This is a genomic window from Acinetobacter sp. 22301, assembly GCF_052045285.1.
Lineage (GTDB): Bacteria > Pseudomonadota > Gammaproteobacteria > Pseudomonadales > Moraxellaceae > Acinetobacter > Acinetobacter pittii.
Map to the genome: position 1 here is coordinate 173,015 of NZ_JBQEOR010000004.1, position 57,671 is coordinate 230,685.

Sequence of the window (57,671 nt, forward strand, 5' to 3'; positions counted from 1 at the left end):
AACCTTGCAGAAGGTGTGCCTCGTGCAATTACCGTAACTTCTGACGAAATTACTCAAGCCATTTCTGATCCATTACAAAGCATTGTAAGCGCTGTGAAATCTGCTCTTGAGCAAACTCCTCCTGAACTTTCTTCTGATATTGCTGAGCGCGGTATTGTGTTGACAGGTGGTGGTGCGCTACTTCGTAACCTTGACAAGTTATTGGCTCAAGAAACTGGTTTACCAGTTGTTGTTGCTGAAGATCCTCTTACTTGCGTAACCCGTGGTGGTGGTAAAGTATTAGAATTCTTCGACAACCCGAACCATGACATGCTTTTCGTCGGTTAAGTTTAAGGATTAGGCGGTGCAACCGAATATTTTTTCAAGACAGCCGCCATCTTTCCGCTCGTTCATTATTGCGGTTATTACATGTTTGGTTGTGCTGTTCTTTGATTGGCGCATGCCTTATGTAATTCAGCCAGCAAGGGATGTCTTGTACGCTGCATATAACCCAATTTATGCATTGGCTAGTTATCCGGTACTGTCGAGAGAATGGCTGAATCAACAAACAAAATCTGAAGCGCAACTGCGTCGTGAAAATACCGCGATGCAGGCTGAGCTTTTACAAGCTCAAGTTCGCTTACAGAAGCTTTCTGAACTGTCAGCTGAAAATACCCGTTTACGAGGACTTCTTGATACACCATTAATTATTGATGGCCGTATGGAAATTGCCGAAGTGATTGGGACAGATGCAGACCCATTACGTCATATCATTATTATTAACCGAGGCTCTACAGACCATCTAAAGGTCGGTCAAACGGTTCTGGATGATAAGGGGATTATGGGGCAGATTATTAATGTATACCCTCATAGTTCACGTGTGATGTTGTTATCAGATAAAGAACATTCACTGTCGGTACGTCTTGAGCGTACTGGAATGCGGGCGATTGTTTCTGGTACAGGTGATTTGGGCCGTTTAAAAATGGAATATGTCCCGACCAGTGCGAATATTCAGGTGGGTGATAAAGTGTTTAGCTCAGGCTTGGGTGAACATTTCCCAGCAGGTTACGCAGTGGGTACAGTGGCCAAAATAAAACGCCATAATTCAGGTGAGTTTGCTGAAATTGATGTAACACCATCAGCACAATTAGCAACAGGCCATCATGTAGTTGTACTTTTCTCTGAATCATTAGCGAAGGAGCAGCCGTATGCCGATCGCTAAACTTAAACGAGAAAAGCGTAAAGACCCATTATGGGGAATTATTCTCTCCGTTATTGTGGGTTCTGTACTCATGGTTTATCCGCTATCTTATGATATTTCAGGATGGCGGCCACTGTTCATGTTAATGATCATGCTATTTTGGGTAGTATGTCAGCCAACATGGTGTGGGGTCTGGTTTGCATTTGGGATGGGGATTTTTACAGACTTACTGCTTGATGCGCCTTTAGGGCTCAATGCCTTAAGTTTTGTAATTGTGACTTTTCTTACCCGTTTTTTAATTCGGGAACGCCGTATTTTAACTTTTGTTAATTTATGGACGATAGCAACGCTGGTCATTATTGCCCATTTAGCATTTATGTGGGTAACACAGACGATGGGTGGAATTCATTTTTCGATTGCTAGACATTGGCAACCTTTGATGACAAGTATCATCACGTGGCCGGTCGTCTATTATTGTTTGGCAAAATGGCGCATATAGTTTTAGCATCTAGCTCTCCTCGTCGGAAGGAGTTGTTACAACAGCTAGGCTTAGATTTTGAAATCTATAGTCCTGACATTGATGAGTCTGTTCATGAAAATGAGCTGGTTCATCATTATGTTGAACGGTTGGCTAGAGAAAAAGCTCAGACTGTATTGAAGCTTTTTCCAGAAGCAATTGTTATTGCTGCCGATACAAGTCTGGGACTTGATGGTCAAATTATTGGTAAGCCTGAATCGAAAAATCATGCCTTTGAAATCTGGAAACAATTATCTGGACGTTGGCATGATGTGTTTTCTGGACTGTGCGTTGCTACTCAACAACAAATGTTAAGTCAGGTAGTGCAAACACAAGTTGAGTTTCAGTGCCTGACTACACAGGATATGGAAGATTATTGGACCACGGGTGAGCCTGTTGGAAAAGCGGGTGGATATGCAATTCAAGGAATTGCCTCGCAATATATTCCCCAAATTCAAGGAAGTTATAGTAATGTGGTAGGACTTCCTTTATACGAATTTGCACAGTTATTCAAAAGAGTAAAGACATAAGGGGTTGTTATCATTCTTCATTGAATAGCATTGTCGATGAACATTAGACAACGTTAAAGTTAACAGCTTCTCTGACTCTTTAATAAAAAATTTTATAATACTTTGAGTTTATGTATGTCAGAAGAACTACTTATTAATGTCACGCCTATGGAGTGTCGGGTGGCATTAATCGAAAATGGAACTGTTAATGAACTGTATGTCGAGCGTACAGTTAAACGCGGTCTAGTCGGCAATATCTACAAGGGTAAAGTTGTACGAGTGCTCCCGGGCATGCAAGCTGCCTTTGTTGATATTGGTTTGTCTCGAACAGCCTTTTTACATATCAATGATATGGTTTGGCCTCGTTCACAGCCTACCCCGAATGTCTTTGAGCTATTACATCCTGGGCAAACCCTTACTGTCCAAGTAATGAAAGATATGTTGGGCACAAAAGGTGCACGTCTAAGTACAGATCTTTCAATCCCTTCTCGCTATTTGGTATTAATGCCGTATGGTAACCATATTGGTGTTTCGCAGCGTATAGAGTCTGAAGAAGAGCGAGATCGTCTGCGTAATATTATTGAAGGTATTCAATCTGAGCATAATTTACCCGGTAGCGTGATTGTCCGTACGGCTGCAGAAGGTGTGGATGAGGCAGAAATTGCACAGGACATGTGTTATCTGAGCAAATTGTGGGAGTACATTCAGCGTAAGCAGACTGACGTTGCTGTTCCTTCTTTAATTTTTGAAGAACTTCCATTACCTCAACGTATTATTCGTGACTTAGCAAGCGAAGAAACTGCAAAGATTTATGTAGATTCGCGAGAGATTCACGCAAAACTGCTTGAGTTTGTAGATGAGTTTGTCCCGAATATGAAGAGTCGCCTCATCCATTATCCGGGTGAGCGACCACTATTTGATCTTTATAATGTTGAAGAAGATATTCAAAAAGCCTTACAAACTCGCGTAGCTTTGAAGTCGGGCGGTTATCTGATGATCGACCAGACTGAAGCCATGACAACGATTGACGTTAATACAGGTTCATATGTAGGTGGTCGTAGTCTTGAAGACACGGTTTTTAAAACTAATATGGAGGCGACTCAAGTTATCGCGCGTCAACTTAGACTGCGTAATTTGGGGGGGATTCTCATTATTGATTTTATTGACATGCAAGAAGCAACTCACCGTGAAGAGGTGATGCGTCAGTTTGAGAAAATGCTTGAGCGAGATCACGCGAAGACCAAAATTACTCAAGTGTCAGAACTTGGTCTGGTCGAAATGACGCGTAAACGAACTCGTGAATCATTAGAACACTTGTTATGTGAATCATGTCCAACATGCCAAGGGCGGGGTTTTGTCAAAACAGCGGAGACAGTGTGTTACGAAATATTTCGTGAGATATTACGATATACGCGTGCATTTGAGTCAACGAGTGGCTTTACTGTTGTTGCCCATCCTTCTGTGATTGACCGATTATTAACAGCAGAAGCACCAGCAGTAGCCGATTTAGAGCATTTTATTAACCGTGTTATTAAATTTCAGGTCGAAAATTTATATACGCAAGAGCAATACGATATCATTTTAAGTTAAAGTTGTAACAAGATATCGCTTAATCCTTGTTACAACTGAAATTTTACTTTCATTCATGAATTTTAAATACTACTTACATACAGTAGCCCTAGACGTTCTCCCTATTAAACGTCTTAGCAAACAATAAGAGGTATAACCCATGAATGTAAGTGAAAACTTAATTAGCAACGGTCTTAAACATGTTTTAGAAAGCACGCCAGTAAATAGCTGCTATATGTTGAATGACCAAGGTAAAGAAGTACCAATCACAACTGCAATGATTCGTTCAGTATGTCATCAGTTGCTTAACCAGTGCCGCACAATCAAAAAATAAGGGGCCAATTCAAAGCCCCTTAACTTTTTCTAACTTGCTGAATGATGTTTCAGCTGTTTCTCTGCAATAATTTCTTCAAAACGTTGAATCTCATCTTCTAAATGAGTCAAAAGGTTTTGCATTTTCGGCAAAGCATTTCGACAAGCTGTTAATCCAACTTCAAGCTTATCTAAATAACTAGTCATGGTAATGTTTAGAGCTTGTCCATCCATGACAATCGAAGCGGGGTAGAGTGCATCTAATTTCGCGCCATTCCAATAAAGCGGCTCACGTGGTCCTGGTACATTGGAAATCACTAAATTGAACGCCTGACGCTTAGGAAGCATTCCTGACATGATGTTTAATCCTGCCGGACCATAAACTACCGCACTATAGTTTAAAATTTCATTCGCTGTCATACGGCTAAAGCGTTGCTTTGAATTTTGCATGCTGCGACGAATGATTTCTAGGCGTTCTAACGGTTGATCTTTATGCGTCCCTAAATTTGCCAAAATCATGGTAATTCGGTTACTCATGTCAGAATCATCTGTACGTAATGAAGCTGGAACCATGGCAATCAGTGGCTTTTTTGGTAAGCTGTTTTGGCTAATCAAATATTCACGTAAAGCGCCTGAACATACAGCCAGCACAACATCATTAATCGTTACGCCTAATGCTTTTGAAATTTTTCTAAGGCGGCTTAATTCAAATGATTGGGCCGCAAAACGACGTGAAGCACTGACTCTTTGGTTCAAAATAGAAACTGGTGCCTGAAAAGTAGAAACATAATCAGGATTTTTACCCATTTCCTTGAATATTGTTTGAGATAGCTCGTGCATAACTTTGGGAGCTATGTCGAGTTGAGATTTAATGCCGCCTAAAATACTTTTAATTTTACTAGTACTTGGAGTCGGTACTTTTAGACGCTTAGCTCTTTTGCTCTCAACACACCATAAAGGGACAACATGTTTCTCTTCTGGTGTTTTTGATAGAGATTTCTCGATCAAACGCATACCCGCAACGCCGTCGACCATCGCATGATGGATTTTAAAATACATGGCAAAACGATTGCCTTCGATTCCTTCAATAATGTCACAAGTCCAAAGTGGCTTTGCACGATCAATTAGTGAGCTATGCTGCTGTGAAATATAAACCAGTAGTTCACGAATACGGCCCGGGTGAGGCAAAGCAATGTGGCGAAAGTGATGATCGATATCGAACTCTTCATCTTCATCCCAAAATAGACCACTTAAACGGTTATTGAAGGGCGGAATAGGAATGCTCTTTGAGCGTTTAATATCTTCTACTAAATCATGTACAAAGGTTTCTGGTGCATTTTCAGGAATTTCAAATAAAAATAATCCACCGACATGCATGGGTTGCTGTCTTTTTTCAAGTGACAGAAAAATGAAATCAATTGGGTGTAATGGACGCATAAATCATTGTGCCTCATGCATTTTTCTAAGAAGCCCTTATATGAGCTCTTATTAGAATTATAGAACCGTAAAATTAAGTATATAGCGTTTAGAGTAGAGAAAATATGACTTTGTGTACGGAACATGAAATAAAAAAAACCACTGATTTACCAGTGGTTTTTTGATATCCAGTTACTTTTTTATATTACCTGCGTGTAAGCCACACTCTTTTTGGGTGGCTTCTTCCCACCACCAGCGTCCTTCACGCTCATGTTGATTTGGTAATACAGGTCGTGTACATGGTTCACAGCCAATAGAAACAAAACCGCGCTCATGAAGAGGATTATATGGAATTTCCATCATACGGATGTAGCTCCATACCTCAGCACTTGTCCAGTTCGCTAGAGGATTATATTTAATGAGTTGCTTACCTGGGCCAGAGAAACCTGCATCAGCTTGTACTACAGGAATCTCTGTACGCGTACCAGGACTTTGATCTTTACGTTGACCCGTAATCCAGCCATCTAAAGTCGCAAGTTTTTTACGCAAAGGCTGAACTTTTCGAATACCGCAACATTCTTGATGCCCATCTGTAAAAAAGCTGAATAAACCTTTTTCGTTTACCATGTTTTGAACAGCTTCTGATTCAGGGAAACAAATTTCGATATTGATATTGTAGTGTTTACGGACAGTTTCAATAAATTGATAAGTTTCGGCATGCAGGCGGCCTGTGTCGAGACTAAATACACGGAAAGGTTTGCCTAAGCGTGAAGCAATATCAATTAACACAACATCTTCTGCTCCCGAAAACGAAATTGCAATTTCACCTTGTTGGCTTAAGGCAAGTTCTAAAATTTCTCGAGGGCTTTTGGTTGCATATTCAGCAGCAAGAGCATCTACGATATCAATAGTCGGAATAACGGTCATGTGTGTTCCTGGCAAAAGGCTTGGGCGCATTGAGTTATGAAAAATATTCTAAAGGATAGTTGATAAAGTGCTTAGCACTTTAATTTCGATCCTTATGAATAAAATTGATTTGATCAATAACAACGCAAAACTGAAAATCTTAATGGTATGATACAGCAATTTTTAACCAACGTTGGAAGCATTCATGGAAATCGTATGCCTAGATCTTGAAGGGGTTTTAGTTCCTGAAATCTGGATCAATTTCGCTAAAAAAACAGGGATTAAAGAACTCGAAGCAACAACTCGTGATATTCCGGATTATGATGTTTTAATGACTCAGCGTCTTAATATCTTAAAACAACATGGTTTAGGCTTAAACGACATTCAAGAAGTCATTGCTGAGATGGGGCCATTACCGGGGGCAAAAGAGTTTGTTGAATGGGTGAGTACGCATTTCCAACTCGTGATCTTATCAGATACCTTCTATGAATTTGCGCATCCTTTAATGAAGCAATTAGGATGGCCAACAATTTTCTGTCATAAGTTAGAGACAGATGAAGAAGGTATGATTACCGCTTATAAACTACGTCAACCCGATCAAAAACGTGAGTCTGTTAAAGCACTGCATGGCTTAAATTTCCGTGTAATCGCTGCAGGTGATTCGTATAACGATACAACCATGCTTGGTGAAGCGGACCATGGTTTCTTATTTGATGCACCAGCAAATGTGATTGCTGAGTTTCCTCAGTTTCCAGCTATCCACGGTTACGATGCATTAAAAGAAGCAATCCGTTCAGTTTCACAGCGTACAATCCCAGCTTGAGAATAAATAATAAAAAAGGCGCTTTAAGCGCCTTTTTTATATGCATAATTTTTTAAACTTAGAATTTATAACCAAGTTTTAAACCATAAGCGATAGCGTTGTTGTCAGAGAATTCTGCAACATAGTAGTCATCGCTACCAGCTTGGGCTCCAGTTTGTGCTTTTGCATCGCCCAACCAGAAATATTTTACACCGCCAGCAATAAAGGTTTGTGGAGTAGGGCTGTATTGAACACCTACGCCTACGTTCCAGTAACCTTCAGTTGGACCTAAAGTTGTTACAGGATTACCTGCGCCAGAGTCCCAACCTACCGAAACATTACCCGCCCACTTGTCGTTAAGTTTACGACCTACACCAGCATTCACAGACCATTGGTCATCAGAATATTCCACTAAATTAAAGCCATTTGGACGGCTAGGAGTTGCTATTGGACCTACAGCTTCTGATACTTTGCCAAATTTATATGGACGAATTGCGAAATCTTTCCAATTTACCCAGCGTACATTCGCAAATGCGACTGTATTTGCCATAATTCCTGTCTGGAAATCAAGGTTTACAGATTGAGGGGTAGTAATTGTAGTCTTGCCTTCTAATTGGTTAGCAGCAATAGCTTTACCAATTGTTTGTTGGATCGCTCCAGCTTGAGCTGGAGTTAACTGACCAGCTGCAACTAATTGTCCAATAGTTGACCCAAGTGCTCCAGCATTGGCTGTAATTGAATCTGCAAGTGCAATTGTTTCATCTGCATCAATTTTGTGGTCAATTTCTGAACGGTATGTAATCGATGCCTTAAGTGCAATTTCTGGGATTTGGAAAGCGGCCCCTGCTAACCAGCCAGCTGCTCCATCTTCAGGAATTGAAGCATCATAGCCATTATATAAGCTGTATGCAGAACCTCTTAAATGAACATTTCCTTTAATTGTTTGATATACACCACCACCGTAGAAATTAAAGTTTTCGGTAGGTTGGAAACCAAAAATCATCGAAATATTTTGACTATCAACTTCAACAGAAGTTGCACCTTGAGTACCACCTAAAGCACCAGTTGTAATTGGTAAAGTGCCAAGAATTGGATCTGATGGGCTTGCTACAAAGGCATTATTACCAGAATATTCTGCATCTGCCCCAAATGGTTGATCATAGAGTAAACCAAAAGAGAATTTATCAGTAAGTTGTAGTTTTAAGGCTGCGCTAGGGAAATAATAGTCATCTCCCATATCGCCAATATTACGACCTGTTTTAATTGTACCAGCTTCTTTACCAGCTACATCTGGGTCTAAAACAGAAATTCCAGCTTCAAAGTAATTACCAGGCTGCAAAAATGCAGAGATGGATTGTCCAGAGCGATCCAATGCTGCTGCAAAAACCCCAGTTGCAGGCAGCGTTGCTAAAATCATTGCAGTGCTCAGATGTTTTAATTTCATTTTAATCTTTCCTTGAACTTCAAGACATTTTTTTAAAAGTAACAGAGTTAAACCGTTTAAACTGTGTTGCCTTCAAAGCTCCTAATTACAAGTAATAGAAGCTTTGATAACTCCATGTAACAAAAATAGCATAATTACAATAAGAGTAAATCTGTTATATGAACTGAGGAGTACTCACTTTTTATACAAATAATGCCAATAATGGATGAAATATGAAGGAATATTTGCATTGTTAAATTAATTTAATTATTTGATATTTATATTTTTTATATATTAGTGGTGACCTTTGTTTTTATGACATTTTTGTCACAAATCCAAGAAAAATGGTCAAAGATTTTTTTGTAAAAATATGAATTAAGTGATTATGAAATGAGTATTGGTAGTCATTTTTAGTTGACAAGTCCAGTTTCTCTACATCTGTATATTATTGATTAAATTTTATATTATTCATTTTATGAAAAAGTTTACCTTAATTTTTTTACCATTTGATCTATTTTTTGAGCGAATTTGGATTCTATATTTGAAAGTTATGTGTAATAAAAAACCGAAAATAATGATCTAAATTCGGTTATTCAATTTTAAGAGCTAAAACAGAGTATTAGAGTGGATAAAGTTTTTCATCAAATTGTTCAAGTTGAGGAAACTTTAAAGGTTCGAGTTGGTCGAGGTGAGTAAGGTAGATTACATAGTCTTCAAGAAGGGTTTCTCGTGCTTCTTGGCTAATATACGGTACATGGTAAGCAATGAATGGAGGTAAGACTTCAAAACCAGCATATGCCAAAGTACCACGTTGAATCGGGGATAAATAATTTTCGATTGGGCCGTGAATTGAGTTTTCTCCAAACATGTGTGTTCTACCACCGAGTGTTAAACACAACATCGCTTTTTTTCCTGCCATGCCACCATGGTTGTAAAACCGCTTACCCCCATAAAAAAGCCCAGATACAAACACACGATCAATCCAGCCTTTTAAAATTGCTGGCACAGATGTCCAATAAAGTGGGAAATTTAAAATGACGAGATCAGCTTTTTTTACCTTTTCAATTTCTGCTTGAATATCTGGAGCTAGAAGCTGATTTTTGCTGGCATTTCTTTGCTCTAGAGCATAGTTAAAATAATCAGGTTGATTAAGCTCTAAGAAATCCGCTTTGGATGCAATAGGGTTAAATTGCATCGCATATAAATCTGAAATTTCTACGCTGTGCCCCAATTTTTCTAAAGTTTGCTTAGCTGTACTTTTTAGAGCAGTGGTGAAAGACTGTGGTTCTGGATGAGCATGGACAATTAGAATGTTCATAGGGGAGGACCTGTATTCTTTTCAGAAATTGTGCTGTCTAGTGCAATTCAGCGGATTTTGTTTTGAATAACTATGCATCAATTTAAAAGCATGGCATAGTTCATGAACTGACAGTTTTTACCATTTCGCGCCATTTTATTTTGCTCATATGGGTTGTTTATGAATCCAGAATTACCCGGAACTTATATTAATTTAATCGTCGAGACTGTTAAGCGGTGGGGTGTCTCTGGTGAGCAGCTTTTAAATGGAAGTGGAATAACTTTAGACCAATTAGAAAAGCCTTACTGGTATGTTGAATTCAATATCTTAAATCAGCTTATTGAACGGGCGGTCGAGTTATGCAAAGAGCCAGCACTAGCAGGATATTTAGCTTTAAGCATGACGGCTTCATGTTATGGTTCAGTCGGAATGGCTGCCATAGTTTCTCCAAATTTAGGAGAAGCGCTGAAAATACTTGAACAATTCATTGGTTCACGTTGTAAGGTTTTTAAACCCGAATTAAAACAAGAAAATAATGATGCATGTTGGTCAATTCATCAGCCCATCAATGCATTTCAGCTGAGCCCCAATGCCAACATTTTTTTGCTACTCGGTTTTGTCCAAATTGCGAAAAAATTAACAGGGCTTTCTCATTTGGGAAAAGTTGAATTACAAATGCCCGAGCCGATAGGTTTTGACCAAATCAGTCATCAACTGGCTGTGACTTGTTTATTTAACCAAAAGGGTAATCGTTGGATATTTCCAAAAGAGTATTTAGCACAACCTGTATTAACGGCAGACCCAATGCTAGCGCCGTTATTAAATGCGCAGTGCAAGCGGGATATAGAGAAATTAAACTTAAAAAGTGGTTGGAAAGGGCAAGTCAAACAAGTGGCCGAAAAATTGCTTATGAATGGGAATATTGAGGCATTAAAAGTTGGGCAAGTGGCTCATATCATGAATATGTCGGAGCGAACTTTGCAACGCTATTTAGCTCTTGATGATACTAGTTTTACACTCTTGGTAGACTCACTGAAAAAGGAGCATGCCCAGAAACTTTTAACTCAAAATAACATGTCGATCGAAAAAGTTGCTTTAATGCTAGGTTATGCCGAGACTTCTCACTTCACTCGTGCGTTTAAGCGCTGGATGGGAATGACGCCTAAATATTTCCAAACCAAACATAAGATGGATGATTTAAGTTAAAAGGCCACAAATTTAATTTCATGGCCTTTCATTTATGATTTGAGTCAATTAATTAGATTGTTCTGGCTTAGATGAGAGTGAATCAATCACTTCAAAATAGCTAGGTGGTGCTGGAACATGGCCGCGCTCTCTCAATAGACGATGCATACGCGGTAGTTTGAAGTAGGGCACCGAAGCCATTAAATGGTGTTCCATGTGGTAATTGACATGAATAGGGGCCACAAAGCTTCTAGCAATCCAGCCTGCACGTGTTGTTCGTGTATTGGTTAAAGCGGTATTACTCGTTTGCATACCTGCATGTTCGGCCATTGAGCGAATTCTTAAAAATAATGGAAACGGTGTTAAATAAGCTAGGGGCCATAACCAATAAAACCGTTGTTGATCAAAAGCTTTTAAAACACCATAAAGAGCTACATTGGTTGCAATAGCTCCGCTACTGTTTTTTATAAGACTTTTTGCATAATCAACGAAATCTTTATTGCTTCGTTCTAGCCAGACTTGATCATTGGCAACAGTCCATTTCATTAGATCTAGATCCATTAACACTCGACCAAAGCTAAACTTTAATCCTGTCATACCTGTTAAGTCGCGTAAAAATTTACGAGTAAGCGATTTTTTGCTTACAGGAAAACCAGAAACTAACGAAAGATCGGGGTCATCTTGATTAGATGTTTTTGCATGATGACGAACATGATGTACGCGATATTTTTGTAGATCATTCCAGATTGGACGGGCGCATAGCCATTCGCCTACAAAGTCATTTATTTTTTTATTTTTGAACAAGCTTTTATGAGATGCATCATGCATCAAAATTGCTAGGCATAACTGGCGACCTGCCAATATAGCTAAAGCTAGCATACAAGCAAGTAATTTGCCCCAGCTAGGTAAGTAATCCCACATCATGATTAAGCTTGCAAATGTTCCGCCAATAACGGCCCATGTGCTTGCAACAGCCCAAGCACCGTATATATCTGAGGGTTGTGTGAGTTCTTGTATTTCTTCTCTGCTAAATAGATCGGTCACACTCACTTGTGCATTCATTTTTATTCTCCCAAATCAGATTTTGGTATCCATATCTTATATTACAAATATAATCATAAAATTTTAAAATGTGAAATATTTGTTTGTAAAAAAATAAATTGCCTATTATTGGGCTAATTCATTTTCATAAAGTTTTTGCCATAGCTTTTGTCCAATCGAATCGAGTTGCTGTACATTTTGAGCAAACTGATTGCGGGCATGTTCGTCAACAAATGGAGAGGGCAGTAGAGGATCATTCATGAGTAAGGTAATGGTTTCACGTCCTAATAATAAAGCTTGGGTAGCAGCCTCATTTAAGGATAGATTTTTATATTTTAAAAGCCATTCTTGAATATCTTGACTATACATTTCATAGTTCTTTTCAAGCTGTTTGGTATCCCACAAAGAATGAATTAACGAAACTGTTTTTGCGTCAAATTTTTGAATAATAGAAATTTTAGCTTCATTTTCAAGACCCGCTAAAATGAGCTCTTCACATGTTTTTTCAAAGCTATACGCTAAATTATCTGGACGTATATAAATTCCAGTTTCGAGTTCTCTAAAACCAAATTGACGTAAAGCTTGTTCTCTCTTTTTTAAAGCGGTTCGATCAATACGACCTAAAGTTCCAGTAAAGACTGCCAGATATTGATGTTGCCATTCTTTAGTCTGCTTAATGCCATTTTTACGATTCAAAATAACTTTTGCCCATTCTTTGGTTGATGGCGAAAGTTGATAAATACCGCGTTCTACACTTTCTATCATCCCTTCATTTAATAGCCGAGTCGTAGCCACACGAATACCGTTGTCACTCATATTAAAAAGTTTAGCGGCAATTAATATTTGTCTAATCGTGAGCTGAGGGTAAGCAGAGGAAAGAAATAAATCGATAATGAGATGGCGTGCATTAATTTTGATATTTTTCATTCAGATTGAATTTTTGATATGAGTTGCATTTGATCAGAATAATATCATGTTTTTTTAAGGACTTTTTAAGATCATTTTGTAGAGTAAGTAAAGGTAAAAAGCTTTGTCTATAACAAGAAAAACTTTGGCAGTTCTTAACCAAGTTTTATCTTTTTACGATAGTTAACCCAAGTTTGTCATCATGATGTGATACATTATCGCACTTTAAATAAACTGCCTTTAACTAGGGGCAATAACCACAAACGTTAGAAATGATCTGATATTGAACATGTGTTAAGTCTAATTTGGGACTTACCAATTTCGATAAAACAAATTTTAGGTCGTTCTAATGATTAACTTTCTTTGAGCAAGTTATGGAAAATTTTGAAGTTATAAAAGCACTGTTTTTAGGCTTTGTCGAAGGCTTAACTGAATTTTTACCCATCTCGAGTACAGGCCATTTAATTTTATTTGGTCATATTATCGATTTCCACTCAGACGGCGGTCGTGTATTTGAGGTCGTAATCCAGTTAGGTGCTATTTTGGCAGTGTGCTGGTTATACCGACAAAAAATTATTAACTTGATTAAGGGATTCTTTAGCGGTGATGTGGAGTCACGTCATTTTGCGATTAGTGTGCTTATTGCATTCTTTCCAGCAGTCATTATTGGTGTTCTAGCTGTCGACTTTATTAAAAGTGTTCTATTTAGCCCAATTGTGGTTGCGATTGCCTTAATTGTCGGTGCCCTTATCATTTTCTGGGTAGAATCTAGACAATTTGAACATAAGACACTCGATGCAACCAAAATTACTTTTAAACAAGCGCTTTTAGTCGGTCTTGCTCAGTGTGTGGCGATGATTCCGGGAACTTCGCGTTCAGGCGCAACAATTGTAGGCGGAATGTTTGCAGGTTTATCACGCAAAGCTGCTACAGAATTTTCTTTTTTCCTTGCTATGCCGACCATGTTGGGCGCTGCGACTTTTGATTTGATTAAAAATGCCGACGTACTCACCTCAGACAATATGGTTAATATTGGCGTAGGTTTCGTTGCTGCTTTTATTGCTGCGCTGTTTGTTGTAAAAGCATTGGTACTGTTTGTAGAACGTCACACTTTACGTGTATTTGCTTGGTACCGAATTGTCCTCGGTGTAATTATTTTAATTGCAGCCATGTTCTTTAATTTATCTGCTTAAATAGCCTGATAAAGTGAAAAAACCTAGAATGCTCTAGGTTTTTTTATGCCTAAAAATTGATTTGAATTGCCTATTTATACAAAGTAAACGTAAGACAGATGTTTTCATTTTGGGTTCATTGTTATATTGATTATTAGATTACCTCTCACAATAAAACTATGCCGCAAAATTATCTTACAGAACATTTGGTCGATGCTTTTTTGCACTTGGCTCCAGCAGAAGGCCTCTATCCTACTTTTATTTCTAATATCACGTTGATGCGGGTAGATCATTCCACACCACCTGTTGCCGTGCTGCAAGAACCCTCAATTGTTTTAGTGATACAGGGGTTAAAGCGCGGATATATTGGTAAAGAAATCTTTCAGTTTCAACAAGGACAGTGCTTATTTATCTCAATTGCAATACCGTTTGATTGCGATACTGTAGTTGAAAATAATGAACCCATGTTGGCAATCGCAATAAAGTTTGAACCACAAATGATGACTGATCTCATTACTAAAATGGATAAACAGCAACAAGGGCTTACTGAAGATGCTCATTCAGAAGATTTAAAATTAAGCTGTGGGCTTAGAGTGATTGACATGAATGTGCCTATTTCAGAGGTTGCTCTACGATTACTCAATTTACTTCGTTCTAAACAAGATACTTTTATATTGGGTGAGCAAGTTAAAAGAGAATTGGTTTATCGTGTGGTGCAGGCTTCAGGCGGCAATCTAGTCGAAAGTTTATCTGCGATGGCAAGTCGCAATGGCGTGATTTACACCATTTGTGAAATTATTCAACGTGATTATTATCATAACTTAACGGTTCAAGAGTTGGCGAAACAAGCGGGCATGAGCATATCGCTTTTTCATCAGACTTTTAAAAAGGTGACGAATTATTCTCCCTTACAGTACATCAAAATTACTCGGTTACATAAGGCACGTGAGTTAATCATGAATAATAAAATGGGTGTAGCAGAAGCAGCCTATGAAGTTGGTTATGTCAGTGCTTCTCAATTTAGCCGAGAATTTAAGCGACTGTTTGGCGTTCCACCCAAGTCCTCAATTATTTAACGTAGATTAGTATTTTGAAATATAAATCAAACATGGAGCATTATATGACCCTTCCAACAACCATGAAAATTATTGAAATTACGGCTCCTGGTGGACCTGAGGTTCTAAAAGTTCAAGATGCAAATATTCCAGCACCTCAAGCAGATGAAGTCTTAATTGAGGTAAAGGCTGCTGGAATTAACCGCCCTGATGTATTGCAGCGTATGGGTTTATATCCAATGCCTAAAGGTGTTACTCAAATACCCGGACTTGAAGTCGCTGGTGTCGTGGTTGCTGTAGGTGAACAAGTCGATCGATTCAAGGTTGGAGATAAAGTTTGTGCTTTAACAAATGGCGGTGGTTATGCTGAGTACTGTGCGGTAACAGCAACTCAAGTATTGCCAATACCCGAAAATTTATCTTTTACGCAAGCTGCTGCGATTCCGGAAACATTTTTTACGGTTTGGGCAAACCTGTTTGATATTGGCCGTTTAAAGAAAGATGAAACCGCACTGATTCATGGTGGGGCAAGTGGTATTGGAACCACAGCTTTAGCGATTTGCCAAGCTTTAGGGATTAAAACTTTTGCTACGGTTGGTAGTGAAGATAAAGTTGAAGCACTCTCTAGTTTCACTACAGCAATTAACTATAAAACCCAAGATTTTGAGCAGGAAGTTTTGAAGCACACTCAAGATCAAGGTGTTAATGTCATTTTAGATATTGTAGGTGGTTCTTATTTCACGAAAAACCTAAATCTATTAAAACGTGATGGCCGATTGGTCATTATTGGTTTTATGGGTGGACGAATCGCAAAAGAATTTGATTTACAAAAACTGATTTTAAAACGTGCCACAATTACGGGTTCAACGATGCGAGCACGTAATAGCCAAGAAAAAGCACAAATTGCCCAATCTTTGCATGAGCATGTGTGGCCATTATTGGCACAAGGTAAATGTTTACCGCAAATCTATAAAACGTATGCTTTTTCAGATGTACAAAGTGCTCACGCATGTATGGAACAAGGTGATCATATTGGAAAGATCGTTTTAGAAATGAATGCGTAACACTGTAATCATTGAAGTTTGGGCGAACGACAGGTTCGCCTAAACTGAATTTTATAATTCTAGATTCTGCCTATTTCTCTATAAAAATTGCCAAATTCTATTGGCAGATTGCACCAGTTCCATAACTTCACCTATAAATTGAGTAAGAAATAAAAATAGGTTCTTACCTTATTATTTCTTTCCATACTGATGAAAAAGGATAGTAACAATGAATACCGCAAATATTGATGATAAAAATCCTACTCCAGATTTGGCTGAAGATAATGCCTTTTTCCCATCACCTTATTCACTAAGTCAATATACTGCTCCTAAAACCGATTACGATGGCACCACTTATTCAACGCCGTATGCGGGCAATAAAAAAGTTTTAATGATTGCAACTGATGAGCGTTACATTCAGATGCAAAACGGTAAGTTCTTTTCAACAGGCAACCATCCTGTAGAAATGCTTTTACCGATGTTTCATTTAGATAATGCAGGCTTCGAAATTGATATTGCGACACTTTCAGGAAATCCAGCCAAACTTGAAATGTGGGCAATGCCAAAGCAAGAACAAGTGGTGTTAGACACCTTTCAGAAATATGCAGATAAATTAAAAAATCCGCTAAAACTAGCTGACATTTTAGAAAATGCAGTTGGTGAAAACTCACCCTATGCGGCTGTATTTATTCCGGGTGGGCATGGCGTATTAGCTAAAATTCCACATAGTCTTGAGGTAAAGAAAGTTCTTAAATGGGCGGTTGAACAAGATAAATTTATTATTACGTTATGCCATGGTCCAGCCTCATTACTGGCTGCGGCAGTTAATGAACAGCCAGAAAACTATATTTTTAAAGGCTATCAAATTTGTGTATTCCCTGATTCATTAGATAAAGGAGCAAATATTGATATTGGTTATATGCCTGGAGCTTTACCTTGGTTAGTGGGTGAAAATCTTGAAAAACTCGGTGTAGAAATTTTAAATAAGGGCATTACAGGTCAATGTCATAGAGACCGTAAATTGCTAACTGGTGATAGTCCGCTTGCTTCTAATAATTTAGGGAAACTTGCAGCTGAAACATTGTTGGCTGAAGTGAAGGATTAAGTGATGAAATATGTACGCCCTGCGGGACTCGAACCCACGTCGGTCGCTTAGGAGGCAACTGCTCTATCCAGTTAAGCTAAGGGCGCATAATTTTATGATTATAAACAAAAAAGCTATTGCGAAGGCAATGGCTTTTTTACGTTTTAGTTATTAAAAATTTTGCCAGAGTGGCCAATAAAGATAAAGTTGAACCATTCAACGGTTTCAAACACTTATATCTGTAGAAAAACAGTTTATAAAGCTAAAAAATCACAAAAACTTCATGTTGATCTTTCTATGATCTGAAGCAAAACACGAAAAGGTTTAAGACAAGCAATTGAGTAGATGAAACTGTTCCCGAAAGGTTGTTTGTTAAAAATCAGATTTAGCTACCTATAATTCAAAAGGGCATAGCATGAAAAAAATTGATGAACAGGACTTATCTAGAATTATTGAAATGGCATGGGAAGATCGAACCCCATTTGAAGCAATTGAGCGAGAATATGGGTTAAGTGAAAGTGAAGTGATTCGTTTAATGAGATACAACCTAAAAACCAATAGTTTTAAACTTTGGCGTAAACGTATGGCAGGGCGTAAAACTAAGCATCAACAATTACGTTCACCAGCCGTTGAACGAGCTTACTGCTCTCGTCAGTATAAATATGCTTAAGGCGATCAAATATAATCAATTGAAATACAGCTGATTCAACAATTAAGAGTCGTGTTGAATCAGTTAAAACAATCGAGTGAAATATCTACTTAGTTGATCGGGCTTGTCTTTTACATCTTTCAGAGCAATATTTTACTTCTTCCCAGCAACGTTCCCATTTTTTTCGCCAGTCAAAAGGACGTTGACAATAGACACATATTTTCTGGGGTAAATGCTGTTTTTTCATGATTTTAAAGCTCATCAAGTTGATGAATAAGTAACTTTGCGTGCTGCATGACAGAAGCTTTATCTTTCATACGATCAAGATTTTTGTAGATCATCGACATTCTGGGATTCTGACGAAATATGGCCTCATGCTGGCTCATAAAATACCAATACAAACTGTTAAATGGACAACTGTCTGGTTCAGTTTTTGTTTTGACGTTATATGTACAGTGCTGACAATAATTTGACATTTTATGTATGTAATTACTTGATACAGCATAGGGTTTACTTGCCATGATGCCGCCATCTGCATACATCACCATACCTAAAGTATTCGGTAATTCGACCCATTCATAAGCATCTACATAGACTGCTAAATACCATTTGCAAATTTCTGATGGATTTACACCTGCTAAAAGTGCAAAGTTGCCTGTAATCATTAAACGCTGAATATGGTGAGCATAGCCATGTTCAAAGGTATTTCTGAAACACTCGGCCATACATGCCATTTTTGTATTACCCGTCCAGTAATATTGTGGCAGCGGCGTGCTGGCTTGAAGGGTATTTTGATCGCTATAGTCAGGCATACACAACCAATAGATTCCACGCACATATTCCCGCCACCCTAATATCTGCCGAATAAATCCTTCTACTGCATTTAAGGGAGCCTGTCCGTTGTAATAAGCTGTTTGGGCAGCGTCACATACCTCTTTTGGTAATAACAATCCACAATTTAAATAAGGCGAGAGCAGACTATGAAACATAAAATCTGAACCATAAACCATGGCATCTTGATAATCGCCAAAGTGGGGTAGGTTGTTAGAAATAAAATGATCTAGAGCAAGTAGGGCATTTTGACGGGTTGTTGCCCATTGAAAGGAGTTGATATTGCCGATATGTTGAGAAAATTCTTTCTTGACCAGTTGAATAACATCTATATCAATTTGATCATGCTCAAAGGTTAATTTTGGTGGCAAAGGTGGATTGCCTGACCAAGCTTTTCGATTGGCTTGATCAAAGTTCCATTGCCCGCCAACGGGTTGTTGGTCATGCATTAAATAATGAGTTTGCTTGCGCATTTCTCGGTAAAAGTATTCCATTCTTAGTGTTTTATATTTGTTTGCCCATTGCTTGAATTGTTCTACGGTACAAAAGAATCGATCATCTTCTAAACAAATAACAGGTAGTTTTAGCTTGTTAGCCCATGAAGTTCCGATTTCATGTTGTAAGCGATACTCACCACATTGGGTAATGACGAGAGTATTCGCCGAGAAGTGTTGCTGCTGCAAAGCAATAAAGTCGACTAACTTTTTTATATGACTTTCGCGCTTAAATGTGTGATAACGGATTTTCCAGCCCTGTGCTTTTAATTCCTTTGCAAAGTGACGCATTGCACTAAAAATCAGTGCTATTTTTTGTGGATGATGAGCAACATAAGATGTTTCCTCAAGTACTTCAGCCATCAAAATAATGTCTTCATTCCGGTTTAAATACTTGAGCGTTGCGAGTTGGTGATTTAATTGATCACCCAGAATTAAACCAAATCGCATATTTTTGCTTCATGAGATGGAACTAAAATTAGTCTATATTTTCAGAGATCAATTTTATGTGAAGCAGAGCTTCTAAGTTCATCACTGGTCAGTTAGCTATAAAGTCATAGATATAACTTAAAAGCATAGCATGCGTGAATAAAATGTGATTTTAATCAAAAAGATACAAATTAAATAAATTGAAGATGTTTGCCAGTATACGTAAGATTTTTGAAAAATATGTTTTAAGTCTGATCCTTTTGAAGGAGCTATAGAGGCCGTCGAAAGGTTCTTCACTCGAGTATATAAATGGATACCAACAACCTTCCTATTGCTTATATTTTTCAGCAGCAACAACTTTTGGTTGATGCGAATTTTAATCTACCTTGCCTTGAACAGCAGGAATATGATTTACCTATACAAGCAGACCCTCTAGTAATAGCAAGAGATTTCCAAGAAAGCGAACTTATACCAAAAGGATATCAGTTCATACCCATTCGCCAACTCTTACAGTATTGGACTAAACCTCAGTTTGAGCAGGCAAGTCGCGCTTTTCAGTTGCTAGAGTGGCGTCGTAATCATCAGTTTTGTAGCCGTTGCGGACATAAAACCCAACAGCATAAGACCGAATATTCTATGACTTGTCCTGCATGTAATTTTAGTCAATATCCTAGAGTTAATCCTTGTGTGATTACTATTATTACACGTGGAGAGGACGAGATTTTGCTGGCTAAAAATGCCAGAAATACGAGCCAGAAGTACAGTTTAATCGCTGGCTTTGTCGAGGTAGGGGAAGCACTAGAAGATGCTGTTCGACGTGAAACATTAGAAGAAGTTGGATTACAAATTAAGAATATTCAGTATTTGGCGAGCCAACCATGGCCATTTCCGAGTAACTTAATGTTGGCTTTTAAAGCTGAATATGAAGCGGGCGAAATTGAAATTCAGGAGAAAGAACTTAGCGATGCTCAGTTTTTCAAATTTAATCAATTACCTGAAATTCCATTTAAGGGCAGTATTGCTCATGCAATGATTATGCACGTTATTCATGGCACACCTGTCGCTGATGATACGAAACAGTGGCTTTAAACTGAGATTCAGATATGGCTTTAATCTTGTAGTTTTAAATAAAAAAGCCATTGTCTAGACAATGGCTTTTTAGATTTATTTATTCTTCAGGATTCTCAATGGAATCTAGTTTTTTAGGATTTAAATAGTCAAAAAGTACGAGCATTGCAGTAATCCAAATAGGGATCATCATTACTGACTCTTTGAAGCCTTGAGTCCACATAATATAGAGAACCACAGCAATAAAGGCTAAAACTAAGTAATTACTAAAAGGTGACCATAACGCTGGAAAAGATGTTTTAATATTCGCGTGCTTAACAAAGCGTCTATACTTCAAATGTGTAATTGATATCATTGCCCAGTTTAGAACAAGTGCACCAACTACAACATACATGAGATGTCCAAGAGCATCTTCAGGTACAAAGTAATTTAAAAGAACACAACCAAAGATTAATAAAGCAGAAAGTAAAACAGCGGGAATAGGAACCCCTTGTTTATTGGTTTTTGCAAAAACTTTTGGTGCATTCCCTTGTTGAGCGAGACTGTAGAGCATACGGCTATTTGCAAACATCCCACTGTTATAAACAGATAGGGCAGCAGTTAAGATAATAAAGTTAAGTAAGTGTGCAGCCCAACCAATTCCCATTTGGCTAAAAATCATAACAAATGGACTTTTGTCGAGACCGCCAAGATCTAATTGGTTCCATGGCACTAATGAAAGTAAGATTGCCAATGAACCGATATAGAAAATCAAGATACGGAAAACGACTTGGTTAATTGCTTTTGGAATGGTTTTTTTCGGATCTTTTGCTTCTGCTGCGGCCATACCAATCAGTTCAATACCACCAAAGGCGAACATCAAGAAAGCCAACATATAGAAGAGGCCGCTAAAGCCATTTGGAAAAAATCCACCATGAGACCAAAGGTTACTAAATGAAATATTTGAGCCTACATCTGCTGTAAATAGCAAATAGAGTCCAAAAACAATCATAGAGATGACCGCAGCAACTTTGATAATAGCGAGCCAGAATTCGGACTCACCATAAAATTTGACGTTTGTTAGGTTAATTGCCGTAATCACGACAAAGAAAAATAAGACAGACGTCCACGCTGGAATATGAGGCCACCAATAATTAATATATTTGGCCACTGCGGTGAGTTCGCTCATCGCAACCAGAACGTAGAGTATCCAATAATTCCATCCGGTTAAAAATCCGGGAAATTTCCCCCAGTATTTATACGCAAAATGGCTGAACGATCCTGCAACAGGTTCTTCAACAATCATTTCTCCCAGGTGGCGCATAATTAAAAAAGCAATTAAGCCACCAATGGCATATCCTAAAATAATGGATGGTCCCGCAGATTGAATCACTTGCGCCGAGCCTAAAAATAATCCGGTACCAATTGCTCCACCCATAGCAATTAATTGGATATGTCGATTTTTTAGTCCTCGTTGAAGTGTAGAAGATTCGTTGGTCAAAGGTCTTCACTCACTATGAATAAGTAAATTATTCTAATAGATGGAGTTATTTTAGCCTAGACTACAAATTAATAAGCAGTGACTGAAAAGTAATTATAAAAACTATTTAAAATCATAATCTTGCTTTTAATATTTCTATTTCGAGTGAAAAGTATTCTAAAAAATATAATTTCAGATAGACTTTTTTTCTTAGATTTTGCTTAGATTAAGTCATTGCAAGAGTATTGTTAAATTCACAAAATATGCTCGCGTCAATACGATTGATGTATAAAGCAGATCGCTATCTCTTGGCCTTAAAACAATTTAAGATGAAGAGAAGGGTAAACAAGAATGCTTGTTTTGATATAGAAGAACATAATAGTAAGGATAACAGTTGATATGAGCTCAGTACCGCAAATTAAAATTCCAGCAACTTATATGCGTGGTGGAACGAGTAAAGGTGTCTTTTTTAAACTTGATGATTTGCCGGAAAGAGCTCAAGTTGCAGGTCAAGCAAGAGATCAGCTGTTACTACGAGTCATTGGTAGTCCAGATCCTTATGGAAAACAAATTGATGGGATGGGAGGAGCCACTTCGAGTACCAGCAAAACTGTTATTCTCGCTAAAAGTTCTCAGCCAGATCATGATGTCGATTATTTATTTGGTCAGGTTTCAATTGATCAAGCTTTTGTAGATTGGAGTGGTAACTGCGGTAATTTGACTGCTGCTGTTGGTTCTTTTGCGATTTCAAATGGCTTAGTTGATGCCGATCGTATTCCAGAAAATGGCCTATGCACGGTTCGAATCTGGCAAAAAAATATTCAAAAAACGATTATTGCGCATGTGCCTATTACCAATGGACAAGTTCAAGAAACTGGTGATTTCGAGCTGGATGGAGTGACGTTTCCTGCCGCTGAAGTTCAAATTGAGTTTTTAGACCCAGCCGATGATGGTGAAGACGGCGGCGATATGTTCCCGACAGGAAATATCGTTGATGAATTAGATGTTCCTGATATTGGCCGTTTCCAAGCGACATTCATTAATGCAGGTATTCCAACTATTTTCTTAAATGCAGAAGATTTGGGTTACCAAGGTACAGAATTACAAGATCATATTAATAGTGATGCAACTGCACTAGCACGTTTTGAAAAAATTCGTGCCTATGGTGCGGTACAAATGGGTTTGATTAAAGATATTTCAGAAGCGGCTGCGCGTCAGCACACACCAAAAATTGCTTTTGTCTCTAAACCAAAAAATTACACAGCTTCAAGCGGTAAAAACGTTTCAGAGAACGATGTCGACTTACTCGTTCGTGCTTTGTCGATGGGTAAATTACACCATGCAATGATGGGAACAGCAGCAGTAGCGATTGGTACGGCAGCTGCCATTCCGGGTACATTAGTAAATTTAGCAGCTGGCGGTGGTGAACGTGAAGCAGTACGCTTTGGTCATCCATCTGGGACATTACGTGTTGGTGCTCAAGCTGAACTCACAAATGGTCAGTGGATTGTTAAAAAGGCGATTATGAGTCGTAGTGCACGTGTGTTAATGGAAGGTTGGGTACGCGTTCCGGGTGACAGTTTCTAAAAGTCACTTAAGAATGAAAAAAGCCTCTCCATTTTGTAGAGGCTTTTTACATAGGCCTTCGAAAACTCATCACGCACTTTTCACATTGAATCGTGTATGATGTAGCGCATGAATGCTTCATGACATTCAATAAAATTTCTCTACTGATTTTATCGAGGCGACTGTGTCATCACTCTCTCAAGTTAATGCGGATGTTTTAAAACAAGCTCAACAACGTATTCAACAAGATTTATTGACGACACTGGCCGCATTTTCAATTCCAGAACCTTTAAAAAGTGCAGTACACCATGCAGTCATGCTTGGTGGAAAACGTGTGCGTCCAGCTTTATGTTATGCCACTGCTTCTTTACAGCCAAATCCGAATTTTGCTGCGGCTCGCCGTGCTGCGGTTGCAGTTGAACTTATTCATTGTTACTCACTAGCGCATGATGACTTGCCTTGTATGGACAATGATTTACTGCGTCGTGGTCAGCCGACTTGCCATGTTGCGTTTGGTGAAGATACTGCTTTGCTTGCAGGCGACATTTTACAATCAATGGCTTTTGAGGTTTTAGGGAGCCGTTTGTTCGATGAGCAAGGGCAGGGTACCGATGCCGCGATTGTATTAAAACAAATGCAGATTTTAGCAACTGCCAGCTCCAAAATGGTCTCTGGACAGGTATTAGATTTGCAAGCTGAAGGTAAGCAAATTACTCAAGACGAACTTGAAAATATCCATCGCAATAAAACTGGTGCGCTCATTCAGGCTGCCATTATGATGGGTGCCGTGACCATTTTCTCTGGAACAGATCAAGCAATTCCAAAGTTACGTCAATATGGGCAGACGATTGGTTTGGCTTTTCAGGTATTAGACGATATTCTCGATATTACTTCGAGTACTGAAACCTTGGGTAAAACTGCAGGTAAGGATGAACAAGTACAAAAATCGACGTACCCAGCCTTAATGGGGCTCGAACAAGCAAAGTCCTATGCTAAAGAATTGCATGATCAAGCTTTTGAAGCCTTAGCTCACTTTGGTGACGATGCAAAAGAATTAGTAGATATCTCACAATTCCTTTTAGCACGTACCAATTAATAATATTAAATCAATATTCATAACTTCTATTCATATTCAATGAATAAGGGAGAAAAGAATGAATGGTGCTCAGCTTCATCAAGCTGCAATTGAAATCGCTCGCAATCTTCCTTTTAGCCAACAGGACCATCCATTTGGGCCTGAATATGAAGTTTTTAAAATTTTAGAAAAAATATTCATGCTGACCGCAGAAGTAGCTGATGTCAAAATAGTTAATGTCAAATGTGATCCCTATAAAAGTCAGGAATATCAGGAACTCTATTCATTTATTATTCCGGGCTATCACATGAATAAAAAGCACTGGATTTCGATTACACCGCATAAGAACTTAACAAGCGATTTACTTCAAGATTTAATTAGCGACTCTTATGATTTGGTTGTAAAAAAACTCCCTTTGAAAGATCAGAAAAGATTAAAAAACCAATAATATAAAACATAAAAAAACGGCGACATAGTAGTCGCCGTTTTGATTTCAATTACGTATTGAAAGTTCCTAAATTAATTATGTTTTCCCATAATTCCGCGAATTGTATTTAAAACATCGGCTGGTAAAACCACAGTTTTAGCATTGCTTGATTTCGCCATATCTTGCATCGCTTTAACATACTGTTCACCTAACAGATAAGCAACAGGGGTTTCTTTATCACCCACTGCACTTGTGACCATCTCAATGGCTTTTTGTGAAGCTTCAGCCAAAACAACTTGTGCTTCTGCATCACGGCGAGAAGCTTCTAAGCGACCGTCAGCCTCTAAAATTGCAGCTTGTTTTTCACCATCAGCTCTCGTTACTGTCGCACGGCGTTGACGTTCTGCGGCAGCTTGAGCTTCCATGGCAGCTTGCATGGTAGAAGAGGGTTGAATGTCTTGAATTTCAACAGTTTTTAAAGTGATACCCCAATCTGAAATATCATCAGAAATCGCAGCTTTGAGCTTCGCTTTAATATGATCTCGTGAAGACAAAGCATCATCTAGATCCATTTCACCGACAATAGAACGCAGTGAAGTTTGTACAAGGTTTTGAATTGCCCATGTATAGTTTTCAATACCATAAACCGCTTTTTCTGGTGTGGTTAAATTAATATATGCCACAGCATTCATAAGTAATACAGCATTGTCGCGCGTAATCACTTCTTGAGATGGGATATCTAACACAATATCTTTAGTGGTAACTTTATAAGCCACTTCATCGACATAGGGAATCACAAAATTAAGCCCGGGATTAAGGGTAGAATGATATTTCCCTAAACGTTGAACAATCCACTTATAACCCTGAGGAACAATACGAACCCCTTTAAAAATGGTGACAGCCACAAAAGCCAAAAAGGCTAAAACAATAATAGTACCAACTGGCATGAAAATACCCTCTCTTTATCTTTAATGTTTATGAAGTACCATGGGACTGGACAATTAAGTCATTACCCGAAATATCAATAACTCTCACACGATCACCGACTTTGACTGGTGTGGTGCTTCGGCAGTTCCACTCATCGGCCCCTAAAATAGGCATTGGAAAGCGAACGATAATTTGATCATGGTCGAGACCGGTTTGAATCACCATACCAATTTGACCAATAGTCGCTTCACGCGGTAATCCCGCTTTAGTCTTATCAATTGATAATGGTTTAATAAATTTGAACCAAAGAATGGTGCATAGCACTGACAGAACTATCCACAATACAATTTGCGTTGTGAGGCTAATATCTGGAAATAACCAGTAGAGAAAGCACACCATAATGGCGGCAATACCAAACCAAAGCGCGGCAAAGGCGGGTAGAATCAGTTCAGAAAGAATAAGTAAGATACCCAATACAAACCAGTGCCAAGGTTGTATAACAAACTCCATAGATCTGCTCTTTTATATATCTTTATGATGGGTAAAAGTGACTCAATATCACTTTTACCACTGTAGCAGATGATAGGGAGTGTGAATAGAAAAAAACCACCTCAATTAGAATTTAGGGCGTGGTGCAGGCTTAAACGCAGCTGGAGATTTTTTGAAGTTTGCAATTGCAGTTTCAACTTGGCGTATTTGCGCTTGAGCTGCTTTTTCGCCTTCCAAAATTGCTTGGTTACTTGATTTGAGATCAAGAGTACCTAGATGACCAACTTTAGGTTGAATGACAACATTGGCCTGCTTGAGCTCTTCATTAATACTTTGTTGACCCATGATATTAATGGTTTGATCAAGTAATCCCCACATATTGGCTGGGCGATTTCCTGCTGGACGCGCAGAAATATCGACTGCAATGACAATATCTGCACCCATATCACGAGCAGTTTTAACAGGAATTGGACTAACCAATCCACCATCTACATATTTCTGCTTGCCAATTGTCGCTGGTACAAACACATTTGGAATACTGCAAGATGCACGCACTGCTTGGCCTGCATTACCTTTAATGAAGTCAGCTTTTTGACCATTATCAAGGCGTGTTGCCACGGCAGCAAAACGGATTGGGAACTTCTCAATCGGTTTATTGCCTACATTACGGTTAACGTAGTCCTGTAACTTTTGTCCAAGAATAATACCCTGACGATTAAGTGTTAAATCGCGGATATCTGACTCTTGTAACTTTAGAGCCAGACTTTGCAATTGATAAGGTGTTTGTCCACTTGCGTAGATACTTCCAACAAAGCTACCGGCACTGGTACCCGTGACAATTTTAGGTTTAATTCCGTGAGACTCTAAAACCTTAATGACACCAATATGTGAAAATCCTTTTGCTCCACCGCCACCTAAAGCAAGTGCAATCACAGGTTCACGGGCTTTCATTGAGGTTGTCGGTGTTGGTGTTTTGCTAAATTTATCACAGCCAAATAGTGCTAGAGAGATAAATCCAATACTGGCAAATTGAGCAATTTTCATCTTTAAAAATAATCTACGTCGAGATAAATTAAGAGGGCTCATGAGACCAGATTTGCTCAATTTTTGCTAGGTTTTTTTCACTAGATTTTGTAAAGGTTCGGCAAGCCAATTGCGATTTTTAGGTGAAATTTTTCCTTCATAACGCTCAAAAATCTTGGTGAGATCTTCGTCGTAGTGGCCACTTGGGTTTAGGTGACCTAAGCAGTGAATCGTCTTGTGATCATAATCAAAAGAAAACATCACAATGGGAATATTGGCTTTTGCAGCGATATGATAAAAGCCACTTTTCATTTTTTTTGCTTTTTTACGTGTGCCTTCGGGCGCCATTCCAATCCAGATCTTGTCATATTTTTGAATGGTTGCAACGACTTGCTCAGTAAGTCCATTGGCTGTGTCACGTTTAACTGGAATGACCCCAGCCCAATCTAAAGCTCGTTTAAACGGTGGTTTAAAAAGGGCATCTTTACCCAATACTGTAATTTGGATACCTAATCCGAAAATCGCAAGAAAGCCATACCATCCATCAATATTGGAAGTATGGGGGGAAATAATTGCCACTGCTTTTGGAAAATTAGGAACTTCGCCTTCAATTGTCCAGCCTTGCGCTAAAAAAAGTTTTTTAAATAGTGCTCGGCTTAAAGCAGTACCGCGTTGAGGCACCAAATCAGGTAAATTAGGGAAATGTTGATCCATATTTTTTTAAATTTTAACTTGTCCTAGTTTTATCTTAATCTTTTGAAATATATGCTTCATTGGCAAAATGTAAGAACAACATGACATTTGATGTTATTCCTCATTAAACAAATAAAAAGTAGGTTTCTATGTTGCGGCAGCAAAATCTTTATCTTCTGCTATTTTCCTTATATTGGGCACAAGGACTGCCTGTTGGGTTTATGACCCATGCTTTACCCGTGATCTTAAGGGCAGAAGGAGTTTCACTCGCCCATATTGGTGGCTTTGGCTTATTAATGTTGCCATGGTCAATCAAGATTTTTTGGGCGCCATGGGTCGACCGACACGCACTTTCCCGTTTAGGACATTATCGTAGTTGGATTCTACCTACTCAGTTTTTGACTGTGGGTGTACTGTGTATTTTGTCTTTTTTCCCTGTTCAAGCTTTAGATCAACCTATTTATTTATTCGCATTTTTTATTTCCCTTCTTTTTATGAACTTAACTGGAGCAACACAAGACATTGCTACCGATGCTTTAGCAGTCAACTTGTTAAAACATGATCAGCAGCATTGGGGCAATACATTTCAGGTCATTGGTTCGCGGTTAGGTTTTATTGTTGGGGGAGGCGCCGTACTTTGGTGCTTAGACTGGTTAACATGGCAACCCACTTTTTTGCTATTAGCAACCATAGTATTTTTAAATACTCTACCAGTTTGGTTATTTAAAGAGCCTCAACATTCTTCTCATGCGAGTTGCGAACTCAAACTTGATCAGCAAAATTTAGTCCTAAAAATTAAAGCTTACCTAAGATATTTCTCTCAAAATAAAGAGCTCCGCTCTTGGTTAATGGTACTGATCACTTTTAAAGTAGCAGACGGCTTAGCAGGGCCATTACTTAAACCTTTAATGGTGGATATAGGATTAAGTTTTACTCAAATTGGTGTTTACATCACGATGCTCGGTGCAGTAGCAGCACTCGCTGGGGCGGCAATAGCAGGAGGCGTGCTTAAATACTTTTCAAGACCAGCAGCATTAATTGGCTTTTCAATTTTTAAAATTATGAGTCTAGGAGCCTATGCTTATTTAGCCTATGCCTATGAACAAAAAATTCAGTTGAATGTCTGGGTTATATATACAGTCAATGCTTTAGAAGATGCATTCTCGGCAATGCTGTTGGTGGTTATGTTGACTCTGGTCATGCATTACAGTCGAAAAGAATATGCGGGAACAGACTTCACCTTTCAGGTTTCAGTCATGGCGACTGTTAGCGGTCTTCTTTATAGTTTTAGTGGGGTGATTGGAGATTTACTCGGTTATTTCCATTATTTGATAGCTATTGTCATTATTGCAGTGATCAGTTTACTGCCTATTTTCCTATGGAAACATGAGAAACTACAGGAAAAATAATGTTAACTAAATGAAATAAAGAACTTTAATATTGCTCAAGTAGTGATCTAAGCTTTATATAATACCTTTGTCTATGTTTTTAAAAATGTATATTTTTAGCTATTTAAATGCTCAATTAATTGTGCCATCTTGTGTGGGTAGCAAATGGAAGCTAAATGGAGAAAAAATGGATTTGGATAACAAGAAAAATCATGTGAATCAATCAAAATGGGCAGAAAAATGTTCAATTAGATTGGTTATTAGCCTAAAGTCTAAAAAAGAATAATGAAATAACGATTTAATCATTCTATAAGATAAGAGAGTTGTGTAGGATTCGTTACAACATGAAGTTAAGGTAAAAATCTGTAAATCAAAGTATGTTTTTTATGTCTTTGTTTATCGGTTTTAGTCTTGCACAACGTTGAAATTGGTTTTGGTTGCGGTAATAAAATTAATGTAACCAATGTGGAGGAGAGTTGATTTTTTAGCCCCTAATTTAATGGCGTAAATCAACTTGGCATGGATAGGCAACATAAAATATATTTTTAGGAGTTTTTGATGGATCTATTCCTTAATCGTAAATCTTTCGTTATTAAAAGTTTAGCTCTTACAGTTACAGCTTTAATGATGAGTGGGGCACATGCTGCGACTTCCGACAAAGCGGAAATTCAACAGCTTCGTAAAGAAGTTGAAGCGTTAAAAGCTTTAATTCAAGAACAACGTCAAGTTCAGCAACAACAACAGCAAGTACAGCAACAACAGCAAGTACAGTTAGCAGAAGTTAAGGCACAACCTCAAGCTGCTGCACCAGCTTCTCCATTAGCAGGATTTAAATCTAAAGCTGGTGCTGATGTGAACCTATATGGTTTTGTTCGTGGTGATGCTAACTATATTATTGAAGGTGCGGATAACGACTTTGGTGATGTAAGTAAGTCAGACGGTAAAACTCATGATAAATTACGTGCGACTGCTAAAACAACACGCCTTGGTTTAGACTTTAATACGCCTGTTGGAGACAACAAAGTAGGTGGTAAGGTCGAAGTCGATTTTGCTGGCTCAACAACAGATTCAAATGGCTCATTGCGTATTCGTCATGCTTATTTAACTTATAATAACTGGTTGTTTGGTCAAACAACGTCTAACTTCTTGTCTAACCATGCACCAGAAATGATCGACTTCTCGACAAACATTGGTGGTGGTACTAAACGTGTACCTCAAGTACGTTATAACTACAAGTTAGGACCAACTACACAATTATTTGTTTCTGCTGAAAAAGGTGATAGCACTACTTCGGTAGCAGGCGATAGCATTAAGTATAGCCTACCTGCATTAACTGCTAAAATCACTCAAGGCTATGCAGAAGGCAGAGGCTCTGCTTCAGCTCGTGTTCTAGTAGAAAATTATAAATCACAACTTGCTGATGATGATAAAACTGGCTGGGGTGTAGCTGTTGGTACTGACTTTAAAGTGTCTGATCCTTTAAAACTCTTTGCTGATGCATCATATGTTGTTGGTGATAATAGCTACTTATATGGTAGTAACACTCCTTATGCAGTAGAAGGTAATTCTATTGAGCAAAATGAATTTGTAGCAGTACAAGTGGGTGGAACTTATAAGATTTTACCTAACTTACGTTCTACTTTAGCATATGGCGCGCAGTTCTCTGATGACGGTACTGATTTTGCAAGATTGAATGCATCTGCAAATGAAAAAGTTCAACAAGCATGGATTAACTTCATCTATACACCAGTTAAACCAATTGATTTAGGCGTTGAATACGTAAACGGTAAACGTGATACTTTTGAAGGTAAATCTTACAAAGACAACCGTGTTGGTTTAATGGCTAAATATAGTTTCTAAAAACAATATTTAGTTAAAAACTCAAAAGACGAGGTTAAATCTAACCTCGTCTTTTTTTATATAAATTAAAAGAATTAGTATGCTTTAAAGCTCCTGAATTAGATCATTTTTTATTTAAGTCATTTTTAAGTTTCAATTTCTACATTAGAGCATCATAAAAAGATTGTAGTCACCCAAGATGCTGAATTTTTTTTCTACTTTAAAACATAAACAGATTTCGCTGTTTATGTTTAATTTGATTATAGCCATTTGGTTAGGGGCAGTTCTAAATATTGGTTTTTATCACCAAGTACATCTTTTAACTCCATATTTTGGAATAAAGGCTATTCTATTTCTAGCTGCTACAGTAGTTATTGTGGTTGCTGCTTATTATGCGGTTTTACAGATTTTAAACTGGAAATGGACTGCTAAAATTTTTGCAATTTTACTGATCGTGATTGGTGGTTTTAGCTCTTATTTCGTCAATACATTAGGTGTAATTATCTCACCTGATCAGATTCAAAATATGATACAAACCGATGTCTCTGAAGTTTCTGATTTAATTTCATTGCGTTTCGGGCTTTGGACAGTTTTCTTTGTTGCTTTGCCGATTATTTTAATTACTCAGGTAAAACTTAAACAAGAAAAAGTATCTTATTTATTGATGAAAAAGCTTGGTTCGATTGTAGCCTCATGTGCAATCGTGGGTATTTTACTATTTGTTTACTATGTTGATTTTGCATCTATTTTCCGTGAGCATCGTGATTTAAAAGGTATGATCTCACCACAAAATAGCATTTCATCTTTAATGTCTTATTATCACAAAATGGCGCCTAAGAAGAACTTGCCACTTATACATTATGGAGAAGATGCTCATCAAGTTCAGCAAGTACAAAGCAACTTGCCTAAATTAATGGTTTTGGTGGTAGGTGAGACAGCTCGTGCGGAAAGTTTTGCATTAAATGGTTATCCGAAAAATACGAATCCGGAACTTTCTAAACAAGATATTTTGAATTTTTCCCAAGTCAGTTCATGTGGTACAGCAACTGCTGTGTCGGTTCCATGTATGTTCTCTGGAATGCCTCGCATTGACTATGATGAACAGTTAGCAAGTCACCGTGAAGGTCTATTGGACATTGCTAAACGTGCGGGTTACCAAGTAACTTGGATTGATAATAATTCTGGTTGTAAGGGTACTTGTGATCGTGTTGAACAGTACAAAATACCTGAAAAGTTAAAGCAAAAATGGTGTAAAGATGGCGAATGCTATGATGATATTTTAATCGATAGCTTAAATGAGTATTTAGCGACTATTCCTAAAGAAGACACTCGTCCGCGACTCATTGTTTTACATCAAGTCGGAAGTCATGGTCCAGCCTATTACAAGCGTGCACCTGCCCAATATCAATCGTTTAAACCGACTTGTGATACTAATGCGATACAGGGATGTTCTCAAACAGAGTTATTAAATAGTTATGATGACACGATTGTATATACAGACCATGTGTTAAGTCAGATCATTAATAACCTAAAAGAATTATCGAAATATCAAACAGGTTTATGGTATTTATCTGATCATGGTGAATCGACGGGTGAACATGGTTTATATTTACATGGTTCACCGTATGCAATTGCACCGACCCAACAAACGCATGTACCAATGATGATGTGGTTTTCTGATAGCTGGAAACAACACAACCTTGCACAAGTGAGTTGTTTAGGCCAACAAACGAAAGAAAAGTTAAGTCAGGATAATTTATTCCCAAGCTTATTGAGTTTGTTAGGTGTAAAAACTCAGGTCATCAACCCTCAACTGGATATGCTGCACTCTTGTGCCCATGTGAATTAAAGCGAGCCTAGAACATGACAAAAATCTTGATGATTGAAGATGATTTTATGATTGCAGAGTCAACAATAACGTTGCTGCAATATCATCAATTTGAAGTGGAGTGGGTCAATAATGGCTTAGACGGTCTGGCTCAGTTGGCTAAAAATAAATTCGATTTAATTCTTTTGGACTTAGGGCTACCTATGATGGATGGCATGCAGGTCTTAAAGCAAATTCGCCAAAGAGCAGCAACTCCCGTCTTAATTATTTCAGCGCGAGATCAGTTACAAAACCGTGTTGATGGTTTAAACCATGGTGCAGATGATTACTTGATCAAACCATACGAGTTTGATGAATTACTTGCTCGTATTCATGCGCTATTACGCCGTAGTGGCGTAGAGGCTCAGCTTGCGAATCATGAGCAACTATTACAAAGTGGTGATCTGGTTTTAAATGTTGAACAACACATTGCTACATTCAAAGGACAGCGTATTGATTTGTCTAATCGTGAGTGGGCAATTCTGATTCCTTTAATGAGCCACCCAAATAAAATCTTTTCTAAAGCAAATCTTGAAGATAAGTTATATGATTTCGATAGTGATGTGACTAGTAATACGATTGAAGTATATGTGCATCACCTGAGAGCTAAACTCGGGAAAGACTTTATCCGAACTATTCGAGGATTGGGTTACCGTTTAGGGCAATCGTAACTTAATTTTGGAACTTCTTAACAGTGCATTATTCATTAAAAAAACGACTGATTTGGGGCACCTCAATTTTCAGTGTCATCTTAGGTTGTATATTAATTTTTAGTGCGTATAAAGTTGCACTGCAAGAAGTTGATGAAATTTTAGATACCCAAATGCGTTATTTAGCTGAGCGAACAGCTGAATATCCATTGAAAACGGTAAGCAGTGAATTTGATTTTCATAAAACTTATCATGAAGAAGACCTGTTTGTAGATATTTGGGCTTATAAAGATCAAGCCCATTTATCACACCATCTCCATTTATTGGTTCCACCTGTCACACAAGCTGGCTTTTACTCACATAAAACCAGTAATGGCTTAATCCGTACCTATGTTTTGCCATTAAAGGATTACCAGATTCAGATTAGCCAGCAAGAAAAGGTTCGTGAGGCTTTTGCTTGGGAACTTGCAGGTAGCATGTTCATTCCATATTTGATTATTTTACCTTTTGCGATTTTTGCTTTAGCTGCAATTATTCGTCGAGGGTTAAAGCCGATCGATGACTTTAAAAATGAACTGACCCATCGTGATTCAGAAGAACTGACACCTATTGAAGTTGTAGATTATCCTCAAGAATTGTTACCCACAATTGATGAAATGAACCGTCTTTTTGAGCGCATTTCTAAGGCACAAAACGAGCAGAAACAGTTCATTGCAGATGCAGCCCATGAACTTCGAACCCCTGTGACTGCTTTAAATTTACAAACTAAAATTTTAATTAGTCAATTTCCTGAGCAGGAATCGCTGCAAAATTTGAGTAAAGGATTAGCGCGTATTCAGCACTTGGTGACACAGCTTTTAGCGCTGGCTAAGCAGGATGTATCTTTAAGTGTGATTGAACCGACGAGAGCTTTTCAGCTTAATGATGTCGCTTTAAATTGTGTTGAACAGCTTGTTAATCTGGCTATGCAAAAAGAAATCGACTTGGGCTTTGTTCGTAACGAGCCAATTGAAATGCATAGTGTTGAGCCAACTGTTCATTCAATTATTTTTAACTTAATTGATAATGCCATCAAATATACCCCTCATGAGGGGATGATTAATATTTCTGTTTTCACTGCTACAGATGGCGATGCGTGTATACAAATTGAAGATAGCGGCGCGGGGATCGACCCAGAACATTATGATAAAGTTCTAAAGCGTTTTTATCGTGTACATCATCATCTTGAGGTGGGGAGTGGTTTAGGTCTATCCATTGTTGACCGAGCAACTCAACGTTTAGGTGGGACTTTGACACTAGACAGAAGTTTAGAGCTTGGTGGACTTTCAGTTTTGGTTAAACTTCCAAAGATTTTACATGTTCACGAAACAAGGACTTGAGTTAGACAAGTTCTTGTTTGATTCGTTTTTCAAACTCAAAGCGGCGAATACAAACGGCATAAAATAAGATATTTACTGCCCAAATGACCCAACCTGTCCATAAATTATGACTCAAGAAATGTGCTCCACGCATCATTTGTGCCCATCCCATCATAAAGCCTAATAAAATGCCTGAAATGAGATAAAAATAGGCACGTTTCGGTTGTTCAAGACGATAAACAAAATAACCTGTCATTAAAATAAAGCCAGCGCTTGCATGTCCACCCGGAAAGCAATGCCCATGTTTCGCAGTAAAGTCCCAAATATAGCCACCTAAGCTGTTAGGATGAACCATATTCCAAGGGCAGGCATGAGCCGATTGTGATTTTAAGAGACCAACCAGTGCGCTGCCAACCATGCTCACAAAAAACATATAGCCATATTGCCAGCGATAAAGCTTTAATTTCTCAACTTTAAATGATGCAAGCCATAGACCCAAAAAGATGACATAAATGCCAGTAATGATCTGCTTTACAATCTCATGATTAAGTCTTTCCAGATACCAATTGTCTCGATTGAAAAAATGACCTGTTGAATCAATCCAAGGTTGGATGAGGTACATATCAATTTTCCCACCCACTGGAAAAACGATTAAAAGCAGGAAAAAACTGAAAAACAGAAGAATAATATTAATCTGGAAAAATTGTTTTTGTTGATTCATGCCATGCAACATCAATTAGATTGTGAGTAAAGGCATTACATAAAATAAAACTTAAATTGCTCTTAAACTAAATTTAATTTCGTGACCAAAATGATGAGTGAGTGTATCCATTCACAACCTGTTGAGCATAAGAAGTTTAAAGTTTTTGCAAACTATTTGAATAGTAATAAACAAGGAACAGGTTTTGTGAATGGAAATGGTTTTGGTTACTTTTGCCGAAACAAAAGTAACGTAATTGACTGATGTTATTTGCTATTACAGAAGAAAAGACTCTGTCGTGCCTACACAGAATTAAAACATACCCTCTTCAGAGTTTGCCGAAATCTTATGAATAGATAAATCTGCACCACGAAACTCATCTTCTTGAGATAAACGAATGCCAATGGTCGCTTTAAGTAAACCGTAAACAATAAAGCCGCCAGCAAGCGCAATAGCGATCGCGAGCGCTGTCCCGATGAGCTGTGAGATGAATGATACGCCGCCTAAGCCACCAAGCCATTGTTGACCAAATAGGCCTACTGCAATACCACCAAAAGCACCACATACGCCGTGTAGTGGCCACACACCCAATACATCGTCAACTTTGAGTTTATTTTGAGTATAGGTGAATAGATACACAAACATAGCCCCAGCTGCACCACCAATAACAAGTGCACTGATTGGATGAACAATGTCAGAGCCTGCACAGATTGCCACTAAACCAGCAAGTGGACCGTTGTGTAAGAAACCAGGGTCATTTTTCCCAATCGCATTGGCTGTAATTGTACCGCCGACCATAGCCATGAGTGAGTTAATCGCAACTAAGCCAGAAATTGCATCAACACGCTGAGCACTCATCACGTTAAAGCCAAACCAGCCGACAATTAAAATCCATGAGCCAAGTGCCAAAAATGGGATAGACGATGGCGGGTGAGCACTTACACGACCATCTTTCTTATAACGACCAGAACGCGCACCCAATAAAATGACAGCAGCAAGTGCAATCCAACCGCCCATAGCATGTACTACGACTGAACCCGCAAAGTCGTGAAAAGCTGCGCCAAAGGTTGTTTCTAACCACTTTTGCAGACCGTAGTTGCCATTCCAGACTATACCTTCGAAAAATGGATAGACCAGCGCAACTAAAGCGAGTGTTGCAATTGCTTGTGAACGCATTTTTGCACGTTCAGCAATACCACCCGAAATAATGGCAGGAATTGCCGCAGCAAAAGTGAGTAAGAAGAAGCAACGCATAAGGTTATAGCCATGATCACTTGATAAAACCGTACCATCATGAAAGAAGTGCTGACCATAAGAGATGTAGTAGCCAACAAAGAAATATGCGATTGCAGAAAGGGCAAAGTCAGTCAGAATTTTACTAAGTGCGTTCACCTGATTTTTGTGGCGAACCGTACCAAGTTCCAAGAATGCAAAACCTGCGTGCATGGCAAGAACCAAAACAGCACCAAGTAATAAGAAAAATAGATCTACATTTTGCATAGCATGCTCGAAAAAAGTGCTAAATTCCATTTTGGAACAAATCTGGGTCTGTAAATTGCACCAAAATAGATTTAAGGAATCTAAAAACCTAAGTTTGTCGAAACAAACTCAATTGCATAAAAGTGAATATGCAATAAGTGCACCAATTTGGATTAAATAAGGGGTTTTTGGCGATAAATGGTGCGTTGATTTGGTTAAAGAGGGGGTAGTTTTAGCGCTTTTTACGTTACAAGTCATCTAATGTGCTTATAAATTGACCTGAAAGAGTTCGTTCTCAAAGTTTAAAAAGACTCGCTCATATTCAATTAATGATCTGACCAAACCGATTGAGCGACTTCAATAAAAGCTTTCGCAGCGGGACTCATGTGCTTTTTATTTTTTACCGCGAGTCCAATAGAGCGTTTAAGGTTTGGTTTAAAAGGGCGTTTAATTACATTTGGATAGAGTGAGAGTAACTCTTTGGTGAGCACCATATCAGAGACAATCGAAATCCCTAACTGGTTATGGACCATGCTGACGATACTTAAAATTTGTGAAACATAAAATTTGATGTCTGGTTTCACATTAAAGTTTTTTAAAATTAATTCAACCTGATGACGACTACCCGCCATTGTCATAATAAATGGGCAATTTTCTAGCTGTGTTGGATCAATATAGAGCTGCTGCGCAAGCGAGTAACTATTCGGAATTAGGGCCACAAAACGATCTTCAATTAAAGGGAATGTACCGAATCGCTCATCTGGCATAATCAAAAAACCAACCTCTATACGCCGTTCCAATAACCACTGAGCAACTTCTTTATCTTCACCTTCATCAATATAAATTTCGATTTTAGGATAGCGTTGCCGAAAGCTTTCTAAAATTTCAGGTAATAGATAAATGGATGATGAAGCTCCAAAAGATCCAATACGTAATGTACCTTCGTTTAAACCATGGATTGCAGCCACTTCTTTTTCTAAGGTATCGGAAATACTTAGTAGCTCTTTTACATGAGTAAGTAGCTGCTGACCTGTCGTAGTCAGCTCAATATCACTCTGGGATCTTGAAATTAGGTTAATGCCCCATTGTTGTTCTAATGATTTAAGTGCATGAGAAACTGCCGACTGTGAAATTCCCAGCTTTTCTGCTGTAGCAGTGAAGCTTTTTAGTTCAGCAATGAGTGCGAAAATTTCAAGCTGGGTAAATGTCATATTGTACTTATTATGAGTAAAAACTCATTTTATCATGAGTTTTCATTATCTTTAATATATGAGTAAGCCAAGGTTATTGCCAAATAGCAAACCTCCACAAAACTCGAGTAAAGAAATGAATAGCATTGTTTTATCTCTATTTCCCTTAGTTGCATTAATTGCATCGGGATACTTATTCAAAAAATATCGTTTTTTTAGCGATGAGTTTTGGGCTGGGGCAGAGAAGCTCAATTACTATATTTTATTTCCTGCTTTGCTTTTTAGTACGCTATCAACCGCAAAAATTGACTTAAAAAGTTTGAGCACAGCCATTATTGCGATGTTGATTGTGGTTCTTGCAGTGACCGCTTTTTTATACATCCTCCGAATGTTTTGGCACATACCGCCTGCACGTTTTGGTGTGCATGTACAAAGTATGGTTCGCTTTAATACCTATATTGGTTTGGCTTTAGTCACTTCACTTTTTAAAACTGAAGGAATGGCAATACTGGCAATTTTATTAGCACTTTGCATTCCACTAGTAAACATTATTTCGGTGCTTGCTTTAACTTCTAAAGAACACATGGCGATTAAACCTGTTTTGATTGCACTCCTTAAAAATCCTTTAATTGCATCGTGTGTAGTTGGGGCAGCAGTCAATGCACTTCAAATCCCGATTTGGGAAGGCTTTACTCAGTTTATTAAGCTTTTTTCAGTGTCGAGTTTGCCACTAGGTTTGTTATGTGTTGGCGCAGCTTTACAGTTTACGCAAATTAAAAAAGACATTGTGGTATTGGCAGCAGACACGTTTGCACGACTTTTAGCAGTGCCTGCATTGGCTTACGCGGTCTGTACGTGGTTTGGTTTACCAAGCTTACAAACACTAATTTTAGTTATTTTCTTTGCGCTGCCGACAGCCTCTGCTTCATACATTTTAACCAAAGTTTTGGGTGGAGATAGTCAGCTCATGGCAGCTGTAATTAGCTTTCAAACCTTATGTGCTGCCGTGACTTTACCATTAGTGATTTGGTGGATCTCTTAATGTATAAACTTTAGTTAGGTCGCATTTTATTTTCTAAAAATGAATAGGCTGATTCTGACTTAATAAATGCTTTGCTACCTTCTTCATCTGATTATTGCTACACTTTTTTCTTTTTCAGGTGGATGAGTATGTCCTTCGATCTCAAAGTAAGCTTGCAGCAAAGGTCTGAACCGTCTGCACAGCAGAAAAAACTGAATCGCCTGATTGATAAAATAGAACAGCAAAAAGTTAGCCTGAGCACATGGCAAAATGCACAAGCCGAGATTCAACAGCACATACGGCAAAAACTGATGCCCGTGTATAGCGATTTGCATGAAGTCTTATTTCAGCAGTTGGATCAACTCTGGAATATGTTGCATAGTCATGAGTTTTCCAAAGCAGACATGCAACAACTAGATGAAAAAAATGCCCAGCTTGCACAAATGTTGAAGCGCTCCAAAATGCTATCTGCTGAACAGTTGGAGTTAGTGAGGCAGATCGATACCTTTTATCAGCAACATACTCAAGAGTTAGTAAAAAAGAATAAAAAAGCTCAGCCAATAAAATCTGAATATGAAGAAAGTGCTGAGCAAAGTGCAGAGTTAGAAGAAGACTTTGAACAGTATGCTGCTGAGCAACAACAAGCGCGAGAACAAGCTAAACAGGAAAGGCAGCAACAGAAACGTGAACAAGCCGAGCAAATGGCAACGCAGTCGTTAAAAACAGTTTATTTAAAAATTGCCGCGATGATTCACCCAGATCGTGAGCAAGATGAAACAAAAAAACAGGAAAAAACCGAGTTGTTCCAACTGGCAAGTCAGGCCTACGAAAAGCAGGATTTGTTTTATTTACTCAAACTCCAGTTACAGCTTGAACAGAATAAAGGGCTAGGTACTAAAGAACTATCAGCCGAACAGTTGCGATTTTATAAACTTGCTTTGGATGCACAAAGTCAGCAGCTTGAAAGCCAAATTGCCGAGATTTTAGATTCTTTTCAGTTAGCAAAAAATGTAAAAGCAGAGCATGTACATATTAGTGATGTTTATAAAGCTGTCGATGCTGATTGTGCTGAGTTAAAGCAGCAGGTGAAGTGGGAAAGGGAGCGTTTAAAGCATATGAAAAAAGTGAGTGGGGTGGAGATGTTGTTGGGGAATGGGGTTTTGTAAAACCTAATCTGATCTTCACATAAAAGAAGAGAAAATATTGAAATCAAATGAGGGCGTAGTTAAATATATTCTTCTATTATGATAGAAATGAAGAGTTAAAGTTAGATTTATAAAAAGTGATTTTTATAATAGAGTTGTCTAAAAGAGTTTAGATAAATAAATTATGGGGATATTATGAATTCAAAAGTTGAGGTTAAAAGTAAAGACGATCATGGACTTTGGTATGATAATAATATTGATCCCTACAAAGGACTAGCAGAAATTATTGCAGTAACACTAAAAAACTCTTTAGTTTCTCAAAAAATCAGTTTTGTCGATGTACCTTATAGACATAAAACTAAGAAAAGTTTTCTAAAAAAGATTGATGATAAACTTGCTGAAAAAGATTACAGCCCAGAATTAATGACTGATTTAGCTGGTATTCGTGTAATTACCTTAATTGAGGCTGATGTACAGAAAGTTTGTGAACTAATTCAGGCAATGTTTAATGTTCATCCCGCTGATAGTGTGAATAAATCTGAAAAATTGGGTGAAGAAAAGGTGGGTTATCGTTCTGTTCATTTTGTATGTGATGTGGGTGAAGTAAGAGGTAATTTACCAGAGTTTACTGCTTACAAAGGGTTATGTTTTGAAATTCAAGTTAGAACAGCTTTAGAACATGCATGGGCAGAAATTGAGCATGATCGTGGTTATAAATTAGGAGGGAAATTACCTTCACATTTGAACCGTCGTTTTAAATTACTTTCAGGTTTATTAGAGTCTGCTGATTTAGAGTTTAATCGTTTAACAGTAGAAATTGAAGAGTATGCGAAAACATTAAAGGATAATATCTCTAATAATAGTCTGGAATTCGAGTTGTCAGATATTGGGTTAAGAACATTAATAGAAAGTAAGTATTATTTTTTAATAAAAAATGAGTCTTATCATTTTTATAATGATATTTTATCTGTAGTTATTCAGGAGTTATTTGATTTTGGGATAAATAATTTACAACAACTTGATAATGTAATAGCTTCTGCAATTTCTAAATTTAACTTTCCTGATGACAATAACCTTATTGGTTTTCTTCGTGATTTAATGATGATTACTGATTTAGAAAAGTATTTTTCGACAGCTTATGCTAAATCTAAACAACAATGGGGGGCAACCAATGAAAATGGTTATAAACTATTGTTGCAAAAATATACTGAAGAGCAGATACAATCGATTTTTGAACAAAATGGTATAGAGGTTGAACCAAATGAATTTGAATAAAAAATCCCCTCATTTGAGGGGATTTTTTATTCAAATTACAGCATTAAAGCGCAGCAATCTGCTCCATATTCGCTTTAACTTTCTCTAACTGCGCAGCAAACTCAGCAAGCTTGGCTTTTTCACCTTCAACAACTGCTGCTGGTGCTTTAGAAACAAAGCCTTCGTTTGCAAGTTTATTTGCGATTTGGTCGTGTTGCTTTTGGATTTTATCCAAGTCTTTTTGCAAACGAGTAAGCTCAGCTTTAGGGTCAATTAAGCCTTTCATTGGTACAAATACCGATGCATGGCTAACAACGCTAGAGCAAGACAGAGGTGGCTCTTGGTCTTTATTCAAGAACTCAATGCTTTCAACTTTAGCCAATGCTTTGAACAATGCTTCAATGCGAATGATTTGTTCACGTTCAGCGTCAGATGTATTTTGAAGTAATACTGGCAACAAGCGCGCATTACCTAAGCCCAACTCACCACGGATGTTACGTACCGCACCAATCAAACCTTGAAGCCATTGCATATCTGCTTCAGCTTGTTCATTGATTTTCGCTTGCTCAGGAATAGGGTATTGAGCAGTCATAATCGTTGGGCCGCCTTGACCAAGCATTGGTGCAAGAGTCTGCCAGATTTCTTCTGTCAAATACGGCATTAATGGATGAGCCAAACGTAATGATGCTTCCATTACAGCAAGCAATACACGGCGTACTTCAGCTTTACGCTCTTCTGACACCTCTGCATCATTTAGAACTGGTTTAGTTAACTCAACGTACCAGTCACAGTATTCATTCCAAATAAAGTCGTAAATCGCTTGAGCAGCAAGGTCTAAACGATACGTTGCAAACGCTTGATGTACAGCAGCTTCAGCTTTTTGCAGACGGCTTATAATCCATTGTTCTGGAAGTTCCCAAAGGTCAGGGCGTGCTTCTTGACCAACAGTTTGACCTTCAACATTCATCAGAACGAAACGAGTTGCGTTCCAAATTTTGTTACAGAAGTTACGGTAGCCTTCAACACGTTTTAAGTCGAACTTGATGTCACGACCAGTGTTTGCAAGCGCACAGAACGTGAAACGTACTGCATCAGTACCATAAGCATTAATGCCTTCTGGGAACTCTTTGCGCGTAGATTTTTCAATCTTCGCAGCATCTTTCGGGTTCATTAGGCCAGTTGTACGTTTCGCAACTAAGCTTTCTAAATCAATACCGTCAATCAAGTCTAATGGGTCAAGTACGTTACCTTTAGACTTCGACATTTTTTGACCTTCACCATCACGTACCAAGCCGTGAACGTAAACAGTCTTAAATGGAACTTGAGATGAACCATCTTCATTTTTCATGAAGTGTAGGGTCATCATGATCATGCGGGCAACCCAGAAGAAAATGATGTCAAAACCAGTCACCAACACATCTGTAGGGTGGAAAGTTTTTAAGAAATCATTTGCTGCATCTTTTTGTGCATCGCCAGTCCAACCTAAAGTTGAGAATGTCCAAAGTGCAGATGAGAACCATGTATCAAGAACGTCTTCGTCTTGTTTAAGTTCAACGTCAGCAGCGATGTTGTTTTTCGCGCGTACTTCTTCTTCGTTACGGCCAACATAGATGTTGCCATTTGCATCGTACCAAGCTGGAATACGGTGACCCCACCAAAGCTGACGTGAAATACACCAGTCTTGAATGTCACGCATCCACGCCATGTACATGTTGCTGTACTGCTCTGGAACAAACTTAATACGGCCATCTTGAACTGCTTCAATTGCAGGCTCAGCAAGCGGAGCAATTTTTACGTACCATTGATCAGTCAGTAACGGCTCAATGATCACCCCTGAACGGTCGCCACGTGGAGCTTTTAAGTCATATGGTTGGATTTGGTCTAACCAACCTTCAGCTTCAGCTTGAGCAACTAATTTTTTACGTGCTTCAAAACGCTCTAAACCAGCGTATTCCGCAGGTGCAGTAATGGTTTTAGAAATTTGTTCGCCAGCTTTTGCAATATATTCAAACTCACCTAAAACTTCGGCGTTTTTGTTGAAGATATTAATGATTGGTAAGCTATTGCGTTTACCTAGGTCATAGTCATTGAAGTCGTGAGCAGGGGTGATTTTTACACAGCCAGTACCGAAGTCTTTTTCAACGTAGTCGTCAGCAACGATTGGAATTAAACGGCCCGTAATTGGCAATACGATGTTTTTACCAACAAGGTGTGCATAACGCTCATCTTCAGGATGAACAGCAACCGCAGTATCACCCAGTAAAGTTTCTGGACGAGTTGTTGCAACAACTAAATAGTCTTTGCCGTCTTGCGTTTTAACTGATTTGTCTTCAAAGAAATATTTAAAGTGCCAAAGTGAGCCTTTTTCTTCTTTGCTTTCTACTTCAAGGTCAGAAAGTGCTGTTTGAAGTTTAGGGTCCCAGTTTACTAGGCGCTTACCGCGGTAAATTAAACCGTCTTCGTGTAAACGAACGAATACTTCTTTAACTGCGTTTGATAAACCTTCGTCCATCGTGAAGCGTTCACGTGACCAGTCTACCGAAGAACCTAAGCGACGGATTTGTTTCGTAATTGTGCCGCCAGATTGTTCTTTCCATTCCCAAACTTTTTCGATGAACTTATCACGGCCTAAGTCGTGACGAGTTACACCTTGTAAGCCAAGTTGACGCTCAACAACCATTTGCGTTGCAATACCAGCATGGTCAGTACCCGGTTGCCACAAAGTGTTTTTACCCATCATGCGGTTATAACGGGTGAGGGCATCCATAATGGCATTGTTAAAACCATGGCCCATGTGCAAACTACCAGTGACGTTTGGTGGTGGAATCATGATACAGAATGATTCACCGTGACCAGAAGGTTTGAAGTAACCTTGTTCTTCCCACGTTTTGTACCACTTCTTTTCGATCTCGGTTGGATCGTATGTGGTTGCAATATTTTGAGCGGTTTGAGCGTCAGTCATAGTAGCTTAGATCGAATATGCATAAAAAATTGCATCTATTGTAGCAAAAAAATGCCTCGAAATTAATGTGCTGAAAACAGATAAACGGTTTTGTATTTTTTTCAAAAAACGGTAGATTTATGAAAGATGGATCACAATTTAATCGTGTGGCGACACGGCACAAAAATTACAAAAGAATTGAAAAAGGATGCTGCTGATGAGTTATGAAGTTTTTTTGAAAATTTCCGATTCGACTTATACACAATTCGAGGCTATTCGGCAAAAACTGCATGATGGGGTAAGCCAAAGTCAGGCAAAACCTTTAGGCGATGTACTCTCTGATCTTTCTTGTGAAATTATTGAGCAGGTTTTTTCTGTGCTTTTACAGTCAGGAAATGCAAGCATGTCTCCAAAACAACAAGCTGAGTCTGAAAAAGTCATTCAGCAAGTTTTAGAGACTTTTCGAAAATATATGCCATGGTCGGTTTCATTCTTTGGAAATGAACGTCTTTTACCCTTAGTTGACTACATGACCTCTCTCATGAAAGAGCAAGGGCAGCAAGTTTATATTACCTATCCGGTCACGCTTCAACTGGTGCAACAAGCCGAAACCCTTACCCAGCAAATTCGTGATGGTAATATGCAAAGTATTACGGCTGCATTTGAAACACTCATACAAATTGTGGATTTAGGCGTAACAAGCCTAGTACGTGAACCTAAAAAGCGTTTAAAATTTAATTTGGTTGTCGATAAAACTCTTAACGGAGTCATCAACATGACGACGCATTTGGGCTATAAACGTTTGGAAAAGTTAGGGACACAGGTCGATCAGACCACAGCAACTCATTATATCAACCACTTTTTGGCCTTCATGCACCAAGCAGCATAATTTAAAAAGATAATAGGAACATCACATGGCCAAACTTGATACTTTGCAAAATAAAGTGGTATGGATTACGGGCGCATCTTCTGGTTTGGGTAAGGCCTTAGCAGGGGAATTGGCTTTACAAGGCGCAAAGCTGATTTTGACTTCGCGTCGTTTTGAAGAATTAGAAGAGGTTCGGGTTGGCTTATTAAATCCCGATCATCATTTGTCTGTGGTCGCAGATATTACTGATGAAAAGCAGGTTCAAGAGGCTTACAAGCAGATTTTAAAGGCGAAAGGTCGTATTGATTGGCTCATCAATAATGCAGGTTTGAGTCAACGTGCTTTAATTAAAGACACGACCATGGCAACCGAACGCGCCATTATGGAAGTCGATTATTTCTCACAAGTTGCACTCACCAAAACCGTCCTACCAACTATGCTAAAACAGAAGTCTGGCAGAGTTGTATTTGTGTCGAGTGTAGCGGGCTTATTAGGTACACAGTACCGTGCAAGCTACTCGGCTGCTAAAGCGGCAATTCACATGTGGGCAAATAGTTTACGTGCTGAGGTTTCAGATCAAGGTGTCGAAGTTTCGGTTATTTTCCCTGGTTTCGTAAAAACTAATGTTTCTTTTAATGCACTCAATGGTGCAGGGGAACCTCAAGGCCATCAAGATGAAGCAATTGAAAATGGTTTAGAAGCAGATGTTTTTGCAGAGCAAGCTGTAAAAGCGTTAGTACAGGGGCAAGAATATATTGTTGTGGGTGGGGCCAAAGAAAAACTAGGTGTGATGGTTTCTCGGATGTCACCAAAACTTCTTTATAAAATGATTCGGAAAACAAAAGTAAAATAAAAAAGTGATTTCGCCGTGCTAAATTGGTGAAAAACCCGCATAGAAGGTTCACCATGGATCTGGATTATCACCGTATTTTAGAAGTCGTCACGCGTTTTCAATTGGTCTTTGATCAGAAAAATTGGGATGCTTTTGATGAGTTGTTGGCAGATCAACTTGAGGTGGACTATTTCCAATTTAGAGGAGAGCCTTTATGTGTCGTATCTTGTCATGAATATAAAGGTTCTCGGCAGCAAGCCTTATCCCATTTGCGACTACAGCACAATTTGAGCAATCCTCTAATTCGGATTGAACAAGATCAAGCTTGGTTAGAATGTAATTATCAAATTTATCGTTTTTCAGAAAATGATTATTTTCATTCTTTTGGTCGTTATTATTTTACGTTGGCGAAACAACAAGACCGTTGGAAAATTACCCGAATTTGCCAACACTTAACTAAAAATATTGGCAATCCGCGCATTCATTTTTCTGAGGTTGGGCAGTATTAATCTTTAACTGCTGTTCCATAAGCAAAAACTTCGACCATTCCGCCATGCATTCCGAGTTCGGTTGTACTCAGCCGAACTCCCATAATATGGTTAGCTCCTGCGGTATGGGCTTGTTGTTTTAAACGTACAATTGCCTCTCGACGAGCACGCTCAACAATACTTTCATAACTGGTTAGTCTTCCGCCCAAAACATTTTTTATAGATGCCAATACATATTTAAAGTAATCATGAGAAATCACAACATTACTGCTAATAAAGTGGCCCAGTTGGTCACTCGTTGCAAAACGATTGGTATCAATTCTGATATGGGCAAATTGTTGCTCTTTTTCTAGAAGTTCATTCAAATGTTTTCGTTCAATATGGCGGCCAAAAGCCCAACCAATACTGAAAAGAATGAGAAAAATAACAAGCTGAAAAATAAGATTGTCCATTTTCTACCTATGCATTAAATGGATCGGGTAGATGAGGTGCTTGAGGCTGCACAACCACTGCTGTGCCATACACAAATAACTCAGAAGCACCTTGTGCAATATTGGAAGTTGAAAAGCGAATACCCACAATTGCATTCGCACCAAGCTGTTGGGCTTTTACAATCATACGCTGCATGGCTTCTTGGCGAGATTCTTCTAATAATTCGGTATAACCCGTCAGTTCGCCACCCACGATATTTTTTAAACTTGCCATCAAGTCACGGCCAACATGTTTACTACGAACGGTACTTCCGTAAACAACATCCAGCTGCTTTACAATCTGGTGGCCTGGAACACTTTCTAAATTACTTAATAACATTGTTTTTTATCAATCTAAATTCTTAAGGTTTCAAGATAAAAAATATTCAGATGAGTTGCAATAAAAAAGCCCACCGAAGTGAGCTTTTATGAATAAGTTATTTAAAACTTATTGCTTTTTAAGTTCAGCACTAGATGGTTGATTAACCACTGTATCTGAAGTATTTGCTTTTAAACCACCACCTAGAGTTTTGTATAACTCGATTTGGTTGTTTAAGTTTGCTTGTTGAAGCAATAACAAACCTTGTTCTGCTGAATAAGATGAGCGCTGTGCATCAAGAACCGTCAAGTAACTATCAATACCGGCACGGAAGCGGGCATTTGAAAGTGTGTAGTTGCGGTTAGTTGCTTCTACTAGACGTTGTTGAGCTGTTAAACGCTCACCAATGTTGGCACGAGTTGCAAGCGCGTCATTAACTTCGCGGAACGCAGACTGAACTGATTTTTCATAATCAGACAATGCAATTTTCTGATCAGTTTCAGAAATTTTTACATTGGCACGACGAGTGCCCCAGTCAAAGATTGGTAAGTCTAAGCTTGGTCCAATTGACCATACAAAACCACCTGACTTAAATAGATCACTTAAGTCAGTTGATGCATAACCTGCAGAACCCGTTAAGCTAATGGTTGGGAATAAACGTGCTTTTGCAGCACCGATATTCGCACCAGCAGCGCTTAAGTTATATTCAGCAGCTTTTACATCTGGACGGTTGTTAAGCAAGTCGCTTGGTAAACCCGCTGTAAATACATTTTGTTGCGTAATGCGTTTTACAGGTTGGGTTGGCAACAAGTTTTGTGGAACTGATTGGCCAACTAACAAGTTCAACAAGTTTTGTGCTTGAGCAATCTGTGTTTTGTAGTTTGCTACATCATTACGCGCAGTTTCTACAGAAATCTGTGCCTGACGTAGTGGAACTTCACTGTCGATGCCCACATCAAAACGTTTTTTGTTGAGATTGTAAGAATCTTGCTGTGCTTTAAGTGTTTGCTCTGCAAGTCTTAAGTTGGCAGTTGCGAAAGAATAGTTCAACCAAGCTTGAGCCACTTGACTGATTAGACTGATTTGAGTCGAATCACGTGCGCTTTGCGTTGAAAGATAACTATCTAATGCAGCATCTTTTAAGCTACGTACGCGGCCCCAAAAATCAAGCTCATAGGCAGTTACACCCAGACCTACTTGATAAGTAGAGTAGGGGTTATTCGGATCACGGCTTTGAGAAACCTGACGAATTGCACTACCACTTGCTCCGATTGTTGGAAGCTGATTGTTCTGTGTAATTCGATATTGCTGTTGAGCACGTTCGATATTGAGCGTTGCTGTACGTAAGTCGCGGTTGTTGGCAAGTGCCAAATCAATCACTCCGAGCAAACGAGGGTCAGCAAAGAACTGTTTGTAACCCTGTTCAGCAATAGACGTACCAGAAGCGCTATATGCATAGCTTTGTGGAATATCGGTTTTCACGACTGGTTCTGGGCCGCGCATGCTTTGACAAGCTGACAAAGCAAGCGCAAGTGCAGATACCGCAATGCTACGACCTGAAATAGACCATACGTTTTGCATCACGATTTATGCTCCTGAGTGTTTATGGTTTTTGGTTTGTACTTAAAGATACTACGAATCCACACATAGAATACAGGGATAAAGAAGATACCTAAGAACGTTGCACTGAGTACGCCACCGAGTACACCGTAACCAACAGAGTGCTGACTTCCTGCACCTGCACCTGTTGAAAGGGCAAGCGGAAGTACACCGAAACCGAAGGCAAGGGTAGTCATGATGATTGGACGTAAACGCATTTTTGCAGCATGTAAAGTTGCTTCAATCAGGTCTTCACCTTTTTCCTGCAGCTCTTTTGCGAACTCAACAATCAAGATCGCATTTTTTGCAGAAAGACCGATTACCGCGATCATCGCTACTTGGAAGTAAATGTTATTTGAGAGATTTGGATCTCCTTTAATAATCATACCCAAGTAAGTTAATACGATTGCACCAATAATACCGAGTGGTACTACAAGTAAAACCGAGAACGGAATAGACCAGCTTTCATACAATGCAGCCAAGCAAAGGAAAACGATTAACAATGAAAGCGCATATAAGAATGGAGCTTGAGCACCAGACTCACGTTCTTCAAGTGATAAACCTGTCCATTCATAGTCGAAACCTTGTAAGCCCATAGATGGTAACTTAGCAATAATTTCTTCCATCGCTTTCATCGAGTCACCAGAGCTCACGCCAGGTGCAGGTGTACCTTGAATGTTAACCGATGACACGCCGTTATAACGTTCAAGACGTGGAGAACCATATGTCCATTCGCCAGTAGCAAATGCAGAGAACGGTACCATTTCGCCTTTGTTATTACGTACATACCACTTGTTTAAGTCTTCAGGCATCATACGGCTACCCGCATCACCTTGAACATAAACTTTTTTCACACGGCCACGGTCAACGAAGTCGTTAATGTATGAGCCACCCCATGCAATACGCATTGTATTGTTAATTTCGGCAATACTCACACCCATCGCTCCAGCTTGAGCTTGGTCTACATTAATTTGATACTGAGGTGTATCTTCTTGACCATTAGGGCGAACACCCACAAGACGTTTATCTTGTGCAGCCAAACCTAAGATCGTATTACGTGCAGCAATAAGTTTCTCATGACCTTGACCACTTGAATCTTTAAGTTGCAAGTTGAATCCGGCTGTTACACCGAGTTCAGGCATTGCTGGAAGCTGTAAAGGCATGATGTAAGATGCGTCTTTAACGATCATGTTCAATGCCATACCACGCTGAATCAATGCACCAATTTGAGTTTCTGGTGAAGTACGTTCACTCCAGTCTTTCAATTTAACGAAGCCAATACCAGCATTTTGACCAACACCTGTGAATGAGAAGCCCGAAACGGTGAAAATAGATTCCACAGTATCTTTTTCATTCATGAAGAAGTTTGTCATGGTGTCAATCACTTTACCTGTACGGTCAAGCGTTGCATTTGGCGGTAATTGAACAAGCGTCATTACCACACCCTGATCTTCTTCTGGTAAGAATGAAGATGGGAGTTTTTGGAACAAGAACACTAATAAAGCAATAACTACAGCGTAAAGCACGCCAGAGAAGATTTTGCCCTTAAGCATGCGGTTAACACCATTTTGGTAGCTATGCGACATGCGGTCAAAACCATTGTTAAAGCCTCTAAAGAAACGAGCAAAAATATTATTGCTTGGTGCTTTGTTCGGATCATGCTGTTTTAAAATGGTTGCACAAAGTGCCGGTGTAAATGTTAACGCTACAATTAACGATAGAACCATTGCTGTTACAAGGGTAATCGAGAACTGACGGTAAATTACACCAGTTGTACCACCAAAGAATGCCATTGGTACGAATACCGCTGTTAATACGCTTGTGATACCAATTAACGCGCCAGAAATCTGTTGCATTGATCGTGAGGTCGCCGTGACCGGATCGGTATGCTCTTCGCTCATAACCCGTTCGACGTTTTCGACCACAACGATGGCGTCATCGACCAGAAGACCAATTGCCAATACCATGGCGAACATGGTTAAGGTGTTAATTGAGAAGCCAAAGATATTAATAACAGCGAATGTACCTAACACAACAACAGGTACAGCAAGTGTTGGAATAATCGTTGCGCGCCAGTTCTGTAAGAACAAGAACATCACAATGAATACTAAAACTACCGCTTCAATTAATGTGTGTACAACACTTTCAATTGAAAGACGAATAAATGGAGTCGTGTCATAAGCTAGTTTATCTGCAAGACCTGTTGGATAGTTCTTACGTAATTCAGATAAACGATGTTCAACAGCTTCCGCGGTATCAAGTGCGTTGGCACCAGTTGCAATTTTAATTGCAAGACCACCAGCAGGTTTACCGTTAAACTTCGAGTCAAACTGATAGTTATCAGAACCTAACTCTACACGTGCAACATCTTTTAAACGAACCTCAGCACCAGATGCTGTGTTCTTCAAGAAGATATTTTTAAACTGTTCAGGTGTTTGCAGCAAACTTTGTGCATTCACTGTTGCGTTAAGCACTTGACCTTGTACAGCTGGTGCACCACCTAATTGACCTACTGCTACTTGTGAGTTTTGCGCTTGTAAAGCTGTCGCAATATCACTAGGAGTAAGTTGATAACTGGTTAACTTAGCTGGATCAAGCCAAATACGCATTGCGTATGAACCACCAAAGACCTGTACCTCACCCACACCAGCAACACGGCTAAGTGGTTCTTTAATTGATGAGTTTACGTAGTCTTTAATGTCCGAGTCAGAAAGGCTGTTATCTGGTGAGTAGAATGCAATAACTTGCAAGAAGCTTGCACCAGATTTAGTTACTGTTACACCTTGACGCTGTACATCTTCAGGTAAAAGCGCAGTTGCAGATTGCAATTTGTTTTGAACCTGAACCTGTGCAATATCTGGATCAATACCTTGTTCAAAGTTTAATTGAATAGAGGCCTGACCGTTACCAGCACTGTTAGATGAAATGTAGCGTAAACCATCTAGACCATTCATTTGTTGTTCAATGATCTGGGTTACAGTGTTTTCAACAGTCTCAGCAGATGCACCAGGATAAGTTGCAGCAATTGTAACTGTCGGTGGTGCAATCGTCGGATACTGTGCAATAGGCATTTTTGTTAGCGTGAGAATACCCGCCAACATAATGACTAATGCAATCACCCACGCAAAAATGGGGCGATGAATAAAAAATTGTGCCATTCAATCTACCCCTTATGCATTAGATGCTTTCTGTTCTGCTTGAGGTTTACCTGATTGAGCCGGTTTTGTCGCATTTGGAGCTGCACCTTGTGGATTCGCTGGTTGAGCTTGGTAAGGTTTTGCTGAAACTTCTTGCCCTTCTTTAACTTTGGCAACACCGTCAACAATCACTTTATCACCAGCTTTAAGACCGTTAGTCACAATCCAGTTTTGTCCTTGAACACCAGAGGTTTCAACAGGACGACTCTCAACAGCACCTTTGGCATTAACAAGCATTGCTACAGCTTGACCTGTAGGTAAACGTGTAATTGCAGCTTGAGGAATCAGGTAAGCATTAGGAACTACACCTTGAACAATCTGTGCAGTGGTATACATGCCTGGAAGTAACAGATGATTCGGGTTTGAGAATACGGCACGTAAAGTAATCGTTCCTGTATCCTGATTTACAGAAGCATCAGAGAAAGCAAGTTGTCCTTCGATTGGGTAAGTTGAACCATCTTCGAGCTTCAATTTCACTTTCGTGTTGTTACTATTGTTTAAACTGCCTTTGCTAAGTTGTTGACGTAAACGTAATAACTCGGCACTAGACTGGTTAATGTCAACATAGATTGGGTCTAACTGTTGAATCGTCACTAACGGATCAGTTTGGTTGGCAGTCACTAAAGCACCAGCTGTTACAGAAGAACGTCCAGACTGACCAGAAATTGGTGAGCGAATTGTAGAGTAGCCAAGATCAACATTTGCATTCGTTACTTGAGCTTTTGCAGCAGAAACTTGTGCTTCGGCAACATTAACCTGACCAAGTAAGTCGTCATACTCTTGTTTAGATACAGCGTTACTTGAAACAAGTTGCTTATAACGGTTTAACTTAGTACGTAGTGAAGCTAGATTTGCCTGTTGTTGTAAAAGGGTAGCCTTTGCATTTTCAAGCGTTGCACGGTTAGTTCGAGAATCCAGTTCATATAGAGCCTGTCCTTCACGAACGTAACTTCCTTCAGCAAACAAGCGTTTTAAAATCACACCACTTGTTTGAGGGCGAACTTCAGAAATTTGATATGCTGAAGTACGGCCGGAGAGTTCAACGCTTTGTTCAACACTTTGTGGTTGAGCAACAATAACACCTACTTCTGCAGGCGGCATTTTCTGAGCAGCAGCAGCTTGCTGTTTCTCATCGGAGCCTTTGCTACAACCAACAAGTGCGATACTTGTTGCTAATGCGCAAGCAGTAAGGGCAGGAGCCCAAAGCTTAGCCGACATCATTGTTCCACCTCGTTTAGATAAAATCTAAAAATATATTTGTTTTCTACTTAACCTACTTTGTGTTTGTAATAACCAGAGCCAAAGCAGTGCAATCCAAATAAAACCTATGCCCCAACCGGCGAGTACATCTGTTGGAAAATGAACTCCAGCATATATTCTTGAAAGCCCCATGCAGATAAACCAAAGACAGGAAATCAAAATGATATAAGGAGAGTTAGTGTTGGGCTTATGGCATAACATTATCATTGCCATACAAGCCAGTGTTGATGCATAAACACTATGTGCACTTGGGAACGATGCACCATAACTTTCGACAATATGATATACCTGTGGAGGTCTTGGACGGTCAACACACCACTTGAGCAGCCAACCCGTGATGATACTGCCAAGAACACCCACGCTAATGAAAATAACAGTAATATATTTTTTATACCATGCTTGATATATACACACCAACAAGGATAAAAAACATACAAAAGGCATACCACCTACACGTGCTAGAAAGGTCGTAATAGAGTTAAGATAATCTGATCGATTTTCACTCAATATTTGAACGGTGAGAAGATCCAAAGATTGAAGTCTTGGTACAAAAAGACCAAGAACACCTAATCCTAAAAAAATACAACCAATAAAAAGCAATAAATAGGGCATGTATATACCTTTGCTTGTTCAAGCAGTGTCTACTACTGAAAGCCGTTAAAAGTGTACTTGCCAGTACACTTTTTTTCAAGCCTGATAGATCATCGTAAATTCATTTTGAAAATTTTTTAACATTTGGAAAAACAATCACAACAAAATTGACGAAAATCACATTTTGTGTACAAAGCAAAATTCTTAGTGGTCTGCTTTTTTCCCGTTATTTGTTGAAGTGTTTTCTTCAAGTTCTAATGGTTGTTTTGGTGGCCAGAAAAAATCACTTGGACGAGTTAAAAAATGAGTCATGACCAATTTGGCTAAAGGTTTCCATTGTTCAAAGCGGACTCGACGCGCTCGTAATGCCACAATAATTGTTAAGGTGAAACTCACAAATAAGTTGGTGAGACCAATACATAACACACCGAGAAAGGACACGATAATCAGTCCGATATCTGGGCTGCCGTTAATAGTCATTAAACCTTGAATAAAGTTAGCGGATGCAAAGGCAATATGGCGAATATCTAAAGGTAGACCTAGGATAAAGCCTATGGTTCCCATACTTCCTAGCATAATACCGAATAAGAAGTTACCGGCTAACGCACCTAAATTACGTTCAATATATTCAGCAAAACGGTTAAGGCGATCTTGCCCAAACCAGCTAGCTAAACGGCGATGTGCTCTTAGACGCGGGCCGACTTTTCGGTAAACAGCCATGTTGTCAAAGTATCCTGCAATGAGACCTGACAAAAACAAACATACTCCAGCAATTGCTGCATGTGGAACTGCTAATGAAGTAAAGGGGTTTAAGCTGTGTAGAAGATAAGTTGCTTTAGTATGGGTTAATAACGGTTCATCAAGATAAAATTGCCATGCAAAAGTGATGAGTGCCGCAGTAGGAATCGCAATTGAAATATTGCCCAAAATAGCAATAAATTGCGTTCGGATAATATTAATAATAAGCGCCGCTAACTCCGCAATTTGAGCCGTTTTAGAGCCTTTACGTTGCTGTACTGTTGCAGCAAGAGCCGCCGCCGTCATAGCGGGCTGCTTAGTCGCAACTGTAAAATGCAGAACATGAATCAGAATGAAACCTAGAGAATAATTCATACTGAAAGTAAAAGCTTGCATGAGTGGGGCCATTGTCATTCTTGCAGCAAGAATTTTTAAAGATGCCATAAAGGCAATAATGACACCTGCACCAGCGGCAGCTTTATACATTCCCCAAAAGCCTTTGGTATCTGTACTTACGTAATGTTCACCTGTTCGGCTAGCATTTTCTGTTACCTGAAAAGCAATGAGTTCACTGGTCGTACTGAGTAATGAGCGAACACTTTTTTCGCTGTAATGTGCCTTGGTTAAATCGGAAATCAGATGTCCTAAAGAAACATATTTTCCTTTAGTGTTATCTACGACCAGATAAAGTAATAACTCAATTCGGTCAAGACATTGCTCAAGTAATGATAGTAAGTAAGTCAAACTTAAGCTGACACCAATTCTTTTGGTCGCACGACGAATCTTTAAAACCACATCTCGGCACTGTTCCAACATAACAAATGCTTGTGATGCATCGGGCGGGGAAATAACTGCAATTTCATGTTCAGAAATTTCTTGTTTTTTATACTTTTCAATAAACTCAATAATTTCACGGTTCTGAACTAAAAACGGTGACTCATATTCTGTTAATTCTGGTTGAGCATTAATAAATTCGGGATAAAGACCAATTCCACTAATTCGATAAGATAGGACCGTAATGGCTTTAATCATTTCACTTTGAATGACTAACTTCTCATCGACATTACTTTGGCTTTGCCCAATAAGACTAAATAAATTTGCCCAATCTTCATCATCAATATTATTGAGCCAAATTTTGTCACTTTCTAAATAGAAAATTTTTCCAATTAATATTTTGAGTTGGCTTGCATCTTCTATTAAAGGTAAAAAATGTGCTCCGAGTCTTTGCCCAAGCTGGTTCCAGAAACCATCTAAAGACAAAATTCCACTATCAGCATATAAACTAACTTGCTTATAGCGATTAATTAAACGTAATAAAAAAGTTTGTAGTAAGAAGGGCGCTGTAGGTGTGCGCAAAAGACTTTCAATAAAAGCCTGTATTTTTTTCTTAATTTCATCCGTATCTTGTGGGTTGGATGGTCGGATGACATTGATGAGTTCAATCAGTAGATTTTCATCAATGACAGCTCGAGGATCCTCAAGCTGCTTCTCTATTTTTAAAAAAAGATCTGAAAAATTTATATGCATAGGCAAAATAATATCTATTGTATTCGATGTAATGCAAGCTGAGTTAAGTTAATCAAAGCCTGACGATACGGTGTATCGGGTAGGTTTGATAAAGCTTGCAGTGCTGCTTCTGTTTCTTCTTTGGCACGTTGGTTGCAATAATCTAAAGCACCAGACTTCTGTACAATTTCGATGACATGAGATAGTTGGTCTACTCCACCAGTTGCGATACTGCGACGAATAATCGCATGCTCTTCACCTGTTGAGCGTGCTAATGCAGAAATTAACGGTAAAGTTGGCTTACCTTCCATTAAATCATCACCAATATTTTTACCTAATGTTTCAGCATCAGAGGTATAGTCTAAAATATCATCAATAATTTGGAATGCATTACCAAAATGACCAGCAAATAATCTTAATGGCT

The 57,671-nt window shown here is 38.8% G+C and carries 55 protein-coding genes and 1 tRNA gene (2 of these 56 running past the window's edge); 30 read left to right on the plus strand and 26 right to left on the minus strand.

Annotated features, from left to right (window positions below):
- The 6 genes from ACTJJH_RS09035 to ACTJJH_RS09060 form a co-directional block, all read left to right on the plus strand.
- Positions 1-327, plus strand: partial view of a rod shape-determining protein gene (locus tag ACTJJH_RS09035; RefSeq protein ID WP_000601379.1) — the 3' end only. 714 nt of this gene lie to the left of the window's left edge; 327 of the gene's 1,041 nt are visible here — the last part of the coding sequence; its start codon lies beyond the left edge, outside the window; the stop codon is at positions 325-327.
- Positions 328-343: 16 nt separating this feature from the next.
- Complete coding sequence (gene mreC / locus ACTJJH_RS09040) at positions 344-1,201, plus strand: rod shape-determining protein MreC (RefSeq protein ID WP_002116449.1); 858 nt, start codon at positions 344-346, stop codon at positions 1,199-1,201.
- Positions 1,188-1,679: a rod shape-determining protein MreD gene (gene mreD, locus ACTJJH_RS09045; protein ID WP_002116279.1), complete on the plus strand. Its 492-nt coding sequence runs from the start codon at positions 1,188-1,190 to the stop codon at positions 1,677-1,679. The genes mreC and mreD overlap by 14 nt, the downstream gene beginning before the upstream one ends.
- Positions 1,667-2,227 carry a Maf-like protein gene (locus ACTJJH_RS09050; protein WP_078219647.1) on the plus strand — a complete coding sequence of 187 codons (561 nt, stop codon included), beginning with the start codon at positions 1,667-1,669 and terminating at the stop codon, positions 2,225-2,227. Before mreD ends, ACTJJH_RS09050 begins: the two co-directional genes overlap by 13 nt.
- Positions 2,228-2,341: 114 nt before the next feature.
- Complete coding sequence (gene rng, locus ACTJJH_RS09055; RefSeq protein ID WP_005064412.1) at positions 2,342-3,796, plus strand: ribonuclease G; 1,455 nt, start codon at positions 2,342-2,344, stop codon at positions 3,794-3,796.
- A gap of 139 nt (positions 3,797-3,935) precedes the next feature.
- Positions 3,936-4,109: a PA1571 family protein gene (locus tag ACTJJH_RS09060; RefSeq protein ID WP_002116397.1), complete on the plus strand. Its 174-nt coding sequence runs from the start codon at positions 3,936-3,938 to the stop codon at positions 4,107-4,109.
- 29 nt (positions 4,110-4,138) lie between these two features.
- Here ACTJJH_RS09060 and ACTJJH_RS09065 read toward each other — a convergent pair whose 3' ends face one another.
- Together ACTJJH_RS09065 and ACTJJH_RS09070 are read right to left on the minus strand one after the other, a co-directional pair.
- Positions 4,139-5,524 carry a WS/DGAT/MGAT family O-acyltransferase gene (locus ACTJJH_RS09065; protein ID WP_005064414.1) on the minus strand — a complete coding sequence of 462 codons (1,386 nt, stop codon included), beginning with the start codon at positions 5,522-5,524 and terminating at the stop codon, positions 4,139-4,141.
- 171 nt (positions 5,525-5,695) lie between these two features.
- Entirely contained in the window at positions 5,696-6,430 is a 735-nt protein-coding gene (locus ACTJJH_RS09070) for a phosphoadenylyl-sulfate reductase (RefSeq protein WP_213034025.1), read from the minus strand.
- A 184-nt stretch (positions 6,431-6,614) separates the two neighbouring features.
- Here ACTJJH_RS09070 and thrH point away from each other — a divergent pair, with 184 nt between their 5' ends.
- Complete coding sequence (thrH, locus tag ACTJJH_RS09075; protein ID WP_002116438.1) at positions 6,615-7,232, plus strand: bifunctional phosphoserine phosphatase/homoserine phosphotransferase ThrH; 618 nt, start codon at positions 6,615-6,617, stop codon at positions 7,230-7,232.
- A gap of 58 nt (positions 7,233-7,290) precedes the next feature.
- Here the strand turns inward: thrH and ACTJJH_RS09080 are convergent, their stop codons facing one another.
- Together ACTJJH_RS09080 and ACTJJH_RS09085 are read right to left on the minus strand one after the other, a co-directional pair.
- On the minus strand, positions 7,291-8,655 hold the full coding sequence (locus tag ACTJJH_RS09080; protein WP_032037367.1) for an outer membrane protein transport protein: 1,365 nt from the start codon (positions 8,653-8,655) through the stop codon (positions 7,291-7,293).
- A gap of 598 nt (positions 8,656-9,253) precedes the next feature.
- Positions 9,254-9,952: an NAD(P)H-dependent oxidoreductase gene (locus tag ACTJJH_RS09085; RefSeq protein ID WP_167563093.1), complete on the minus strand. Its 699-nt coding sequence runs from the start codon at positions 9,950-9,952 to the stop codon at positions 9,254-9,256.
- Positions 9,953-10,111: 159 nt separating this feature from the next.
- Here ACTJJH_RS09085 and ACTJJH_RS09090 point away from each other — a divergent pair, with 159 nt between their 5' ends.
- Positions 10,112-11,137 (plus strand): AraC family transcriptional regulator, encoded by a 1,026-nt coding sequence (locus ACTJJH_RS09090; RefSeq protein ID WP_167563094.1) that lies wholly within the window; start codon positions 10,112-10,114, stop codon positions 11,135-11,137.
- Positions 11,138-11,185: 48 nt separating this feature from the next.
- Here the strand turns inward: ACTJJH_RS09090 and ACTJJH_RS09095 are convergent, their stop codons facing one another.
- Positions 11,186-12,178 carry a fatty acid desaturase family protein gene (locus tag ACTJJH_RS09095; RefSeq protein WP_167563095.1) on the minus strand — a complete coding sequence of 331 codons (993 nt, stop codon included), beginning with the start codon at positions 12,176-12,178 and terminating at the stop codon, positions 11,186-11,188.
- 105 nt (positions 12,179-12,283) lie between these two features.
- Positions 12,284-13,084, minus strand: coding sequence for a PaaX family transcriptional regulator C-terminal domain-containing protein (locus tag ACTJJH_RS09100; RefSeq protein ID WP_440601029.1), 801 nt, complete (start codon positions 13,082-13,084; stop codon positions 12,284-12,286).
- Positions 13,085-13,437: 353 nt separating this feature from the next.
- Between ACTJJH_RS09100 and ACTJJH_RS09105 the strand changes: the two genes are divergently transcribed.
- The 4 genes from ACTJJH_RS09105 to hchA all read left to right on the plus strand — a co-directional run bounded on the left by ACTJJH_RS09105 (position 13,438) and on the right by hchA (position 17,438).
- Positions 13,438-14,256: an undecaprenyl-diphosphate phosphatase gene (locus ACTJJH_RS09105; protein WP_002116515.1), complete on the plus strand. Its 819-nt coding sequence runs from the start codon at positions 13,438-13,440 to the stop codon at positions 14,254-14,256.
- A gap of 158 nt (positions 14,257-14,414) precedes the next feature.
- Positions 14,415-15,311: an AraC family transcriptional regulator gene (locus tag ACTJJH_RS09110; RefSeq protein WP_440601030.1), complete on the plus strand. Its 897-nt coding sequence runs from the start codon at positions 14,415-14,417 to the stop codon at positions 15,309-15,311.
- Positions 15,312-15,343: 32 nt separating this feature from the next.
- Positions 15,344-16,354: an NAD(P)H-quinone oxidoreductase gene (locus ACTJJH_RS09115; RefSeq protein ID WP_440601031.1), complete on the plus strand. Its 1,011-nt coding sequence runs from the start codon at positions 15,344-15,346 to the stop codon at positions 16,352-16,354.
- Positions 16,355-16,562: 208 nt separating this feature from the next.
- Complete coding sequence (gene hchA / locus ACTJJH_RS09120) at positions 16,563-17,438, plus strand: glyoxalase III HchA (RefSeq protein WP_017482116.1); 876 nt, start codon at positions 16,563-16,565, stop codon at positions 17,436-17,438.
- A gap of 13 nt (positions 17,439-17,451) precedes the next feature.
- Here hchA and ACTJJH_RS09125 read toward each other — a convergent pair.
- A tRNA-Arg gene (locus ACTJJH_RS09125) sits at positions 17,452-17,524 on the minus strand.
- A gap of 308 nt (positions 17,525-17,832) precedes the next feature.
- On the opposite strand from ACTJJH_RS09125, the gene ACTJJH_RS09130 reads away from it, so the two are divergent.
- Positions 17,833-18,087 carry a TIGR03643 family protein gene (locus ACTJJH_RS09130; RefSeq protein ID WP_017386291.1) on the plus strand — a complete coding sequence of 85 codons (255 nt, stop codon included), beginning with the start codon at positions 17,833-17,835 and terminating at the stop codon, positions 18,085-18,087.
- Between the two features lie 85 nt (positions 18,088-18,172).
- On the opposite strand, the gene ACTJJH_RS09135 is transcribed toward ACTJJH_RS09130, so the two are convergent.
- A complete protein-coding gene (locus ACTJJH_RS09135; protein WP_440601032.1) occupies positions 18,173-18,328 on the minus strand; it encodes a DUF2256 domain-containing protein in 156 nt (51 codons plus the stop codon).
- A complete protein-coding gene (locus ACTJJH_RS09140; protein WP_032037357.1) occupies positions 18,318-19,841 on the minus strand; it encodes a cryptochrome/photolyase family protein in 1,524 nt (507 codons plus the stop codon). Before ACTJJH_RS09140 ends, ACTJJH_RS09135 begins: the two co-directional genes overlap by 11 nt.
- 288 nt (positions 19,842-20,129) lie before the next feature.
- On the opposite strand from ACTJJH_RS09140, the gene nudC reads away from it, so the two are divergent.
- Positions 20,130-20,909: an NAD(+) diphosphatase gene (gene nudC, locus ACTJJH_RS09145; RefSeq protein ID WP_440601033.1), complete on the plus strand. Its 780-nt coding sequence runs from the start codon at positions 20,130-20,132 to the stop codon at positions 20,907-20,909.
- 79 nt (positions 20,910-20,988) lie between these two features.
- Here the strand turns inward: nudC and ACTJJH_RS09150 are convergent, their stop codons facing one another.
- Complete coding sequence (locus ACTJJH_RS09150; RefSeq protein WP_031946772.1) at positions 20,989-22,368, minus strand: amino acid permease; 1,380 nt, start codon at positions 22,366-22,368, stop codon at positions 20,989-20,991.
- Between the two features lie 378 nt (positions 22,369-22,746).
- Between ACTJJH_RS09150 and prpF the strand changes: the two genes are divergently transcribed.
- From prpF to ACTJJH_RS09165, 3 genes are all read left to right on the plus strand, one after another.
- The gene (prpF, locus tag ACTJJH_RS09155) at positions 22,747-23,934 is read left to right on the plus strand and encodes a 2-methylaconitate cis-trans isomerase PrpF (RefSeq protein WP_440601034.1); all 1,188 of its coding nucleotides are present in this window, start codon (positions 22,747-22,749) and stop codon (positions 23,932-23,934) included.
- A 163-nt stretch (positions 23,935-24,097) separates the two neighbouring features.
- Positions 24,098-25,009 carry a polyprenyl synthetase family protein gene (locus tag ACTJJH_RS09160; RefSeq protein ID WP_014207519.1) on the plus strand — a complete coding sequence of 304 codons (912 nt, stop codon included), beginning with the start codon at positions 24,098-24,100 and terminating at the stop codon, positions 25,007-25,009.
- Positions 25,010-25,067: 58 nt separating this feature from the next.
- Positions 25,068-25,436, plus strand: coding sequence for an MmcQ/YjbR family DNA-binding protein (locus ACTJJH_RS09165; RefSeq protein WP_204085444.1), 369 nt, complete (start codon positions 25,068-25,070; stop codon positions 25,434-25,436).
- Between the two features lie 71 nt (positions 25,437-25,507).
- On the opposite strand, the gene ACTJJH_RS09170 is transcribed toward ACTJJH_RS09165, so the two are convergent.
- The 4 genes from ACTJJH_RS09170 to ACTJJH_RS09185 all read right to left on the minus strand — a co-directional run bounded on the left by ACTJJH_RS09170 (position 25,508) and on the right by ACTJJH_RS09185 (position 28,568).
- On the minus strand, positions 25,508-26,362 hold the full coding sequence (locus ACTJJH_RS09170) for an SPFH domain-containing protein (RefSeq protein WP_002116544.1): 855 nt from the start codon (positions 26,360-26,362) through the stop codon (positions 25,508-25,510).
- A 28-nt stretch (positions 26,363-26,390) separates the two neighbouring features.
- Entirely contained in the window at positions 26,391-26,852 is a 462-nt protein-coding gene (locus ACTJJH_RS09175; protein WP_016143172.1) for an NfeD family protein, read from the minus strand.
- A gap of 105 nt (positions 26,853-26,957) precedes the next feature.
- Complete coding sequence (locus ACTJJH_RS09180) at positions 26,958-27,875, minus strand: patatin-like phospholipase family protein (protein ID WP_014207516.1); 918 nt, start codon at positions 27,873-27,875, stop codon at positions 26,958-26,960.
- A gap of 66 nt (positions 27,876-27,941) precedes the next feature.
- Positions 27,942-28,568, minus strand: coding sequence for a lysophospholipid acyltransferase family protein (locus tag ACTJJH_RS09185; protein WP_440601035.1), 627 nt, complete (start codon positions 28,566-28,568; stop codon positions 27,942-27,944).
- Positions 28,569-28,696: 128 nt separating this feature from the next.
- Between ACTJJH_RS09185 and ACTJJH_RS09190 the strand changes: the two genes are divergently transcribed.
- The 6 genes from ACTJJH_RS09190 (at position 28,697) to ACTJJH_RS09215 (ending at position 35,670) form a co-directional block, all read left to right on the plus strand.
- On the plus strand, positions 28,697-29,956 hold the full coding sequence (locus ACTJJH_RS09190) for an MFS transporter (protein ID WP_032037345.1): 1,260 nt from the start codon (positions 28,697-28,699) through the stop codon (positions 29,954-29,956).
- 73 nt (positions 29,957-30,029) lie between these two features.
- Positions 30,030-30,221, plus strand: coding sequence for a hypothetical protein (locus ACTJJH_RS09195; RefSeq protein ID WP_014207513.1), 192 nt, complete (start codon positions 30,030-30,032; stop codon positions 30,219-30,221).
- A gap of 272 nt (positions 30,222-30,493) precedes the next feature.
- The gene (locus tag ACTJJH_RS09200; protein WP_032037344.1) at positions 30,494-31,795 is read left to right on the plus strand and encodes a DcaP family trimeric outer membrane transporter; all 1,302 of its coding nucleotides are present in this window, start codon (positions 30,494-30,496) and stop codon (positions 31,793-31,795) included.
- A gap of 178 nt (positions 31,796-31,973) precedes the next feature.
- The gene (locus ACTJJH_RS09205) at positions 31,974-33,623 is read left to right on the plus strand and encodes a phosphoethanolamine transferase (RefSeq protein WP_032037342.1); all 1,650 of its coding nucleotides are present in this window, start codon (positions 31,974-31,976) and stop codon (positions 33,621-33,623) included.
- Positions 33,624-33,637: 14 nt separating this feature from the next.
- Positions 33,638-34,312, plus strand: a complete 675-nt coding sequence (locus ACTJJH_RS09210) for a DNA-binding response regulator PmrA (protein ID WP_002116411.1) — start codon at positions 33,638-33,640, stop codon at positions 34,310-34,312.
- Positions 34,313-34,335: 23 nt separating this feature from the next.
- Positions 34,336-35,670: a two-component system sensor histidine kinase PmrB gene (locus ACTJJH_RS09215; RefSeq protein ID WP_017482107.1), complete on the plus strand. Its 1,335-nt coding sequence runs from the start codon at positions 34,336-34,338 to the stop codon at positions 35,668-35,670.
- Between the two features lies 1 nt (position 35,671).
- Here the strand turns inward: ACTJJH_RS09215 and ACTJJH_RS09220 are convergent, their stop codons facing one another.
- Positions 35,672-36,382 carry a phosphatase PAP2 family protein gene (locus tag ACTJJH_RS09220; protein WP_440601036.1) on the minus strand — a complete coding sequence of 237 codons (711 nt, stop codon included), beginning with the start codon at positions 36,380-36,382 and terminating at the stop codon, positions 35,672-35,674.
- 69 nt (positions 36,383-36,451) lie between these two features.
- Between ACTJJH_RS09220 and ACTJJH_RS09225 the strand changes: the two genes are divergently transcribed.
- A complete protein-coding gene (locus ACTJJH_RS09225) occupies positions 36,452-36,613 on the plus strand; it encodes a hypothetical protein (protein ID WP_104075282.1) in 162 nt (53 codons plus the stop codon).
- Positions 36,614-36,661: 48 nt separating this feature from the next.
- On the opposite strand, the gene ACTJJH_RS09230 is transcribed toward ACTJJH_RS09225, so the two are convergent.
- Both ACTJJH_RS09230 and ACTJJH_RS09235 read right to left on the minus strand, forming a co-directional pair.
- The gene (locus ACTJJH_RS09230; RefSeq protein ID WP_033850833.1) at positions 36,662-37,849 is read right to left on the minus strand and encodes an ammonium transporter; all 1,188 of its coding nucleotides are present in this window, start codon (positions 37,847-37,849) and stop codon (positions 36,662-36,664) included.
- Positions 37,850-38,154: 305 nt separating this feature from the next.
- On the minus strand, positions 38,155-39,039 hold the full coding sequence (locus tag ACTJJH_RS09235) for a LysR family transcriptional regulator (RefSeq protein WP_440601037.1): 885 nt from the start codon (positions 39,037-39,039) through the stop codon (positions 38,155-38,157).
- Positions 39,040-39,154: 115 nt separating this feature from the next.
- Here ACTJJH_RS09235 and ACTJJH_RS09240 point away from each other — a divergent pair, with 115 nt between their 5' ends.
- The 3 genes from ACTJJH_RS09240 to ACTJJH_RS09250 all read left to right on the plus strand — a co-directional run bounded on the left by ACTJJH_RS09240 (position 39,155) and on the right by ACTJJH_RS09250 (position 42,459).
- Positions 39,155-40,060, plus strand: coding sequence for an AEC family transporter (locus ACTJJH_RS09240; protein ID WP_440601038.1), 906 nt, complete (start codon positions 39,155-39,157; stop codon positions 40,058-40,060).
- A 128-nt stretch (positions 40,061-40,188) separates the two neighbouring features.
- A complete protein-coding gene (locus tag ACTJJH_RS09245; protein WP_440601039.1) occupies positions 40,189-41,205 on the plus strand; it encodes a molecular chaperone DnaJ in 1,017 nt (338 codons plus the stop codon).
- 174 nt (positions 41,206-41,379) lie between these two features.
- A complete protein-coding gene (locus tag ACTJJH_RS09250; protein ID WP_440601040.1) occupies positions 41,380-42,459 on the plus strand; it encodes a GTP pyrophosphokinase in 1,080 nt (359 codons plus the stop codon).
- A 43-nt stretch (positions 42,460-42,502) separates the two neighbouring features.
- Here the strand turns inward: ACTJJH_RS09250 and ACTJJH_RS09255 are convergent, their stop codons facing one another.
- The gene (locus tag ACTJJH_RS09255; RefSeq protein WP_440601041.1) at positions 42,503-45,400 is read right to left on the minus strand and encodes a valine--tRNA ligase; all 2,898 of its coding nucleotides are present in this window, start codon (positions 45,398-45,400) and stop codon (positions 42,503-42,505) included.
- Positions 45,401-45,596: 196 nt separating this feature from the next.
- Between ACTJJH_RS09255 and ACTJJH_RS09260 the strand changes: the two genes are divergently transcribed.
- From ACTJJH_RS09260 to ACTJJH_RS09270, 3 genes are read left to right on the plus strand one after another with little or no spacing between them, the layout of a single operon-like run.
- Positions 45,597-46,268 carry a hypothetical protein gene (locus ACTJJH_RS09260; RefSeq protein WP_032005364.1) on the plus strand — a complete coding sequence of 224 codons (672 nt, stop codon included), beginning with the start codon at positions 45,597-45,599 and terminating at the stop codon, positions 46,266-46,268.
- Between the two features lie 25 nt (positions 46,269-46,293).
- Positions 46,294-47,100: an SDR family NAD(P)-dependent oxidoreductase gene (locus ACTJJH_RS09265; protein ID WP_005064503.1), complete on the plus strand. Its 807-nt coding sequence runs from the start codon at positions 46,294-46,296 to the stop codon at positions 47,098-47,100.
- Positions 47,101-47,153: 53 nt separating this feature from the next.
- A complete protein-coding gene (locus tag ACTJJH_RS09270) occupies positions 47,154-47,588 on the plus strand; it encodes a nuclear transport factor 2 family protein (protein ID WP_440601042.1) in 435 nt (144 codons plus the stop codon).
- On the opposite strand, the gene ACTJJH_RS09275 is transcribed toward ACTJJH_RS09270, so the two are convergent.
- From ACTJJH_RS09275 to sdsA, 8 genes are all read right to left on the minus strand, one after another.
- Entirely contained in the window at positions 47,585-48,019 is a 435-nt protein-coding gene (locus ACTJJH_RS09275) for a YbjQ family protein (RefSeq protein WP_304398258.1), read from the minus strand. The two genes, ACTJJH_RS09270 and ACTJJH_RS09275, sit on opposite strands and share 4 nt — an antisense overlap.
- Before the next feature lie 7 nt (positions 48,020-48,026).
- On the minus strand, positions 48,027-48,377 hold the full coding sequence (locus ACTJJH_RS09280) for a YbjQ family protein (protein ID WP_002116377.1): 351 nt from the start codon (positions 48,375-48,377) through the stop codon (positions 48,027-48,029).
- A gap of 108 nt (positions 48,378-48,485) precedes the next feature.
- On the minus strand, positions 48,486-49,937 hold the full coding sequence (gene adeK / locus ACTJJH_RS09285; protein ID WP_016143193.1) for a multidrug efflux RND transporter outer membrane channel subunit AdeK: 1,452 nt from the start codon (positions 49,935-49,937) through the stop codon (positions 48,486-48,488).
- Positions 49,937-53,113, minus strand: coding sequence for a multidrug efflux RND transporter permease subunit AdeJ (gene adeJ / locus ACTJJH_RS09290; protein ID WP_002116419.1), 3,177 nt, complete (start codon positions 53,111-53,113; stop codon positions 49,937-49,939). Before adeJ ends, adeK begins: the two co-directional genes overlap by 1 nt.
- A gap of 12 nt (positions 53,114-53,125) precedes the next feature.
- Positions 53,126-54,373 carry a multidrug efflux RND transporter periplasmic adaptor subunit AdeI gene (adeI, locus tag ACTJJH_RS09295; RefSeq protein WP_002116482.1) on the minus strand — a complete coding sequence of 416 codons (1,248 nt, stop codon included), beginning with the start codon at positions 54,371-54,373 and terminating at the stop codon, positions 53,126-53,128.
- 24 nt (positions 54,374-54,397) lie between these two features.
- Positions 54,398-55,024 carry a phosphatase PAP2 family protein gene (locus ACTJJH_RS09300; protein ID WP_005064516.1) on the minus strand — a complete coding sequence of 209 codons (627 nt, stop codon included), beginning with the start codon at positions 55,022-55,024 and terminating at the stop codon, positions 54,398-54,400.
- A gap of 183 nt (positions 55,025-55,207) precedes the next feature.
- The gene (locus ACTJJH_RS09305) at positions 55,208-57,268 is read right to left on the minus strand and encodes a site-specific recombinase (protein ID WP_440601043.1); all 2,061 of its coding nucleotides are present in this window, start codon (positions 57,266-57,268) and stop codon (positions 55,208-55,210) included.
- Positions 57,269-57,282: 14 nt separating this feature from the next.
- Positions 57,283-57,671, minus strand: the final stretch of a protein-coding gene (gene sdsA / locus ACTJJH_RS09310) for an All-trans-nonaprenyl-diphosphate synthase (protein WP_440601044.1). The gene runs 589 nt beyond the window's last position; only the last 389 of its 978 coding nucleotides appear in the window; its start codon lies beyond the right edge, outside the window; the stop codon is at positions 57,283-57,285.

What these genes read in the sequence shown, in the direction of transcription:
- mreD (WP_002116279.1), top strand. Translation starts at nt 1,188, where the DNA reads ATGCCGATCGCTAAACTTAAACGAGAAAAGCGTAAAGACCCATTATGG.
- ACTJJH_RS09050 (WP_078219647.1), top strand. Translation starts at nt 1,667, where the DNA reads ATGGCGCATATAGTTTTAGCATCTAGCTCTCCTCGTCGGAAGGAGTTG.
- rng (WP_005064412.1), top strand. Translation starts at nt 2,342, where the DNA reads ATGTCAGAAGAACTACTTATTAATGTCACGCCTATGGAGTGTCGGGTG.
- ACTJJH_RS09060 (WP_002116397.1), top strand. Translation starts at nt 3,936, where the DNA reads ATGAATGTAAGTGAAAACTTAATTAGCAACGGTCTTAAACATGTTTTA.
- ACTJJH_RS09065 (WP_005064414.1), bottom strand. Translation starts at nt 5,524, where the DNA reads ATGCGTCCATTACACCCAATTGATTTCATTTTTCTGTCACTTGAAAAA.
- ACTJJH_RS09070 (WP_213034025.1), bottom strand. Translation starts at nt 6,430, where the DNA reads ATGACCGTTATTCCGACTATTGATATCGTAGATGCTCTTGCTGCTGAA.
- thrH (WP_002116438.1), top strand. Translation starts at nt 6,615, where the DNA reads ATGGAAATCGTATGCCTAGATCTTGAAGGGGTTTTAGTTCCTGAAATC.
- ACTJJH_RS09080 (WP_032037367.1), bottom strand. Translation starts at nt 8,655, where the DNA reads ATGAAATTAAAACATCTGAGCACTGCAATGATTTTAGCAACGCTGCCT.
- ACTJJH_RS09085 (WP_167563093.1), bottom strand. Translation starts at nt 9,952, where the DNA reads ATGAACATTCTAATTGTCCATGCTCATCCAGAACCACAGTCTTTCACC.
- ACTJJH_RS09090 (WP_167563094.1), top strand. Translation starts at nt 10,112, where the DNA reads ATGAATCCAGAATTACCCGGAACTTATATTAATTTAATCGTCGAGACT.
- ACTJJH_RS09095 (WP_167563095.1), bottom strand. Translation starts at nt 12,178, where the DNA reads ATGAATGCACAAGTGAGTGTGACCGATCTATTTAGCAGAGAAGAAATA.
- ACTJJH_RS09100 (WP_440601029.1), bottom strand. Translation starts at nt 13,084, where the DNA reads ATGAAAAATATCAAAATTAATGCACGCCATCTCATTATCGATTTATTT.
- ACTJJH_RS09105 (WP_002116515.1), top strand. Translation starts at nt 13,438, where the DNA reads ATGGAAAATTTTGAAGTTATAAAAGCACTGTTTTTAGGCTTTGTCGAA.
- ACTJJH_RS09110 (WP_440601030.1), top strand. Translation starts at nt 14,415, where the DNA reads ATGCCGCAAAATTATCTTACAGAACATTTGGTCGATGCTTTTTTGCAC.
- ACTJJH_RS09115 (WP_440601031.1), top strand. Translation starts at nt 15,344, where the DNA reads ATGGAGCATTATATGACCCTTCCAACAACCATGAAAATTATTGAAATT.
- hchA (WP_017482116.1), top strand. Translation starts at nt 16,563, where the DNA reads ATGAATACCGCAAATATTGATGATAAAAATCCTACTCCAGATTTGGCT.
- ACTJJH_RS09130 (WP_017386291.1), top strand. Translation starts at nt 17,833, where the DNA reads ATGAAAAAAATTGATGAACAGGACTTATCTAGAATTATTGAAATGGCA.
- ACTJJH_RS09135 (WP_440601032.1), bottom strand. Translation starts at nt 18,328, where the DNA reads ATGAGCTTTAAAATCATGAAAAAACAGCATTTACCCCAGAAAATATGT.
- ACTJJH_RS09140 (WP_032037357.1), bottom strand. Translation starts at nt 19,841, where the DNA reads ATGCGATTTGGTTTAATTCTGGGTGATCAATTAAATCACCAACTCGCA.
- nudC (WP_440601033.1), top strand. Translation starts at nt 20,130, where the DNA reads ATGGATACCAACAACCTTCCTATTGCTTATATTTTTCAGCAGCAACAA.
- prpF (WP_440601034.1), top strand. Translation starts at nt 22,747, where the DNA reads ATGAGCTCAGTACCGCAAATTAAAATTCCAGCAACTTATATGCGTGGT.
- ACTJJH_RS09165 (WP_204085444.1), top strand. Translation starts at nt 25,068, where the DNA reads ATGAATGGTGCTCAGCTTCATCAAGCTGCAATTGAAATCGCTCGCAAT.
- ACTJJH_RS09170 (WP_002116544.1), bottom strand. Translation starts at nt 26,362, where the DNA reads ATGCCAGTTGGTACTATTATTGTTTTAGCCTTTTTGGCTTTTGTGGCT.
- ACTJJH_RS09175 (WP_016143172.1), bottom strand. Translation starts at nt 26,852, where the DNA reads ATGGAGTTTGTTATACAACCTTGGCACTGGTTTGTATTGGGTATCTTA.
- ACTJJH_RS09180 (WP_014207516.1), bottom strand. Translation starts at nt 27,875, where the DNA reads ATGAAAATTGCTCAATTTGCCAGTATTGGATTTATCTCTCTAGCACTA.
- ACTJJH_RS09185 (WP_440601035.1), bottom strand. Translation starts at nt 28,568, where the DNA reads ATGGATCAACATTTCCCTAATTTACCTGATTTGGTGCCTCAACGCGGT.
- ACTJJH_RS09190 (WP_032037345.1), top strand. Translation starts at nt 28,697, where the DNA reads ATGTTGCGGCAGCAAAATCTTTATCTTCTGCTATTTTCCTTATATTGG.
- ACTJJH_RS09195 (WP_014207513.1), top strand. Translation starts at nt 30,030, where the DNA reads ATGTTTTTAAAAATGTATATTTTTAGCTATTTAAATGCTCAATTAATT.
- ACTJJH_RS09200 (WP_032037344.1), top strand. Translation starts at nt 30,494, where the DNA reads ATGGATCTATTCCTTAATCGTAAATCTTTCGTTATTAAAAGTTTAGCT.
- ACTJJH_RS09205 (WP_032037342.1), top strand. Translation starts at nt 31,974, where the DNA reads ATGCTGAATTTTTTTTCTACTTTAAAACATAAACAGATTTCGCTGTTT.
- ACTJJH_RS09210 (WP_002116411.1), top strand. Translation starts at nt 33,638, where the DNA reads ATGACAAAAATCTTGATGATTGAAGATGATTTTATGATTGCAGAGTCA.
- ACTJJH_RS09220 (WP_440601036.1), bottom strand. Translation starts at nt 36,382, where the DNA reads ATGTTGCATGGCATGAATCAACAAAAACAATTTTTCCAGATTAATATT.
- ACTJJH_RS09230 (WP_033850833.1), bottom strand. Translation starts at nt 37,849, where the DNA reads ATGCAAAATGTAGATCTATTTTTCTTATTACTTGGTGCTGTTTTGGTT.
- ACTJJH_RS09235 (WP_440601037.1), bottom strand. Translation starts at nt 39,039, where the DNA reads ATGACATTTACCCAGCTTGAAATTTTCGCACTCATTGCTGAACTAAAA.
- ACTJJH_RS09240 (WP_440601038.1), top strand. Translation starts at nt 39,155, where the DNA reads ATGAATAGCATTGTTTTATCTCTATTTCCCTTAGTTGCATTAATTGCA.
- ACTJJH_RS09245 (WP_440601039.1), top strand. Translation starts at nt 40,189, where the DNA reads ATGTCCTTCGATCTCAAAGTAAGCTTGCAGCAAAGGTCTGAACCGTCT.
- ACTJJH_RS09250 (WP_440601040.1), top strand. Translation starts at nt 41,380, where the DNA reads ATGAATTCAAAAGTTGAGGTTAAAAGTAAAGACGATCATGGACTTTGG.
- ACTJJH_RS09255 (WP_440601041.1), bottom strand. Translation starts at nt 45,400, where the DNA reads ATGACTGACGCTCAAACCGCTCAAAATATTGCAACCACATACGATCCA.
- ACTJJH_RS09260 (WP_032005364.1), top strand. Translation starts at nt 45,597, where the DNA reads ATGAGTTATGAAGTTTTTTTGAAAATTTCCGATTCGACTTATACACAA.
- ACTJJH_RS09265 (WP_005064503.1), top strand. Translation starts at nt 46,294, where the DNA reads ATGGCCAAACTTGATACTTTGCAAAATAAAGTGGTATGGATTACGGGC.
- ACTJJH_RS09270 (WP_440601042.1), top strand. Translation starts at nt 47,154, where the DNA reads ATGGATCTGGATTATCACCGTATTTTAGAAGTCGTCACGCGTTTTCAA.
- ACTJJH_RS09275 (WP_304398258.1), bottom strand. Translation starts at nt 48,019, where the DNA reads ATGGACAATCTTATTTTTCAGCTTGTTATTTTTCTCATTCTTTTCAGT.
- ACTJJH_RS09280 (WP_002116377.1), bottom strand. Translation starts at nt 48,377, where the DNA reads ATGTTATTAAGTAATTTAGAAAGTGTTCCAGGCCACCAGATTGTAAAG.
- adeK (WP_016143193.1), bottom strand. Translation starts at nt 49,937, where the DNA reads ATGCAAAACGTATGGTCTATTTCAGGTCGTAGCATTGCGGTATCTGCA.
- adeJ (WP_002116419.1), bottom strand. Translation starts at nt 53,113, where the DNA reads ATGGCACAATTTTTTATTCATCGCCCCATTTTTGCGTGGGTGATTGCA.
- adeI (WP_002116482.1), bottom strand. Translation starts at nt 54,373, where the DNA reads ATGATGTCGGCTAAGCTTTGGGCTCCTGCCCTTACTGCTTGCGCATTA.
- ACTJJH_RS09300 (WP_005064516.1), bottom strand. Translation starts at nt 55,024, where the DNA reads ATGCCCTATTTATTGCTTTTTATTGGTTGTATTTTTTTAGGATTAGGT.
- ACTJJH_RS09305 (WP_440601043.1), bottom strand. Translation starts at nt 57,268, where the DNA reads ATGCATATAAATTTTTCAGATCTTTTTTTAAAAATAGAGAAGCAGCTT.